The organism is Micromonospora sp. DT231 (genome assembly GCF_049847025.1).
Classification (GTDB): domain Bacteria; phylum Actinomycetota; class Actinomycetes; order Mycobacteriales; family Micromonosporaceae; genus Micromonospora.
Window position 1 is genome coordinate 304772 of the sequence record NZ_JBNCNO010000006.1, and the last position, 57386, is coordinate 362157.

Genomic DNA, 57386 nt, shown 5'->3' on the forward strand with positions numbered 1-57386 from the left:
CCCAGCGACCGGCAGAGCACGGCCAACCCGAGCAGCACCAGTGGCAGCGGAAGCAGCAGCAGGAACCGACGCCGGCCGAACAGCCCGCGCGCGGTGATCCAGGTAATTGTCGACATGTCAGGCCTCCACCAGGTAGGAGAAGACGCTCTCCAGAGACTCGTCGGACGGCACCAGTTGGCGCACCCGGATGCCGTGCTTGAGCGCGATCCGGGGCAGTGCCCGGGTGAAGGCGCCGTAGTCGCCGGCCCGCACGGTCAGGCCGGTGGGGTCCAGCTCGACACCGCTGACGGACGGCTCGGCGATCAGCGCGACGGCAAGCGCCCGGTCGTCCGTCGACCGCACCGCGAACACGTGCGGGCGGTTGGTCATCAACCGGCGGATGGTCCGGAAGTCGCCGGAGGCCGCCAACCGCCCGGCCACCATCACCTGCACCGTCCCGGAGACCTGCTCGACCTCCTCCAGGATGTGCGAGCTGAACAGGATGGTCCGGCCGGCGTCGCCCAGGCTGTGCAGCAGTTGCATCATGTGCAGCCGCTGGCGCGGGTCCATCCCGTTGAACGGCTCGTCGAGGAGCAGCACCTGCGGGTCGTGCACCAACGCGGCGGCCACCCGGGCCCGCTGCCGCATGCCCTTGGAGTACGTGCCGATCCGGCGGCTCTGCGCCGACTCCAGCTCGACCAGGTCGATGGCCCGCCGGGCGGCCTCCGCCGGATCGGCCAGCCGGTGCAGCTTGGCGCTGGCCAGCACGAACTCGTACGCGGTGAGGAAGCCCTGCACCGCCTCCCGTTCACTGACCAGCCCCAACCGTCGGTAGACGTCGGGGTTTCGCCAGGTCGGCTGGTCGTCGAGGGTGACCGTGCCGCGCGACGGGGCGAGGAACCCGGCCATCATGTGCAGCAGGGTGGTCTTGCCGGCGCCGTTCGGGCCGAGCAGCCCGGTCACGCCCGGCCCCAGGGCCATGCTGATGTCGTTGACGGCGACCACGTTGCCGTACCACCGGGACACCCCGGTCAGGCTCAGCGTGCTCATCAGGAGGCGACCTTCCGGTAGCGGACCAGCAGGAGGGCGGTCGCACCGGCGACCAACAGCACCGCGGCCAGGGCGTAGACCGGGCCGAAGCCGCCGATCATCATTTCGCCCGGATCGCCCTCGACCAGCAGGTCACCAAGCGACCAGATGCCCACCCCCTGCACCAGCGTGGAGGGGGAGGCGAGCCCGGCCAGCTCGTTGGCGGCGCGCGACGGCAGGATGCTCAGCACCCCGACGATCGGGGTGGTCATCAGGAAGACCGCGACCACCCCACCGGCGGCGAAGGCGCGCTTGCCGGTCAGCGAGGCGACCAGCAGCCCGACCGAGGCGAAGACCACCGCCCACAGCCCGGCGTACAGCAGCCCGGGCAGCAGGTCGAGCAGCTCGTTCCAGACCCCGCGCATGCCCTGCTTGGTGGTGAAGGCAGCACCCAGGAACATCAGCAACTGCGGTCCGCCGAGCAGCAGCCAGAGGGCGGTGACCAGCGCCAGCAGCTTGGCCAGCGCGTAGTCGCTGCGGGGCAGCGGTCGGGAGAAATACAGTGGCAGGACGCCGCTGCGCAGGTCCCGGGAGACCAGCTCCGGAGCGACCACCGCGACGAAGAAGATGACGAGCCAGCTCATCGCGTCGGCGAACTGGGCGTACGTGGCGACCGGCTCGCCGATCTGGCTGCGGATGGCCGCGAGGGCCACCGCGACCAGGGAGACGATGCCGACCACGAGCCACGGGAAGATCTTGGCCTTGGCGCTGCGCCCGAACCCGAAGGCGGTACGCAGCCCGTGCCCGTAGAGGGCGCCGAAGACCTGGCGGCGGCCCAGCCTCGGGCCCTCGTAGCGCTGGTAGCCGATGTCGTGGATGACGCCTGTCGGCGCCTGGCGCACGGCGGCTGCGGTCGGCTCAGGCATGGGAGAGCTCCCTCGTGGCGAAGAGTTCGGCCACCCGGTGCCGGCGCTGGTCCAGTCGGTGCAGTGGCAGGTCCAGTTCGGCGACCGCGCCGAGGATCAGGTCGTAGGTGCCGTCGTCGGAGAGTGGCACGAGCAGCAGTCGCCCGTCCCGCGCGACCGGCAGCTTCAGCTCGGCGAGCCGGGCGGCGAGCTCCTCGGTGCCCTCGCTGACCTCGACGGCGAGCACGTCGGTGGCCGTGGTCATCGCGGAGATGTGGTCGGCGCGCAGCAGTTTGCCGCCGTCGATGGCGATCAGCGTGTCGCAGATCCGCTCCACCTCGCCGAGCAGGTGCGAGCAGACGAGCACCGAGATGCCGAACTCGGTGCCGATCCGGTGCACGAGCGCCAGCATGGCGTCGCGGCCGGCCGGGTCCAGGCCGTTTGTCGGCTCGTCCAGCAGCAGCAGGTCGGGGTCGTGCACCAGCGCCTGGGCCAGCTTGACGCGCTGCTTCATGCCTGTGGAGTAGCCGCCCACCGGGCGGTAGCGCTCCTCGTAGAGCCCCACGTGCCGCAGGGCCTCCGAGGCTCGCTCGCGGGCGGCGGTGCGGGGCAGGCCGCTGATCCGGCCGAGGTGGGTGACCAGCTCGGCGGCGGACAGGTCGGGTGGGAGGCAGTCGTGCTCGGGCATGTAGCCGACGCGGGCACGGACCGCCGCCGGGTCGGCCGACGGGTCGATGCCGAGCACCGAGACCTGACCGCTGGTAGGTGCGATCAGGCCGAGCAGAATCTTGATCAACGTGGATTTTCCGGCGCCGTTCGCGCCCACCAGGCCGATGATCCCGGGCTCGACGGCGACGGTGAGGTCGGCCAACGCGGTGACCCGACCTCCGTACGTCTTGGTGAGCGACTGGGTCGCGATCAGTGTCACGCTGCCAGCGTAGGGAGTCGACGCCCACCACGGGCACCGGCGCGCCCCCGGCGCTTCCCTGATCCTTGCCCCGAGCGACCCTTAAGGTCCCCTGCCGAGGGTGGTGGAACCGTTGCCGCCGGTAGCGCGTCCGGCGCGACCCCGCCTCGGGAAACACCGATCCGGGGTGACACCATTCATCTCCCGGCCCGTCGGGAGTCGTGCCCGCGTCACCTGGATGTCGAGCGAGCCCGTCCTCCACGCCGACCACAACCGGTCCGGGGTGCAGTCGGCTGCGGTCGGCGACGGCCGGGGAATCCGCCGCCGATCCGCCCGACCGGGTCGTGGAGTGGCGGCCTCGACCGATCGGCGGTCGGCTGCGAAACTGTGTGCCGGTCAGCGAGTGGGGGGTGTGGATGAGCAACGGCTGGGTGCTGCCCGACGAGGTGCTGCAAGACGCACCGGCGTACACGCCGCGTCCCGGTGAGCTCGCTGATCTGGAGCTGCTGCTGATCGGCGCGTACGCCCCCCTGATCGGTTTCATGACCCGTGCCGACCTGGTGTCGGTCAGCCGGCGCGGCCAACTGGCCGACGGCACTCCCTGGCAGGTCGCGGTGACCCTCCAGGTGCCGGCCGCGCTGGCCCAGGGCTTCGATCCGCGTGACCCGGCCCGTCGGGCGCTGGTGCTGACCGACGGCGAGGGCGCGCCGGTGGCCGCCCTGGACGTGGCGGACGTCTGGCCGGTCCGCGAGGGCGTGGCCGGGGTTGGCGGCCAGGTCCGGCGCTTGGGCGACGGCGGCCACGGCCCGTTCCAGCGACTGCGCCGCAGCCCGGAGGAGGTCCGCGCGCTGCTGCCTCCGGGCCGGGTGCTCGGTGTGATCGCCGACCGACCCCTGCACCGTCCCCAGCTCGCTCAGATCGCCCACGCCGCCCGCACCCTGGCCGCGCACCTGCTCGTGATGATCCCGGTCGGTGAGGGTGGCGTCGGTGGGCTTCCGCCGGAGGCGCTGGTGCGCATCATCTTCGCCGCCCGGGACCGGATGCCGCCCGCGACCGTGATCGCGGTGCCGCTGTCGCATCGCCGCGAGGAGATCAGCGACGCGCTGCTGCGTGCCCGGGTCTCCGCCGCGTACGGGGTCACCCACCTGCTCTCCACCGGGGAGATGCTCTCCGGCGCCGGGTTGCGGGTGCTGGTGCCGCGCGAGCTGGCCTACGACAACAGGGACGGGCAGTGGCGCTGGCGGGAGGACATCCCACCCCGTAACCGCCGGCTCGCGCTGACCCAGCAGGAGATCGACGATCTGCTGGATCGCGGCTTCCCCCTGCCGGAGTGGCACACCCCGCCGGCCGTGGCGAGGGAGCTGGCCCGGGCCCGGCCACCGCGTCGGCACCGGGGGCTCGTGGTCTTCCTGACCGGCCTCTCCGGCTCCGGCAAGTCGACGATCGCCCGTGGGCTGGCGGACGCGTTGCGGGAGGGCGGCGACCGCACGGTGACCCTGCTCGACGGGGACGTGGTGCGCCGGGAGCTCTCCGCCGGGTTGGGCTTCAGCAAGGCCGACCGGGACATGAACGTCCGGCGGATCGGGTGGGTGGCCGCCGAGATCGCCCGGCACCGGGGGGTGGGCATCTGTTGCCCGATCGCCCCGTACGCGGCGGCCCGTGCCACCGCCCGCGAGATGGCCATGGCGGCGGGGGCGGGTTTCGTGCTGGTGCACGTCGCCACTCCGCTCGAGGTGTGTGAGCGCCGGGACCGCAAGGGCCTGTACGCGCGAGCGCGAGCCGGCCTGCTCACCGGGATGACAGGCATCGACGACCCGTACGAGGAGCCGAGCGACGCCGACCTGGTGCTGGACACGACCGATCTCAGCGTGGCGGACGCGGTTCAGGCCCTGCTGCACCAGCTCACCGAGACGGGTTGGGTGGAGTTGAAGATCGCTTCTGCCTGAGGCGTTTTCCGCATCCGCCGTCCGGCCACCGTCCGCTCCGCGCTAGTGTTCGTCTTTGTTGGAACACGTTTGACCGCGTGAGAGCACGGGGACCACCGGGAGGCACGGCGAATGCTCGCTCAGCAGCGGCAGGCGGCCATCCTGGAGCGGGTCCGGTCCACCGGCGGTGTCCGGGTGAGTGAGCTGGCGGGCGAGTTCGGCGTCTCCGACATGACGATCCGCCGTGACCTGGAGACGCTGCACGAACGTGGCCTGCTGGCCAAGGTGCACGGCGGCGCCACGGCAGCCGGGCCGAGTTCGACCGACGAGCCGGGCTTCCACGCCAAGTCGGTCCGCCAACTGGCGGAGAAGGCCGCCATCGCGGATCGGGCGGCCCAACTGGTCCGGCCGGGCGCGGCGGTCGCGCTCTCCGCCGGCACCACCACCGCCGAACTGGCCCGCAAGCTCGTGGACGTGCCCGGCCTGACCGTGGTGACCAACTCGCTGCCGGTGGCCGAGATCCTGCACGCCGGTGGCCGGCCGGACCAGACGGTGGTGCTCACCGGGGGCGAACGCACGCCGTCGGACGCGCTTGTCGGTCCGCTCGCGGTCGGGGCCATCCGGACACTGCACCTGGATCTGCTCTTCCTGGGCGTGCACGGCATCACCGAGCGGGCCGGCTTCACCACCCCGAACCTCATGGAGGCGGAGACCGACCGGGCGCTCGTGGCCGCGGCGGACCGCCTGGTGGTGTTGGCCGACCACACCAAGTGGGGCACGGTGGGCATCTCCTCGATCGTCGAGCTGGCGGCAGCACACGTACTGGTCAGCGACGACCGGTTGCCAGCGGCCGCACGACGGGTACTCGACGAACGAGTGGGCGAATTGATCATGGTAGAAGCGACAGGGGCGGGCCGCGCGACGCGCACGCCGACGAGTGAGGGGGCGGCGCAGTGAAACGCACCGCGATCGACCTGGCCGACGGCCGGGAACTGATTTACTTCGACGAGCGCGACGACGCGGTCCGCGACCAGCCGGACCGCCGCGACCTGCCGCCGCCGCCCCCCGCCTCCCAACTGCGCTACGACCCGCTCACCGACGAGTGGGTGGCGGTGGCCGTGCATCGGCAGACCCGCACCTTCCTCCCACCGGCGAACGAGTGCCCGCTCGACCCGTCGGTGGGTGACCGACTGACCGAGGTCCCCGCGCCCGACTACGACGTGGTGGTCTTCGAGAACCGGTTCCCGTCGCTCAGTGGCCGGGTCGCCGAGGAGCCCGGGGAGATCACCCCGTTCACGCCTGTTCGACCGGGAGTCGGCCGATGCGAGGTGGTCTGCTTCACCTCCGACCACAACGCCTCCTTCGCCAGCCTGCCGCCGAGCCGGGTCCGCACCGTCCTGGACGCCCTCGCCGACCGCACCGAGGTGCTCGGCGAACTGCCCGGCGTGGAGCAGATCTTCTGCTTCGAGAACCGGGGCGTCGAGATCGGTGTCACGCTGCACCACCCGCACGGGCAGATCTACGCGTACCCCTTCGTGACGCCGCGCACCCGCGCGCTGCTGGCCGCGGCACGCCGGCACGCGGAGCGGACCGGCGGGGGCAACCTGTACGCGGACGTGCTGGCCGCCGAGCGCGCGACCGGCGACCGGGTGGTCGCGGAGAACGAACACTGGACGGCGTTCGTCCCGGCGGCCGCCCGCTGGCCGTTCGAGGTGCACGTCGCGCCGCACCGGGTGCTACCCGACATTCCGGCGCTCAGCGACAGTGAGCGGGATGCTTTCGGGCCGCTCTACCTGGATCTGCTGCGCCGCTTCGACGGCCTGTTCGACATGCCGATGCCGTACATCTCGGCCTGGCACCAGGCGCCGGTGCGGATCGACCGCGAGTTGGGCCACCTGCACCTACAGCTGTTCAGCATCCGGCGGGCCAAGGACAAGCTGAAGTATCTGGCCGGCTCCGAGTCCGGGATGGGTGTCTTCATCAACGACATCTCGCCCGAGCGGGCCGCCGACCTTTTGCGCGCCGCCTGAGCAGCCCCGCTGTGCGCGTGGCCTGAGCTTGGCGGGAAACAGGGCGCGGGGGGCCCGGGACAGGGCCCCCCGCAGGGAAGGGACGGCTGGCTGTGCACGGCACAGCCGGGAAGGCTGGCTGATCGGCGCACGGGTGCCGCGGGTCGACCGTGGTCAACCTTCCTCGGACGCGACTGGCATCTCGTCCATCCTGGTCAACGAGGCGCGCCGACGGCGGTGACGCCAACCGGCGCGTCCGCGCCGGACACGCCGAAGCCCGCCGGCTGGTGCCGGCGGGCTCCGATGACGCGGTACGCCTGGATCAGGCGGCGATCTTGCGAGCCAGGTTCTCGTCGAGCGCGTTCATGAACTCGTCGGTGGTCAGCCACGGGGCGTCCCGCGAGATGAGCAGCGAGAGGTCCTTGGTCATCTGGCCGCCCTCGACGGTGTCGACGATGACCTGCTCCAGCGTGTTGGCGAACTCGGTGACCGCCGGGGTGCCGTCCAGCTTGCCCCGGTGGGCCAGACCCCGCGTCCAGGCGTAGATGGACGCGATCGGGTTCGTCGACGTCTTCTCACCCTTCTGCCACTGCCGGTAGTGCCGGGTGACGGTGCCGTGCGCGGCCTCGGCCTCGACGGTCCGGCCGTCCGGGGAGAGCAGGACGGAGGTCATCAGACCCAGCGAGCCGAAGCCCTGCGCGACGGTGTCGGACTGCACGTCACCGTCGTAGTTCTTGCAGGCCCAGACGTAGCCGCCCTCCCACTTCAGCGCGGCGGCGACCATGTCGTCGATGAGCCGGTGCTCGTAGGTGATGCCGGCGGCGGCGAACTCGTCCTTGAACTCGGTCTCGAACACCTCGGCGAAGATGTCCTTGAACCGGCCGTCGTACGCCTTGAGGATGGTGTTCTTGGTGGACAGGTAGACCGGGTAGTTGCGGTCCAGCCCGTACCGGAACGAGGCCCGGGCGAAGTCCCGGATCGACTCGTCGTAGTTGTACATGCCCATGGCGATGCCGCCGCCGGGGAAGTTGGCGACCTCCATCTCCATCGGGGCGCCGCCGTCGGCCGGGGTGTAGGTGATGGTCACCGTGCCCGGGCCGGGGACGACGAAGTCGGTGGCCTTGTACTGGTCACCGTGGGCGTGCCGGCCGATGATGATCGGCTTGGTCCAGCCGGGGACCAGCCGCGGCACGTTGGACATGATGATCGGCTCGCGGAAGACGACGCCGCCGAGGATGTTGCGGATCGTGCCGTTGGGCGACCGCCACATCTTCTTCAGGCCGAACTCCTCCACCCGGGCCTCGTCCGGGGTGATGGTCGCGCACTTGACGCCGACGCCGTGCTCCTTGATGGCGTTGGCGGCGTCAACGGTGACCTGGTCGTCGGTCTCGTCGCGGTGCTGGATCGACAGGTCGTAGTAGTGCAGGTCGACGTCGAGGTAGGGCAGGATCAGCTGCTCCCGGATCTGCTTCCAGATGATCCGGGTCATCTCGTCGCCGTCGAGCTCCACGACCGGGTTGTTTACCTTGATCTTCGCCATCGGCCGGCGCTCCTCTCGGGGGACACGTGCTCAAGCAGTACGAGCGTACTGCAATTGGACCGGCAGCCCCCACCCGGCCTCGGTCGGCCGACGGAAGCGGACTGCACGGCACAGAATTCCCTGGCACCATCGCCCGATGCCACTGAGCCGCACCCTCGGGTCTATCACGGTCACCGCGCTCACCGACTCCGAGGGAGCTTTCTTCCAACCTCGCAGCGAGGCGTTTCCGCACGCCACGGCCGCCCACTGGCGGGAGGCCGACCGCCGCGACCCGGGCGCGGTGACCGCTGACGGGCAGTGGTGGCTGCCGTTTCGCAGCTTCGCGATCCGATCCGGGGACGGGCCGGTCACACTTGTCGACGCCGGCATCGGCCCGGCCGACTCACTTGCCGCGAGCTGGGCACCCGTACCGGGACGGCTGCCCGCCGAACTGGCCGCCGCCGGCATCGACCCCGCGGACGTCGACACCGTCGTGCTCACCCACCTGCACACCGACCACATCGGCTGGGCCGTGACCGGCACGCCGGGCCGGCCGTACTTCCCGAACGCGAGCTACCTGCTGCAGCGCGCCGAACTCGACGCGGCGGAGACCCTCAATCCGGCACTGCCGGCCGGCCTGGTCGCGCCGTTGCGCGCCGCCGGCCAGCTCCGGGTGGTCGACGGCGAGACCACCCTCACCCCGGCGGTACGTCTGCTGCCCACCCCCGGCCACACGCCCGGCCACCAGTCGGTGCTGGTGACCTCGACCGAGGAACGCGTGCTGGTCACCGGCGACCTGCTGGTGCACATGGTGCAACTGGTCGACCCCGACCTGGCGTACGCCCACGAGGAGGACCCGGAACAAGCCCGCCACTCCCGACGATCAACCCTGGACACCCACTCCCCCACCCTCCTGGCCACCCCCCACCTGACCACCCCCTTCACCCCCACCCCACCCCCACCCCACCCCCGCCCCCCACCCCGCCCCACCCGGCCCCGCACCCCCACCCGTTCCCGCGTTGATCATGAGGTTATTGCCTCGACTCGCCGACAAAATTGGCAATAACCTCATGATCAACGCTTTGGGCGGGGACGGGCGGGGACGGGGAAGGGCGCGTCGGCTTTGCCGGCGCGCCCTTCGGTGGAGCGGTGTTTCGGGGTACTACATGCTGGAGATGTCGCCCTGCTTGGCGCGGACGGCCTCGGCGGCCTCCAGGAGGCTGGCGCGCTCGTCGGCGTCCAGGTCGGTCTCGACGACCCGCTTGACGCCCTCGGCGCCGATCTCGGCCTCGACACCGAGGTAGACACCGGAGATGCCGTACTCGCCGTCGACCCAGGCGCAGACCGGCATGACCTCGCCGGAGTCCTCCGCGACGGCCTTCGCCATCCGGGCGGCGGCGGCGGACGGGGCGTAGTACGCCGAACCGGTCTTGAGCAGCGCGACCACCTCGGCGCCACCGTTGCGGGTCTTGACGACCAGTTCCTCGATCTGCTCGGCCGGCATCGCGTCACGCAGCGGCTTGCCGTTGACGGTGCTCTTCGACGGGACCGGGACCATCGTGTCGCCGTGCGAGCCCAGGGTCAGGGTGCGTACCGACGCGACCGGCACGTTCAGTGCCTCGGCGACGAAGTTGCTGAACCGGGCGGTGTCGAGCATGCCGGCCTGGCCGAGCACCCGGTTCTTGGGGAACTGGGTGGCGAGCTGCGCCAGCGCGGTCATCTCGTCGAGCGGGTTGGAGACCACGATGACGACGGCGCTCGGCGCGTACTTGGCGACGTTCTCGGCGACCTGGCGGACGATCTTGGCGTTGGTCTCCAGCAGATCCATCCGGCTCATGCCGGGCTTGCGGGGCAGACCAGCGGTGATCACGACGACGTCGGAGCCCTCGATCTGCTCGTAGCCCTCACCGTTGGGGCCGGTGGTCACGCCGACCACCTTGGTCTCGAAGCCCTCGATGGCCCGGGACTGGTTGAGGTCGAGCGCGAGACCCGCGGGCTTGCCCTCCACGATGTCGGTGATCACTACGGTGTCGAAGACGTCGTACTCGGCCAGGCGCTGTGCGGTGGTGGAGCCGTAGAAGCCAGCCCCGACGACAGTGACCTTCTTACCCATGGTCGTCCCACTCCCTGATACCAGTCGGTTTTCCGGACCGTATCAGTCATCCTGGCACCGATCGGGCCAGGGGCGGCGGCCATCGCCGGGATGGGGCGAACGTCACCACCGTCCGGGTTTGGGCCGCCGAGGAGTGAGTCAGCCGCGCTCCGCGCGCTCCACGACGTTCGTGAGCAGCATGGCCCGGGTCATCGGACCCACGCCGCCCGGCATGGGGACCAACGCGCCGGCGGTCTCGGCCACCTCCGGGTCCACGTCACCGGTGTAGCGGCCCTTGCCGTCCGCGCCGATCACTCGCGTGATGCCGACGTCGACCACGACCGCGCCCGGGTTGATCATGTCGGCGGTGAGCAGACCCGGTACGCCGGCAGCGACGATGACGATGTCGGCGGCCCGGGTGTGCGAGGCGAGGTCGAGGGTGCCGGTGTGGCAGAGGGTGACGGTGGCGTTCTCGCTGCGGCGGGTGAGCAGCAGACCGAGCGGCCGACCGACGGTGTTGCCCCGACCGACCACGGCCACGGTGGCGCCGCGCAGGGCCACGTCGTGGCGGCGGAGCAACTCGACGATGCCGCGCGGGGTGCAGGGCAGCGGGCCGTCGTAGCCGAGCACGAGGCGGCCCAGGTTGACCGGGTGCAGGCCGTCGGCGTCCTTGTCCGGTTCGATCAACTCCAGCACGCGCTGGGTGTCGAGGTGGGCCGGCAGCGGCAGTTGGACGATGTAGCCGTGGCACGCCGGGTCGGCGTTCAGCTCGGCCAGCACGTCGTCGACCTGCTGCTGGGTGGCGTCGGCGGGCAGCTCCCGCCGGATCGAGGCGATGCCGACCTCGGCGCAGTCGCGGTGCTTGCCGTTGACGTACGCCTGGCTGCCCGGATCCGCCCCGACCAGGACCGTGCCCAGCCCGGGGATGATGCCGCGTTCCGCGAGTGCCTTCACCCGTATCCGCAGCTCGTCCTTGATCTCCGCCGCGGTTGCCTTGCCGTCCAGAAGCGTCGCCGTCACCACCAGATCGTCTCACGGCCGCCACCTGAGCGTTCGGACGACCTCAGGTGGCGCGGGCCCCCGCCACCGGTTGGCCACCCTCGACAGCAGGTGACGGTGAGTTACGTGGTGCTAGTCACTCTCAGTCACAGATCGTGGATTAGGTCACCGTAGAACCGGACGGACCGGCGGAGTGCGACAGGGACCGGACGGGCGGCCGAGACTGCGCCAGACCGGCCGAGGCCGACCCATCAGGCGCTTCAGTTGGCCGAATTTTTGCAGGTGAACGACGTTTGAGCCGAATTCGGCTAGCAGATCTGGCGACCCTCGACAAGCCCACACGTGCCGGACCGTTACCCACCCGCAACCGCCTCGTTGCCGACGGCCGGTCGCCGACCTACCGTTGCCGCTTGTTGCGCAGCGTAACCCAGCGTCGGGCCTGACTGCGCAGCGTGAGGAGATGAGGAGGCTCAATGCGAGTTCGTAGACTCGCCGCCTGGACCGCCCTCCCGCTCGCGGTGACGCTGGGCCTCGCGGCCTGCGGCAGCGGCGGAGACGGTGGATCCGGCGGCAGCGGCACGTCGGCGGTCAGCATTCAGATCGCCGAGCCGAAGCACCTGGTTCCCACGAACACCACCGAGACGTCCGGGTCGCAGGTGCTCGCCGGCCTGTTCAGCCCGCTCGTCGACTACGACGCCCAGAACAAGCCGTACGAGGTCGCCGCGCAGTCGATCACCTCGTCCGACAACAAGGTCTGGACGATCAAGCTCAAGGACGGCTTCACCTTCCACAACGGTGAGAAGGTCACGTCCGAGGACTACATCAACGCCTGGAACTACGGCGCGTACGCCCCCAACGGCCAGGACGCCAACGCCTTCTTCGACAAGATCGCTGGCTACGCGGACCTGCAGGGCAAGGCGCCGAAGGCCAAGGAGATGTCCGGCCTGAAGAAGGTCGACGACGCCACGTTCACCGTGACGCTGTCCGACCCGTACATCGACTTCAAGACCACGCTCGGCTACAACGCGTTCTTCCCACTGCCGAAGGCCGCGTTCTCGGCCCCGGGCGTGCTCAAGGACGGCTTCGAGCAGGCGCCGATCGGGCAGGGCCCCTTCAAGATGAAGGGCACCTGGCAGCACGACAGCAAGATCGACGTCGAGCGCTTCGACGCGTACCCGGGCGAGAAGCCCAAGGTCAAGGACATTGAGTTCCGGATCTACCAGCAGCTCACCGCGGCCTACGCGGACGTCCAGGCGGACAACCTGGACGTGCTGCCGACGATCCCGACCGAGAGCCTGAGCACCGCGCCGAGCGACCTGGGCGACAGGTACCAGACCAGCCCGATGTCGTCGTTCCAGTTCCTCGCGTTCCCGACGTTCGACAAGGACTACAGCAACCCGGACGTGCGCAAGGCCATCTCGATGGCGATCGACCGTGACGAGATCACCAAGTCGGTCTTCAAGGGCTCGCAGACGTCGGCACGCTCCTTCGTCTCGCCGGTCCTGCCGGGCTACCGGGACAACACCACGGGCAAGGCGGGCGAGTTCAACCCGACCGAGGCCAAGAAGCTCTACCAGGCCGCCGGCGGCCCGTCGAAGATCGTCATCTCGTACAACGGCGATGGCGGGCACAAGGACTGGGTCGACGCCACGGTCAACCAGCTCAAGGCCAACCTGGGTGTGGACGCCGTCGGTTCGGCCGAGCCGAAGTTCGCCGACCTGCTCACCAAGGTCGAGAAGAAGCAGCCGGTGGGTGCGTTCCGGATGGGTTGGGTCATGGACTACCCGACCATGGAGGACTACCTCGGCCCGCTGTACAGCACCAACGGCTCGTCGAACTACTACGGCTACAGCAACAAGGAGTTCGACAAGCTGGTCAAGGAGGGTTCCGCCGCCAAGACGCAGGACGAGGCGATCGCCAAGTACCAGCAGGCGGAGGACCTTCTGGCCAAGGACATGCCGGTGATCCCGCTCCGCTTCGGCGAGAACGTGTTCGGCCACTCGTCCAAGGTCAAGAACGTGCAGATGGACCTGTTCCAGCGGGTCAACCTCGTCAAGATCGAAGCGGCCAGCTGAGCTGACCATGGTGCGGGCCACCCGGGCGACGACGCCCGGGTGGCCCGACCGCACCACCGGGCCGGGTCGCAGCAGCGGACCCGGCGTCGGTGGTGCCGGCTTCCCCGGGCCGGACGGCACGTCTCGGATATTTCGGGTACGACCAGAGATGCCGTCCTGCGACCCTTTCGCACATTTCCGGAGAGACTGCTAAGCATGTTCCGCTACATCTTGCGGCGCCTACTGCAGATGGTCCTGGCGTTCTTCGGGACCACCCTGATCGTCTACGCGCTGACATTCGCCGGGCAGGGCGACCCCATCCAGGCGCTCGCCGGTGAGCGGCCGGTGACGCCTGCCCAACGGGCCTACCTGACCGAGAGGTACCACCTGGACGCGACGGGCGTCGGTGGCTTCTTCTACCGCTACTTCGACTACGTGAAGAACCTGCTCCAGGGCAACCTGGGCGAGTCGCTCACCGGTCGGAACATCGGCGACATCCTCCAGCAGGCCTGGCCGGTCACCGTCCAGCTCGCGCTCATCGCGCTCGCCGTGGCGATCATCTTCGGTGTCACCGCCGGTGTGCTCGCCGGCATCCGCCGGGCCAGCATCTTCGACAACTCGACGCTGGTGCTGACCCTGCTGGTGCTGGGCATCCCGACAATCGTGCTGGCGCCGCTGGCGCAGTACTTCCTGGGCGTCAGGTGGCAGCTCTTCCCACCCACCGCCGGCTCCGACCCGACGTTCTACGCACTCCTCCTGCCCGGCATCGTGCTCGGCTCGCTGTCGCTGGCCACCGCGCTGCGGCTCACCCGAGCCTCGGTGGCGGAGAACCTGCGCGCGGACTACGTCCGGACCGCCCGGTCCAAGGGCCTGGTCAAGCGCCGCATCGTCGTCGTCCACGTGCTGCGCAACTCGCTCATCCCGGTGGTCACCTTCCTCGGCGTGGAACTGGGCAACCTGATGAGCGGCGCGATCATCACCGAGGGCGTCTTCAACATCCCCGGCGTGGGCTTCAACCTCTTCCGCGGCATCCGCACCGAGGACGGCCCCCTGGTGGTCGGCATCGTCAGCGTGCTCGTCGTGGTCTACCTGGTCTCGAACCTGGTGGTGGATGTCCTGTACGCCGTACTCGACCCGAGGATCCGCTATGAGTGAGCGCAGCGAAGGTGCAGGCATGAGTGAGCGCAGCGAACGAATCATCAGCGCAGCGTGCCTGGGCTCTCATGCCGGCACCGAGCGCAGCGAGGGGCGGGCATGAGTGAGCGCAGCGAACGAATCATCAGCGCAGCGTGCCCGGGCTCTCATGCCGGCACCGAGCGCAGCGAGGGGCGGGCATGAGTGACTTCGAGACGGTGGCGGCCAGCGAGAACCAGGCCGCCCGCCGTGGCCCCTCGGGCGAGCCGGGCACACCCAACCAGGTCGGTGCCGCGAACAAGCCCCGCAGCCTGGCCGGCGACGCCTGGCGCGACCTGCGCCGCAACCCGATCTTCTGGATCTCGCTGGCGCTTGTCGTCATCTTCACCCTGATGGCGCTGCTCCCCGGGGTGTTCACCGCCAACAACCCGAACGACTGCCTGCTCTCCCGGCAGCACGCCGGGCCGTCCGGCGGGGCCATCTTCGGGTACGACTTCCAGGGCTGCGACACGTACTCCCGGGCGGTCTACGGCACCCGCGCCTCGCTGCTTGTCGGCGCGCTCGCCGCGCTCGGCACCGGGATCATCGCGCTGGTGATCGGCATGCTGGCCGGCTACTTCGGCCGCTGGATCGACGCGGTGCTCTCCCGGGTGATCGACGTGGTGCTCGGCATCCCGCTGCTGCTGGCCGCGATCGTGCTGCTCAAGCGGGTGTCCAGCGACAGCCAGTGGGCTCGGATCGGCGCGGTCGTCTTCGTGCTGGCCCTGCTCGGCTGGACCACCGCCGCCCGCGTGGTCCGCTCCTCGGTGATCACCGCGAAGGAGCAGGACTACGTCGCGGCGGCCCGGATGCTCGGCGCCGGCAACAGCCGGATCATGTGGCGGCACATCCTGCCGAACTCGCTGGCCCCGGTCATCGTCGTGCTGACCATCGCGCTCGGCTCGTTCATCGCGGCCGAGGCGACGCTCTCCTTCCTGGGCATCGGTCTGAAGGCGCCGACCATCTCGTGGGGTCAGGACATCGACACCGGCCGCATCCACATGCGGGAAGCCGCCACGCCGCTGATCGTCCCGTCGGCGTTCCTCGCGCTGACCGTGTTGGCGTTCATCATGCTCGGCGACGCGATCCGTGACGCCTTCGACCCGAAGCTGCGGTGACTCTGATGACCCACTCCACAGTCGAACCCACACCCGCCTCCGCGACGCCCGAGGGCGGCCACCTGCTGGAGTTGCGGGACCTGCACGTCGAGTTCCGCACCAACGAGGGCGTAGCCCGGGTGATCAACGGCGTGTCCTACCACCTGGACGCCGGCGAGACGCTCGCCGTGCTCGGCGAGTCCGGCTCGGGCAAGTCGGTCACCGCCCAGGCGATCATGGGCATCCTGGACACCCCACCGGCGTTCGTCCGCTCCGGCCAGATCCTCTACCAGGGTCAGGACCTGCTCACCCGCTCCGAGGAGCAGCGCCGGCAGGTACGCGGCACGGAGATCGCGATGATCTTCCAGGACGCGCTCTCCGCCCTGAACCCGGTCTTTCCGGTCGGCTGGCAGATCGGCGAGACGCTGCGCCAGCGCGCCGGCATGTCCCGGGCCGACGCCCGACGTCGCGCCATCGAGCTGATGGACCTGGTCAAGATCCCGGGAGCCGCCAAGCGGGTCGGCGACTACCCGCACCAGTTCTCCGGCGGCATGCGGCAGCGCGTCATGATCGCCATGGCGTTGGCGCTGGACCCGAAGGTGCTGATCGCCGACGAGCCCACCACCGCGCTCGACGTGACGGTCCAGGCCCAGATCATGGACCTGCTGGCCGACCTGCGTCGGGAACGCAACATGGCGATGATCCTGATCACCCACGACCTGGGTGTGGTCGCCGGTGTCGCCGACCGGATCGCGGTCATGTACGCCGGCCGGATCGTCGAGCACGCCGACGTCCGCTCGCTCTACAAGGCGCCCGCCCACCCGTACACGAAGGGTTTGTTGGAGTCGATCCCGCGCCTGGACGTCCGCGGTGCGGAACTGTCGACGATCAAGGGGTTGCCGCCGAACCTGATGCGCATCCCGTCCGGCTGCCCCTTCCACCCCCGGTGCCCGTACGTCCAGCAGGTCTGCGTGGACGTCGTACCGCACGACCTGGTCCTCGGCGACGGCCGGACCAGCGCTTGCCACTTCGCGCAGGAGGTCCGTGATGACAGCGTCGCCCGCTAACCCCACGAAGGTCCGCGGCGAGACGATCCTCTCCGTCGACAACCTGGTGAAGCACTTCCCGATCACGCAGGGCGTGCTGTTCCAGCGGCAGATCGGCGCGGTCAAGGCCGTCGACGGGGTGAGCTTCGAGCTGCGTCGGGGCGAGACGCTGGGCGTGGTCGGCGAGTCCGGGTGCGGCAAGTCCACCCTCGCCCGGCTGCTGATGCGGTTGGAGACGCCCACCTCCGGCCGGGCCACCCTGGAAGGTCGGGACCTGTTCAAGGCCTCCGGGGGCGAGCTGCGTCGGGTACGCCGCAACATGCAGATGGTGATGCAGGACCCGTACACCTCGCTGAACCCGCGGATGACCGTCGGCGACATCATCGGCGAGCCGTTCGAGATCCACTCGGATGCCGCCCCGAAGGGCAGCAAGCAGAAGCGGGTCCAGGAACTGCTCGACCTGGTCGGGCTCAACCCGGAGCACATCAACAGGTACCCGCACCAGTTCTCCGGCGGTCAGCGCCAGCGCATCGGCATCGCCCGTGCGCTCGCGCTGCGGCCCGAGGTGATCGTCTGCGACGAGCCGGTGTCGGCCCTCGACGTCTCCATCCAGGCCCAGGTGATCAACCTGCTGAAGCAGCTCCAGGACGAGCTGGGGCTCTCGTACATCTTCATCGCCCACGACCTGTCCGTGGTGCGACACATCGCCGACCGGGTGGCGGTGATGTACCTCGGGCGGATCGTGGAGATCGGCACCGAGGACGAGATCTACGAGCGAGCCACCCACCCGTACACCCAGGCTCTGCTCTCCGCGGTGCCGGTGCCGGACCCGGAGGCCCGCGATCAGCGCAACATGATCCGGCTGGTCGGCGACGTGCCGAGCCCGGCCGACCCGCCGAGCGGGTGCCACTTCCGCACCCGCTGCTGGAAGGCCCAGGACATCTGCGCGGTAGAGGACCCGAAAACGGTCCCGAGAGCAGCGGACCCCCACCCGTCCGCCTGCCACTTCGCCGAACTCCGCCCAACCCTCCCCGCCTAACCCCGGCCCCGGCCCCGGCCCCGGCCCCGGCCCCGGGTGATCATGAGGTTGACGGGCCGTTTCGTCCGGCTTGTCGCCCGTCAACCTCATGATCAACCCTGTCCCGGCCGGGGGTGGGTGGGGGTTCGGGTCAGTGGTAGAAGTGGCGCGTTCCTGTTAGGTACATTGTTACGTTTGCCTTTTTGGCTGCTTCGATTACCTCTTCGTCGCGGATCGAGCCGCCCGGTTGCACGATGGCGCGGACGCCCGCGTCGATGAGGATCTGCGGGCCGTCGGCGAACGGGAAGAACGCGTCCGAGGCGGCGACCGAGCCGCGGGCCCGGTCGGCGCCGGCGCGGCTGACCGCGAGCTGCGCGGAGTCGACCCGGTTGACCTGACCCATGCCGACGCCGACCGTCGCGCCGTCCTTGGCGAGCAGGATCGCGTTGCTCTTCACCGCGCGGACCGCCCGCCAGGCGAACGCGAGGTCCCGCAGCAGCTCCTCGTCGGCGGCCTCGCCGGTCGCCAACCGCCAACTCGCCGGGTCGTCGCCGGGGGCGTTCACCCGGTCGGCGATCTGGGCCAGCACGCCACCGGTCACCGACCGCAACTCCACGAGCGCGGGCGTCCAGGCCGGCGCCCGCAGCAGCCGGATGTTCTTCTTGCCCTGCAACACCTCGACCGCGCCCTCGTCGAAGCCGGGGGCGACCACGACCTCGGTGAAGATCTCGGCGACCTGCTGGGCCAGCTCGACCGAGACCGGCCGGTTGACCGCGATGACACCGCCGTACGCCGACACCGGGTCACAGGCGTGCGCCAGGCGGTGCGCCTCGGCCACGTCCGCGCCGACCGCGATGCCGCACGGGTTGGCGTGCTTGATGATCGCTACCGCCGGCTGGTCGGCGAAGTCGTTCGCGGCCCGCCAGGCGGCGTCGGCGTCGACGTAGTTGTTGTACGACATCTCCTTGCCGTGCAGCTGCTCGGCCTGGGCCAGCCCGGCGGGAGCGTCCGGGTCGGTGTAGAGCGCGGCGGGCTGGTGCGGGTTCTCGCCGTAGCGCAGCGCTGTCGACTTGCGCAGCGTCAGCCCCGCGAACTGCGGCCACGAGTCGTCGGCGGGCGCCAGCTCCTGGGCGCACCACTGGGCCACCGCGACGTCGTACTCGGCGATGTCGGCGAACGCCCGGGCGGCCAGCGCGCGACGCTGGGCCAGGGTGAAGCCGCCCTCGTCGAGCGCGCCGAGCAGGGCCGGGTAACCGGCCGGGTCGGTGAGCACGGCGACAGAGGCGTGGTTCTTTGCGGCGGCCCGCACCATGGCCGGGCCGCCGATGTCGATCTGCTCCACGCACTCCTCGACGCCGGCGCCGGACGCGACGGTCGCCTGGAACGGGTAGAGGTTGGAGACCAGCAGGTCGAACGCCGCCACCCCCAGCTCGTCGAGCTGCGCCACGTGCGTGTCCTTGCGCAGGTCGGCGAGGAGACCCGCGTGCACCTTCGGGTGCAGGGTCTTCACCCGGCCGTCGAGCACCTCGGGGAAACCGGTCACCGTCTCCACCGGCGTCACCGGCACGCCGGCGGCGGCGATGGTGCCCGCGGTGCTGCCGGTGGACACGATCTCCACACCGGCCGCGTGCAGGGCCTGGGCCAGCTCGACCAGCCCGGTCTTGTCGTAGACGCTGACCAGCGCCCGCCTGATCGGGCGGCGCCCGTCCTGAGTGGGACTCACGGAACCGTGACCTTCCTTCCGGTGATGGTCCAGCCTTCGCGGACCAGGCGACCGACCTGCTCGACGAGCTGGCGCCGCTCGGCTTCCTTGATGCGCTCGGTGAGCGTGTCGACGTCGTCGTCGTCGAGCACCGGCACCGCGACCTGCGCGACGATCGGCCCGGTGTCCATGCCCGCGTCGACGAAGAAGAGGGTGGCCCCGGTGAGCTTCACGCCGTAGGCGAGGGCGTCCCGTGGACCGTGGATGCCGGGGAACGCCGGCAGCAGGGTGTTGTGGGTGTTCAGGTAGCGGTCGCCGAAGGCGGCGAGGAAGTGCGGGCCGACCAGCTTGAGGAAGCCGGCGGAGATGACCAGGTCGGGTTGGTGCTTCGCGACGTGCGCGGTGAGCGCGACGTCCCAGTCCTCCCGGGTGTCGTGGTCGCGGACCCGCTCGACGAAGGTCGGCACCCCGGCCGCCTCGGCCCGGTCCAGGCCCGCGATCCCGTCGCGGTCCGCGCCGACCGCGACGACCTGTGCGCCGTACGCGGGGTCGGTGGCGGCATCCAGCAACGACTGGAGGTTGCTTCCGGAGCCGGAGATGAGGACGACGATGCGGGCGACAGGCGCGGGCTCGGTCACCGGGCCACCCTATCGGGCAGGTCAGGACGTCCTTTCGCTGGGCGGTGCGCCGATCTTTGCCGGCGTCGACGTGCATCGACCCGGTACGCTGCCGCTCGCTTGGGCCGAACGTCCCACCGACCCGCGCCCCGGCACTGGCCCGACCCGCGGAACTGGTCGAGAAGGGCCTTTTCCTGCGCTTCGCGGAAAATGTCCCCGGGATGCTGCACTGGGCATCGGGAGGACTGACCGCGATCATGGATGGAAACACACAGCAGTAACTGACGGAACCAGTCCAAGGAGCTTTCGAATGCAGCCCGGTACCCCCGGTCAGGACCCGTACGGCCAGCAGCCCAACCAGGACCCGACCGCCCCGCCGCCGCCAGCCGCCCCGTACGGCCAGCAGCCCACCTCCGGTCAGCCGTACGGCCAGCAGGATCCGTACGCGGCGCCGCAGGCCCCGTACGGCCAGCAGCCCACCTCGGGGCAGCCGTACGGCCAGCAGCCCACCTCGGGGCAGCCGTACGGCCAGCCCACCTCGGGCCAGCCGTATGGTCAGCCGCCGGCGTACCAGGACCCGTACGGCCAGCAGCAGCCCCAGTACGGCGCCGCCCCGGGATACCCGAACGCCGGGTACCCGCAGGCGCAGGGGCAGAACAACACCCTCGGCCTGGTGTCGATGATCCTCGGTATCGCGTCGATCCCGCTGCTCTGCTGCTTCTCGCTGGGCATCCCGGTCGGCATCGCGGCAGTGATCACCGGTTACCTCGCCCGGCAGAAGGTCGCCCGCGGGGAGGCCAACAACGCCGGGCAGGCCAAGGCCGGCCTGATCTGCGGCGCGGTCGGCGTCGGGCTCGGCATTATCTTGATCATCCTGTCCGTCGTGGCACAGGTCACGCTGCCCGGCCAGCCCTGACCGGCTCGCTGTCGACGGGGCGCTCCGGATTCGTCCGGGGCGCCCCGCGCTCGTTCACCCCGCGAAGACGCGGCCCGTTCCTACTGGGCCGGGGTGCGGGTGAGCGCTCGGGTGGCCGCGGCGCCGAGCAGCGCGCCGACCGCGATCACACCTGTCGCCACCGCCCCGACCTGCCAGCCCACCGGCCCGACCTGCGCCAGCCGACCGGCGCCGAGCGACCCGCCGGACACCGCGGCGGCCACGCCGAGCAGCACTCCGGCCACCGGCCCGGCCAGTGCCGCCGGCACCAGCACCTCGGCCCAGCGCTGCGGGGCCCGCTCCGACCCGGCGAGTCGAGCCACCCGGCGGGCGAGCAACAAGCCGGCGACCATCCCGGCCAGCACCGGCACCGCGAGCAGGAGAGCGCCGAGACCGTCCACCGGACCTCGCGGCAGGCCGGCGAGCAGTGGCACGGCCGGCAACGCGCCGACCGACACCTCGCTGGTGCGGACCGCGGTGTCGGTGCCGACCGCGAAGCCCGGCCCGAGCAGGTAGCTGGCTGACCAGACCGCCGCGTTCGGCGCGTACGCGGCGCTGACCAACGTGATCCCGGCCTGCCCGGCGACCCCGGTCCGGTACGCGCCGATCATGTCGGCCGCGTCGCCCCCGCCGGTGGCCACCGCCAGGCCAGCCGCGCCGGCACCCGCGCCGAGCAGCAGGAGTCCGGCCACCAGGCCACTGCGCACGCCGTCGCGCACCGGACCCGGCAGCCGGGTGACGAGCAACCGGGTCACGGCGGTGACGCGGGTCGCGCCGACGAGCGCGGCGAGCGTGCCGACCACCGCGAACGTCGCTCCGGCCCGGATCACCGACACGTCCGTCGCGCCGGCGCCGACCAGCACCGCCGCGAGAGCGCCGAGCAGCGCGTACGCGATGCCGACCGCGCCCGCGGCGAGCAGCGCCCGACGCGGCGAGCGGGTGTCGCGGGCACCGATCGCGCGGCTGACGTGCACGCCGGCCCGGGTCAGTCGCCACAGTGCGAGCACCGTCAGCGCCAGAGGAGCGAGCCCGAGCGGACCGGACGCGGTGTGCAGCGGCACGCCGTGCCCGAGCAACCAGCCGGCCAGCGCGGTGCGCAGGGTGTTGGTCAGGCTGCCGGAATCCGCGCCGAGCTGCACCAGGCCGAGCACGATGGCGACCGGCAGGTAGGAGGTGAGCGCGGCCCAGCAGGCGGCCACCCCGGCGGCGACGGGCAACGGCGCGCGCCCGCGTGGCGACCCGCCCGCGCGGGGCGCGGGCACCCGTCGGGCCGGCGCGGCACGACCGACCGGCCGGTCGTCGGCGCGCACACCGCCGGGACGGCTGGGACGGTCAGGGGTGACGGGGGACATCCGCTCTACTCTGGCACGTCGCGAAGGCGGTGGCAGTCCGTTAACCCGTCCGAAGGGCGACGAGTTGACCGAACCGGGGATCCGGCGACCCGGTCCGGTCTAGCCTCGGCCAGAGGGGGCGCGACCCGCCGCCGCCCGGGTCGGGTCCGCCGGTCGCGGTCCGGCCGGCTCGCCGCCCACGACCGCCCGGAGGACGCCGTGACGACGCCATACCCGCCACCACCGCCACCACCGGCCCGGGGACGGGACCGGACCACGCTCTGGGGTGTGCTGGGCATCGTGCTGGGGCTGATCTGCTGCGGCATCCTGGGCATCATCTTCGGCTACCTGTCCATCCGGGACGCCCGCCGGTACGGGCAGTCACCGTTGCTGGGCTACCTCGCCATCGTGTTCGGCGTGATCAACATCATCGGCGGGGCGATCCTGCGCGCGACCGGCAACTACCCGTTCTGGAACAACGACTGAGCGGGCCGGTCGACAAGCGAGCTGACGCTTGTAGAGCAGAGCGGGGCGGCCGCCGATGCTGGTCTCACCGGTCACGGTGAACCCAGTGCGTGCCAGCACCGCCTGGGACGCCGGGTTGTCGAGTGTGGCCAGCGCGGTGAGACCGGCGAGCCGGTAGTCGTCGGCGGCCAGGTGGCACACCTGCTCGACAGCCGCGGTGGCGACGCCCTTGCCGGCGGCCCGCTCACCGACCCGGTAGCCGAGTTCGGCGAACCCGGCCGCGACATCCACGAGGTTGACCCGGCCGACCAGGTCACCCTGCTCGGTCAGGACGACGTGGAAGTGACACAGGCCCGCCTCCTGCTCGGCCAACAACGCGCGGTGCCGATCGGCGAACCCGGAAAAGTACGCGTCGCCACGATCCGGCACCGAGCGCGCGAAGTACGCCCGGTTCTCCCGTTCGAACGCCAGCAGAGCGTCCGCGTGGTCGGCCCTCAGCCGCTGCACTGTCAGCACACCGGCAGCCTACGGTCCGTTCGGCGGCGCTGTGGTATGCCGGAGGGGGCCGACCAAGCTGCGGTCGACCCCCTCCGGTGTTGCCTGGCCGGCTCAGTTGCCGGACATGAGCTCCCGCATCAGGTTCGCGGTCTCGGTCGGCGTCTTGCCGACCTTGACCCCGACCGCCTCCAGCGCCGCCTGCTTCGCCTCGGCGGTGCCGGCCGAGCCGGAGATGATCGCCCCGGCGTGACCCATGGTCTTGCCGGGCGGAGCGGTGAAGCCGGCGATGTAGCCGACCACCGGCTTGGTGACGTTCGCCTTGATGAACTCGGCGGCCCGCTCCTCGGCGTCGCCACCGATCTCACCGATCATCACGATGGCGTCGGTCTCCGGGTCGGCCTCGAACGCCGCCAGGGCGTCGATGTGGGTGGTCCCGATGATCGGGTCGCCACCGATGCCGACGCAGGTGGAGAAGCCGATGTCGCGCAGCTCGTACATCATCTGGTAGGTCAGCGTGCCGCTCTTGCTGACCAGGCCGATCCGGCCGGAGCCGGTGATGTCGGCCGGGATGATGCCGGCGTTGGACGCGCCGGGCGAGGCGATGCCGGGGCAGTTCGGCCCGATGATCCGGGTCTGCTCACCCTTCGCCACGTTGTACGCCCAGAACGACGCGGTGTCGTGCACCGGGACGCCCTCGGTGATCACCACGGCCAGGCCGATCGCGGCGTCGATCGCCTCGACCACGGCGGCCTTGGTGAACTGCGGCGGCACGAAGATGACTGTGACGTCGGCCCCGGTCTCGGCCATCGCGTCCGCGACGGACGCGAAGACCGGCAGCTCGGTGCCGTCGAAGTCGACCTTCTGGCCCGCCTTGCGCGGGTTGACGCCGCCCACCACGTTGGTGCCGGCGGCGAGCATCCGCCGGGTGTGCTTGGAACCCTCGGAACCGGTCATCCCCTGCACGATGACCTTCGAGTCCTTGGTCAGCCAGATAGCCATGATCAGACCCCCGCAGCTGCCAGCTCGGCGGCCCGCTCGGCCGCACCGTCCATGGTGTCCACCCGCTGCACGAGCGGGTTGTTCGCGCCGTCCAGGATCGCCCGGCCGGCCTCGGCGTTGTTGCCGTCGAGACGGACGACGAGCGGCTTGGTGACCTGCTCGCCGCGCTGCTCCAGCAGGGCCAGCGCCTGGATGATGCCGTTGGCGACCTCGTCGCAGGCGGTGATGCCGCCGAAGACGTTGACGAAGACGCTCTTCACGGCCGGGTCGGAGAGCACGATCTCCAGCCCGTTCGCCATCACCGCGGCGCTCGCGCCGCCGCCGATGTCGAGGAAGTTCGCCGGCTTGACGTTGCCGTGCCGCTCACCGGCGTACGCGACGACGTCGAGGGTCGACATGACCAGACCCGCGCCGTTGCCGATGATGCCGACCTCGCCGTCGAGCTTGACGTAGTTGAGGTCCTTGGCCTTGGCGGCCTGCTCCAGCGGGTCCACGGCGGCCTGGTCGACAAGCGCCTCGTGGTCCGGGTGCCGGAACGCGGCGTTCTCGTCCAGGCTGATCTTGGCGTCGAGCAGCAGCATCCGGCCGTCGCCGTTCTTGGCCAGCGGGTTGACCTCGACAAGTGTGGCGTCCTCGGCGACGAACGCCTGCCACAGGCCGACGGCGATCTCGACCACCTGGTCGGCGACCTCGGCCGGGAAGCCGGCTGCGGTCACGATCTCGCGGGCCTTGGCCTCGTCCACGCCCTTGACGGCGTCGATCGGGGCCTTCACCACCTTGTCGGGGGTGTCGGCGGCGACCTGCTCGATGTCCATGCCGCCGGCCACGCTGGCGATGCAGAGGAAGGTGCGGTTCGCCCGGTCGAGCAGGTACGAGAAGTAGTACTCCTCGGCCACGTCCGCGGTCACCGTGATCATGACCTTGTGGACGGTGTGGCCCTTGATGTCCATGCCGAGGATGTCGGTGGCGCGGGCCACCGTCTCCTCGGCGCCCTCGGCCAGCTTGACGCCGCCGGCCTTACCTCGGCCGCCGACCTTCACCTGCGCCTTGACGACCACGCGACCGCCGAGGCGGTCGGCGATCGCACGGGCCTCTTCGGGGGTAGTGGCGACGCCGCCGGCCAACACGGGCAAGCCGTGCCGCTCGAACAGGTCCCGCCCCTGGTACTCGTACAGGTCCACGATTGCGCGTCCCGTCCCGTCTCCGCGGCGCGCCGTCGCGCCGCCACCAGCGTTCGAAAAACAGTTTGACGCCTGTCATCAGTTGAAACAGGCCATTGGCCGCAGCCTAGCGAGGTCGGCACCGCCGGCAACCGAGCGGGTGCGTGGTGTGCGGTAATGCACAACCGGACATCGGGAGCAGCCCGTTTCCGGCCACGACTCCGGCCGCATCCACCGTCCGGGCGATGTTGCCCTGGTGGCGTAACCCGGCCGTGGGGGCGTCGTTGAGTCAGATGTCGGAGCGCTTCACAGCGCGATGACGGGAGACGGCCGATGCCCTGTCGGTCGAGGGGTGGCGGCGGGGCATCGTGCATAGAGGGGCCGGACGTGTGAGGGGTGCGTCCGGCCCCTCCCCCGTGCCCAAATCCGGTCGCCGAGCAAATCCGGTCGCCGAGCAACCGTCGCGACGAGCCTCAGGAAACCGGCTGCGCGACGTTCTGTCGGACCCACTCGACGATTGCCTGAGTGGTGGCGCCCGGCGTGAAGATCTTTGCGACGCCCAGCTTCTCCAACTCGGGAATGTCGCCGTTCGGAATGATGCCGCCACCGAACACGACGATGTCGCGGGCATCCCGCTCACCGAGCAGTTCCAGCACCCGCCGGAAGAGCGTCATGTGCGCGCCGGAGAGAACGGACAGGCCGACCGCGTCGGCGTCCTCCTGGATGGCGGTCTCCACGATCTGCTCGGGGGTCTGGTGCAGGCCGGTGTAGACGACCTCCATCCCGGCGTCCCGCAGGGCGCGCGCGACGACCTTCGCTCCCCGGTCGTGGCCGTCCAGACCGGGCTTGGCGACGACGACCCGAATACGAGAGCTCATCAGCGCACACCTTTCACCGGCTTCACGGCCTTCACCTTAACGAACGGTAACCCGGCGGACCCGGCCCGGGAAATCCGGGCTCCGCGCCCCGGCCACCGCCCGCTCCGACCACGGCCTGCCGGGAGCAGCGCACCGAGGCGATCCACACCCGTCCCGGCGCGGGCCGCCCGGCCCGCAGTCAAGCCGGACGACTCCGCCGGACCGGTCACGCTCGGCGACGAACGGGCAGCAACGGGGGCACCGTTCGGCGTCGCGATGCATGACAATCATGGACGCAAACGGACAGATCGACACGCCAATTTTCCGCTCTAGCTTGTGACTCGCCTGGTGGTTGGCTAACGTGTCCACGGTTGTCATCAGGTCCATGGACGGGTGACGACGCGGTCAGCGGACGTTCACCGGAGCTTCACGAACGCCCACCGGCCGCTTCGGAACCCCGACAACGGAGGGTGTGCGTGCGCCAGCGCCTGTCGTCTGAGCCCGATCGATATCGCGGTCGTCGCCGCGTACCCACCCCACCGCGTAGCCGTTACGCCGCTGTCGTCACCACCGCCTTCGTCGGGGCCGGCATCGTCGCGCTCGGCGCGAGCGCGCTGCCGGACGCCAAGGACGTCAGCCCGAAGGTGCTCGACGAGCTCAAGCAGGCGTCGGTCACCAGCCAGGACGTTGCGGCCCGTGCGGACAACGCCGACCGCGCCTCGCGGGACAGCCGCAGCAAGGACAGCGCCGAGCCCGAGGTGTGGCTGCTGCCGCTCCAGGGCTACGACTTCAACTCCCCCTACGGGATGCGCTGGGGCAAGATGCACACCGGCGTGGACCTGGTCGCCGGCGAGGGCACGCCCTATGTGGCGATCCACGACGGCCTGGTCACCAAGGCCGGCTGGTTCGGCGGGTACGGCAACGCCGTGATCGTTCAGCACGCCGACGGCAGCGAGGCCATCTACGGCCACTCCTCCGCGGTGAGCGTCAAGGAAGGCCAGCAGATCAAGGCGGGCGACCAGCTCGGCCTGGTCGGCCAGACCGGTCACGCCTACGGCACCCACCTGCACCTCGAGATCCATGTCAAGGGCAAGCCGATCGACCCGGTGCCGTTCCTGCAGGACCGCGGAGTGGACATCAAGCTGCAAGTCGAGGCAATTTACAGCGAGGTAGCCGGCTCCTGACGCTGCGTACCGACCGTTGACCGCCCGGATCTGTCGATCCGGGCGGTTTTTCGTGGGCACCTGTCTGCCAGGTCACAGTCGAGATTGTGAGCGGCGACACCGTACCGCATGATCACTTTTCCGGTCGTAGCGCCGCAGAGTGGGTCATATCCGGGCAGGTGAGCCGCTCTCCCTGGCCCTGCCACCCGGTCCCCATCCCGCCCCCCGCTCGGCGCGATACCAGTATTTCGAGGTCAAGTGCCCCTCGACCGTGAAGGTTCGCCGTGCAGGAAGACAGCCCCGTCCAGAACGAGAACACCCCCGACACCGCCCCGACCGAGCAGCCACGGCACTCCCGTCGACGCAACCGGCTCATCGTGCTCGGCGCCGCCGCGCTGCTCGCCCTCGGCCTCGGCGGCGTCATCGTCGCCACCACCGGTAACGACCACCCGGCACCCGCCGCCGTCTCCCTCGACGCGCAGTCCCGCAACGAGGCCGCCAGCCGGGCCGACCGCTCCGTTCGCGAGTCGAGCACGCCGGCCACCCCCTCGGTCAGCCCCACGCCGAGCCCGTCGGCGACAAGCGCCAGCCCGACGCCCACGAAGACGGCCGCCGCGAAGGCCAAGCCCACGCCGAAGAAGACCTCGAAGCCCACACCCGCCTGGGTCGACCCGATGCCGGGCGCCGCGGTCACCTCCTGCTACGGGCAGCGCTGGGGAACCCTGCACGCCGGCATCGACCTGGCGCTGCCCTCCGGTACGCCGATCCGCGCCGCCGCCGCCGGCACCGTGACCCAGGCCGGTGACGCCGCCGACGGGTACGGCAACTCGGTCTTCATCGACCACGGCAAGGGGTACCTGACCCACTACGCCCACCAGAGCCGCATCGCGGTCACCGTGGGGCAGGCGGTCAAGGCCGGCCAGGTCATCGGCTACGAGGGCGCCACCGGCGACGCCACCGGCCCGCACCTGCACTTCGAGGTGCACCAGGGCATGTGGAACCAGATCGACCCGGCCCCGTTCATGCGGGCGCGCGGCGTGGATCTGGGCTGCTGAGGCAGAGATCCATCGGTCAGCTCGTGCCGCTGTTGGCGGCCGCGCGCTCGGCTGCCTCGTAACGCCGCGCCACCTGGTGGAAGGCTTCCTTCGGCTCCCACCGTGTCGGGTCCTCGGCGGGTACGCGCACCACGCCGAAGCCCGCCATGTCCAGGTCGTGACGCGGGTCGGCGTGGTGCGGGAAGTCCGGCATGGCAAAGGTGTAGACGAAGCAACCGTGCACGCCGTGTGCGGCGTAGAGGTCGATGAGTTCGGCCAGATACGCGGCCTGGGTCGGCTCGTCGCGGACGTGTCCGTCCCTGACCCGGGGTGGTTGGGTGAACCAGTTCACGATCCGGAACGAGCCGGGCCCGCGGCGCTCGGCCCCGAGGTGGGCGCCGCACCCGAACTCGGTGATGACCACCGGCTTGTCCGCCTCCCGCAGCAGGGCGCGCAGCCGTTGCTGGTAGGCGGCCGGGTCGGGGCCGAGACGGTAGAGGTTGACGCCGACGAGGTCGAAGCCGGACCAGTCGACCTTCTCCCAGAAGCCCGCGGCGTAGCTGACCGGCCCGTGGAACGCGGCGCGGGCGACGGGCAGGGCGGCGCCGAGCAGGGCGTTGAGCTTGCGGGTGATCCGGCGGTCGAAGAAGCGGCGCCACCGCACCAGCACCTGTAGCCGGATGAAGACACGCGGTCCCGGGAGCATCCCCGGGGAGGTGAGGGAGAACTCGCTGCCGAGCAACAGCGTGACCCGGCCCGGGTACTGGACGCGCAGTTGCTCGGCCGCCGCGGCCGTCGCCGCGAGGTGGGCCAGGATCTCGCGGTGCGGGCGGTCGGCGACATACGGCCGGACGTAGACATCGAGCCCGACTTCCAGGGCGCACCGCGCGGCTTCCATCTGCGTCCGGGTATCGGTGTCGATCACCATCACGGTCGTGCAGTGCAGGTCGTCGCGGATGGCGCGCATGTCCCGACGCACCGCCTCGCCGGAGGTATGGCCGGCGACGTAGGAGATACCTCTGATGTCCAGGCTCATGCTCCTCACTATCCGGGGCCGGGTGCGGTGCCGGCCACGGCCGAGGACCGGAAATAGACCTTGGTTAACGTCTCTATACCTTCGGCGCTGCCGCCCGCGGCAGGGTGCGGCAACGCCGTACGCGTTCCACCTTCCCGGCGTGCTCCGGGCGATGGTCTGGTCGCCGAGGCCGCGACCGGCGACCGGCCCGTCGTTCAGGTGTGCGCCTGGGCGCGCGCCGCGCGGCGTTGCGTCGGCGCGGCCAGGCACCAGGTCAGCACCATGGCCGGCGCGATGTGCAGAACGGCGCCGAGCCAGTCCGCGGCACCGAAGGTACCGCCGAGGATCAGGGTGACGATGATTGCCGCCGGCACCACGTGCATCACGATGTTCGGCAGCAGGAACTGTCGCATTGTCGCGTCCTGACCCCTACTGATGATCCAGTTCATCATCCCGACGACCACCAGATCGGTGCCGAGCGCCCGTGCCACGAGCAGCGATCGAGCATCCGGGTGGTCAGCAAGGCCGGTCCCGGGCGCGATGAGCCACACCGCACCCAGGACCACGATGTCGAGCACCGCGACAGCCTTCAGAACGAGCGACAGCTTCACGGGACTTCTCCTCACCCTCTAAACGGGATGCACATCCCGTTTTGGTGAAAGATACGGGACGCGCATCCCGTTTGTCCAACCACACTGGACACCGCCATGAGCGCGACCCCCAGGGCGGCCACAAGGATGGCGACAGTGATGCGGCCGGCGTGGCCGAGCGGCTCGGTGAGGTACGCGCCGAGCAGCACCCCCGCCGCGACCAGGACGGTCACACCGGCGCGCCGAACCGGCGCGTTGGAGTCCGGCAACCGGGCGGATCGCAGCAGTCGCGCCAACTGCCAGGCCACCGGCCCGGCCAGGCCCAGCGTCGCCGCTCCGAACCCCTCGAACACCACGTCGTCGGGCACCGCGAAATTCAACCCACCGAACACGTTCCGCAACCTGTCGTCAGACATCCCCCCGGCGTGGAACGCCAGCTTGAGAGCATGGTTGAACCCGCCCTCAACGAGGCCAGCCAGGCCGACGAACGCCACGGCGACCACGATCGCACCGGCGGAGAGCGCCAGACGGCTGCCGGTGCGGGCATGTCGGGCGAGCAGCGCCAGCGCCAGCACCAGCAGCAGCCCCAGCGGCAGGAGGCCGACGAGCCTGACCGGGGTGCCGTACCGGGCCGCGCCGTAGGCGTGCTCGACGACGAACGCCACGTACAGCGCGATCAACCACCGACCCAGGTCACGTCGCGCACGCGGATGTTCGGACAATGCGCCCACCACCTATAATCGGAACCGCCATCCCGCTTGACCATACGGGATGGCCATCCCGTTTAGGAGTCCGAGATCGCCGAGCAACGCAAGCCGCGCGCCGATGGCGTACGCAACCGGGCGAAGGTCTTGCGCGCTGCGATCGACGCGTTCGCCACGGATGGGCCGACGGTGCCGATCCACGAGATCGCCCGCCGCGCCGGTGTCGGCACCGGCACCGTCAGTCGACACTTCCCGACCAAGGAATCGCTCTACGAGGCGATCGTGCAGAGCGTGGCCAAACGCCTGGTCAGCCGGGCGACCGAGCTGCGGGCCACTCGCGAGGCGGGCCCGGCTCTGTTCGAATTCCTCGCTAGCATGGCAGCCGAGGGCGCGACGAACCGCGCACTGGCCGATGCGCTCTCGGGCACCGGGTTCGACATCGCCGCCGCGGCGGCGAAGGGCGAACACGACCTCAATCATGTCCTGACCGAACTGCTCAGCGCCGCTCAGCGCGCAGGCGCGGTGCGTCCCGACGTCGACGCCGCCGACCTGAAGGCATTCCTGGTCGGTTGCGCGGTCCGGGAACGCGACGCCGCCGCCCCGGCGGCCCGAGACCGCATGCTCACGATCGTCCGGGACGGCCTGAGCACCGTGCGGCGGCCATGATCTCCAGGCGTGCCGGGGTCAGAGTTTGTCGACCGGGGCGTGCCGGAGCACCAGCCACATCGTCTGGTCGCCGAAGTCGATCTGCGCCCGGGCACCCGGGCCGTGCCCCTCGACGGCGAGCACCCGCCCCAGCCCGTACCGCTGGTGGTTGACCCGGTCGCCGGCCGACACCTTCGGCCCCTGCGGCAGCTCGCTGGCCGTGGTCAGCCGGCTGGCGTCCACGCCGAGCCGCTGCGCCAACTGCGCGGCCTTCGGCGTGCCCCCGGTGAAGGTGCCACGCACGCCGGGCGCGCGGTCCGCACGACCGCCGACGCCGCCGCCCCCGCCGGCCCACGAGGTGTACGACCCCTCGGTGCGCTCCCAGTGCACCAGCTCGGTCGGCAACTCCTCCAGGAACCGCGACGGCGGGTTGTAGGACGGCTGCCCCCAGGCCGAGCGGGTCACCGCGCGGGAGAGGTAGAGCCGCTGTCGGGCGCGGGTGATCCCGACGTACGCCAGCCGGCGCTCCTCCTCCAACTCGCGGGTGTCGCCGAGCGAGCGCAGGTGCGGGAAGACGCCGTCCTCCAGCCCGGTCAGGAAGACCACAGGGAATTCCAGTCCCTTGGCGGTGTGCAACGTCATCAGGGTGACCACGCCCTGGTGGTCGGGATCGTCGGAGGGGATCTGGTCGGCGTCGGCGACGAGCGCCACCTGCTCCAGGAAGCCGGCCAGGGTGGCCCGCTCCCCCTCCTCGCCCAGCGCCTCGATCCGCTCGGTGTACTCCCGGGCGACGCTCACCAGCTCCTGGAGGTTGTCCACCCGGCCGGCGTCCTGCGGGTCCAGGCTCTCCTCCAGCTCGGTGAGGTAGCCCGAGCGGGTCAGCAGCGCCTCCAGCACCTCCTCCGGGGTGCCGGTCTCGGACAGCTCCCGGGCGCCGTCGAGCAGCGCCACGAAGTCGGCGATGCCATTGGCCGCCCGGCTGGAGATGCCCGGCGCCTCCCGGGCCCTGCGCAACGCCGCGCCGAACGAGATCCGGTCCCGGCTGGAGAGCGCCTCGACACACGCCTCGGCGCGGTCGCCGATGCCCCGGCGGGGGGTGTTGAGGACCCGCCGCAGGCTCACCGTGTCGTCGTCGTTGACCACCGAACGCAGGTACGCCAGAGCGTCACGGACCTCCTTGCGCTCGTAGAAGCGCACCCCGCCGACCACCTTGTAGGGCAGGCCGACGCGGATGAACACCTCTTCGAACACGCGGGACTGGGCGTTTGTGCGGTAGAAGACAGCGACGTCGCCGGGTCGGGTCTCGTCGGCGTCGACCAGCCGGTCGATCTCCCGGGCCACCCAGTCGGCCTCGGCGTGCTCGGTGTCGGCCACGTAGCCGACGATCCGCTCGCCGGCGCCGGCCTCGCTCCACAGCCGCTTGGGCTTGCGGGAGGTGTTGCGGTCGATCACCGCGTTGGCCGCGTTGAGGATGGTCTGGGTGGAGCGGTAGTTCTGCTCCAGCAGGATCGTCCGGGCGTTTGTGAAGTCCCGTTCGAACTCCAGGATGTTGCGGATCGTCGCGCCCCGGAACGCGTAGATCGACTGGTCGGCGTCACCCACCACGCACAGCTCCGCGGGCTCCAGCCCGTCGGTGCCGGACACCAGCTCCTTGATCAGCACGTACTGGGCGTGGTTGGTGTCCTGGTATTCGTCCACCAGCACGTGCCGGAACCGCCGACGGTAGCTCTCCGCGACGTGGGGGTGGGACTGGAGCAGGTGCACCGTGGTCATGATCAGGTCGTCGAAGTCCAGCGCGTGCGCCTCACGCAGCCGCCGCTGGTAGAGCGTGTACGCCTCGGCCAACGCCCGCTCGTTGGGCCCGGTGGCCCGCGCCGCGAACTGCTCCGGGTCGACAAGCTCGTTCTTGAGGTTGGAGACCTGGGCGGCCAGCCCGCGCGCCGGGTAGCGCTTCGGGTCGAGATCGAGCTCGCGGGTGACGAGCTGCATCAGCCGGCGGGAGTCGTCCGCGTCGTAGATCGAGAACGTCGACTTGAGGCCGGCGTGCTCGTGCTCGGCGCGCAGGATCCGGACGCACGCGGAGTGGAACGTCGACACCCACATCAGGCGGGCCCGGGGGCCCACCAGCGCGGCGACGCGCTCCTTCATCTCACCGGCCGCCTTGTTGGTGAAGGTGATCGCGATGATCTCCCCGGGATGGACGTCCCGTGCGGCGAGCAGGTAGGCGATCCGGTGCGTGAGCACCCGGGTCTTGCCGGATCCGGCGCCGGCGACGATCAGCAGCGGCGAGCCGGCGTGGCTGACGGCGTCGCCCTGTGGCCCGTTGAGCCCGGCGAGGAGCTGCTGCGGATCGAGGCGCACGGGGGCCGGCCCGGGTCGGTGCGGGCGGGCCGGCGCGGACTCCGGCGCAGGCGGGGACGCGGGAATGTCGAAGAGAGGATGCATCGCCCGACAAGTCTATGCCGCCGGTCGGACACTCTCCCGCCCGCTGCGCCGAGGCGCGAGGATGGGCCGCTTGATGCTTGCGCAGCCGGTGCCGACGTGGGCATACTCGTCAACGTGATCGCTGCGCGCTACCACTTTTACTATGGCACCGGGAGTCCGGCTGCCGTAGGTCGCGCCTGATCGATTCAGACCTGCAAAAAGCCCCGGGCTCCTGGAGTCCGGGGCTTTTTCCGTCCCGGGTTCCGGGCACCGGGCACCACAGTGCGAGAGGTACCCGATGATGACAGACGTGATGGAGCAGAGCGGCGGCCCGACCCGGCCCGAGGCGGAGCGGCCGGTGCCGAACGAGACCGAGGCGACGCCGGCAGCGGTCGACAACGCCGGGCCGGTCGAGGCACGGACCGGCACCGAGGAACCCACCGCCTCGGCACGGATCGTGCAGATCAGGGAACGGATCGACGAGATCGACAACGCGATGATCGCGCTCTGGCAGGAGCGCGCCGCGTTGTCCCAGGAGGTCGGCGCGACCCGGATGGCGTCCGGCGGAACGCGCCTGGTGCTCGCTCGGGAGCGCAAGATCCTGGAGCGGTTCCGGGTCGCGCTCGGCACCGACGGCACCCAGTTGGCCCTGCTGCTGCTCCGCGCGGGCCGCGGTCCGCTCTGAGCCGGGTGGCGGGCGGTCAGCCCGAGCCGGCCCGGAAGCGGCCCGGCCGGGTCACCGACAGACGAAACCGCCTGCCGTCGTCGTGGTGACGTCGGCAGGCGGTTTCGGGTGGCTCAGGCCTCGTGGGTGGCGACGATCTCGCGCCGCTCCGCGAAGTGGCAGGCGCTCGGGTGGTCCGAGTCCCGCCGGATCTCCAGCAGTGGGACCTGCTCGGCGCAGATGTCCTGCGCCTTCCAGCAGCGGGTCCGGAACCGGCAGCCCGAGGGCGGGCTGATCGGCGACGGCACGTCACCCGTGAGCCGGATGATCGTCTTGTTGTTGCGCTGCGTCGGGTCCGGCACCGGCACCGCCGACAGCAGAGCCTGGGTGTACGGGTGGGTCGGCCGCTCGTAGATCTCGTCCTCGGTGCCGATCTCGACGACCTTGCCGAGGTACATCACCGCGACCCGGTCCGAGAGGTGGCGGACCACCGACAGGTCGTGCGCGATGAAGACGTACGAGAGCCCGAACTCGCCCTGGAGCTTTTCCAGCAGGTTCATGACCTGGGCCTGGATGGAGACGTCAAGGGCCGACACCGGCTCGTCGCAGACGATGATCTCGGGCCGCAGGGCGAGCGCGCGGGCGATGCCGATGCGCTGACGCTGACCGCCGGAGAACTGGTGCGGGTACCTGTTGATGTGCTCCGGGTTGAGCCCGACCAGGTCCAGCAACTCCCGGACCTTGGCCCGACGGCTGCCCTTCGGCGCCACCTCCGGGTGGATCTCGAACGGCTCACCGAGCAGGTCGCCGACGGTCATCCGGGGGTTGAGCGAGGTGTACGGGTCCTGCATGACCAGCTGGATCTGCCGACGGAGGCGTCGCAGCGCCCCACCGGACAGCTTGGAGGTGTCCTGGCCCTTGTAGATCACGCTGCCGGCGGTCGGCTTCTCCAGGTTCATCAGCACCCGGGCGAGGGTCGACTTGCCGCAGCCGGACTCGCCGACCACGCCGAGCGTCTCACCGGCGCGCAGACCGAACGAGACGCCGTCCACCGCCTTGACCTGACCGACCGTCTTCTTGAACACCACACCCTGCGTGACGGGGTAGTGCTTGACCAGTTCACGGACCTCGAGGATGTTCTCAGACACGGTTCACCAGCTCCTCGGCGAAGTGGCAGGCGCTGGCCCGGGCGGGACCCACCTGCAGCAGCGGCGGGATCTTCTCCCGGCACACCGGCTGAACCATGGGGCAGCGGGGGTTGAACGGGCAGCCCGGCGGGATGTTCATCAGGTTCGGCGGGAGGCCCTTGATCGTCCGGAGCTGCTGCCCCTTCTCGTCCAGGCGCGGGATCGAGTCGATCAGGCCCAAGGTGTACGGGTGCGCCGGCTTGGCGTACAGGTCGTACACGTCGGCCTGCTCGACGATCCGGCCCGCGTACATGACCGCGATCCGGTCCGCGACGTCGGCGACCACGCCGAGGTCGTGGGTGATCAGGATCATGCCCATCTGCCGCTCACGCTGGAGCTCGGCGAGCAGGTCCATGATCTGGGCCTGCACGGTCACGTCGAGCGCGGTGGTCGGCTCGTCCGCGATCAGCACCTCCGGGTCGAGCGCCAGCGACATCGCGATCATCGCGCGCTGCCGCATACCGCCGGAGAACTGGTGTGGGTAGTTGTTGAACCGGCCCTTGGCGTTCGGGATCTTGACCTGGTCGAGCATGTCGATCGCGCGCTTCTTGGCCTCGGCGCGACCCATGCCCCGCCGGACCCGGAACTGCTCGGCGATCTGGAACCCGACCGTGAACACCGGGTTCAGCGCGGAGAGCGCGTCCTGGAAGATCATCGCGATGCCCTCGCCGCGGATGCGACGGCGCTCCTCGTCGGACATGCGGAGCATGTCCTTGCCGTGGAAGCGGACCTGCCCGCCGGTGACGAAGCCGGGAGGCGTGTCGAGGATGCCCATGATGGTCTGCGCGGTGACGCTCTTGCCGGAGCCGGACTCGCCGAGCACGGCGAGGGTCTCCCCCGCGTCGACGTGGTAGGTGACCCCGTTGATGACCTTTGCGACGCCGTCCCGGGTGCGGAACTCCACCCGCAGGTCGTCGACCTCGAGCAGCCGGCCGGAGGGACGTCCGGACCCGCCGGATCCCGGCGCGGACTGCTCGGACACGAGAATGTCGGACACTGGATCTCCCCTAGCGGAGTTTCGGATCGAGGGCCTCGCGGACCGCCTCGCCGAGCATCACGAAGCTCAGCACTGCGGTGACGAGGAACGCGGCGGGGAAGAAGACAAGCCCCGGTGCGACCCGGATGAAATCCTTACCCTCGCTGATCATGATGCCCCAGGACACCACCGGCGACTTCAGGCCGACACCCAGGAACGACAGGGTGGCCTCGGCGCCGATGAACGAGCCGACCATGATCGTGCCGTAGACCAGCAGCGGAGCCAGGCAGTTCGGCAGCAGGTGCTTGAGGATGATCCGACCGGTGCCGGCACCCAGCGCGCGGGCCGCCACGATGTAGTCGGCCTCCCTGGTGGCGAGCACCGAGGATCGCATCAGGCGCATCACGACCGGCCAGCTCAGCACGATCAGTGAAGCGATCACCAAGCCCATGATCTCGGCCTTGCTGTTGTTGGTGCCCGAGCCGTTGAACGTGGTCAGGATGACGATCGCACCCAGCACGAACGGCACGCCGAAGAACACGTCGCCGATCCGGCTGAGCAACCCGTCCACCCAGCCGCCGCGGTAGCCCGCGATGACGCCCATGAAGCCACCGACCAGCAGGGTGCCGACCACGGAGAGGACGGCGACGATGATGGAGGCCCGCGCACCGTAGATGACCCGGGCGTAGACGTCGCGGCCCTGCAGGTCGTACCCGAACCAGGCATCTCCGCTGGACTTGCCGAGGCTGCGGGACAGCGCGCCGGTCTCCGGGTCGCCGCCCGGAGCGAACAGCCCCGGGACGATCGCCATCAACAGGAAGATCACGATGAACGTCGCCGAGATCCAGAACAGCGGCTTGCGACGCAGGTCCCGCCAGGCGTCACCGAGCAGACCACGTGGCTTCTCGTTGCCCTGCCCCGTGGCGGGGGCTACCGGGTCGGTCGGCTGTGCGGACGGGGTGCTGACAATCGATGCGGTACTCGGGTCACTCATAACGGATCCTCGGGTCCAGTGCGGCGTAGAGCAGGTCAACCAGCAGGTTCATCACGAGATAGACGACCACCAGGACGACCACGATCCCGACCACGGTGGCGCTCTCCTTGGTGATGATCGCGCGGTAGACCTCGCGGCCGATGCCGTTGATCTGGAAGATGCCCTCGGTGATGATCGCGCCGCCCATCAGGGCGCCGAGGTCGGTGCCGAGCAGGGTGACCACCGGGATGAGCGAGTTGCGCAGCAGGTGCACGCCCACGACCCGCCGCATGGGCAGGCCCTTGGCGATGGCGGTGCGCACGTAGTCGGCCCGGCGGTTCTCCGCGATGCTCGTCCGTGCCACCCGGGCGATGTACGCCACCGACGCGCTACCGAGCACGAAGCCCGGCACGATCAGCTCGGACCACCGCATCTCGGAGGAGACGGTCGGCTTGGTGATGCCCCACTGCACGCCCAGCAGCCACTGCAGCACGAAGCCGACCACGAACACCGGCAGCGCGAGCAGGAAGAGGGTGGAGACCAGGACAAGGTTGTCCAGGAAGCCGTTGCGGCGCAGACCGGTCAGCACGCCGGCGCCGAGACCGATGACGGCCTCGATGGCGAGCGCGACCAGGGCCAGCTTCAGCGTGTTGGGGTACGCCGTGGCGATGATGCCGCCGATGTCGCGCTGCGAGAACGTCTGACCGAAGTCGCCCTGGAGCAGGTTCTTCATGTAGTTGGCGTACTGCACGAAGACGTTCTGATCGAGGTGGTACTTCTCGGTCATGAAGGCGATGTACTGGTCCGGGCAGCGGCGCTCGCCGCACTTGCCGGCGAAGGGGTCGCCCGGCACGGCCCAGACGAGCCAGTAGATCAGGAACGTCGAACCGATGAAGACCGGCACGAGTTGGAGCAGCCGTCTCAACAGATAACGGCCCATGGGGTGGTCCTCCAGACAGGGGGCGCGTCGGACGGCCGACACGGTGGTGACAACGTGCGAGTGAAGTGTTGTAACACCCAATCGCGGAACGGCCCCGGGTCGGGCTCACCGGATGTGGCGAGCCCGACCCGGGGTCAGACCGTACGGATCAGAGCTCGACCGAGGTGATGTCGAGTTCGCCGACGTTGTTCAGCTCGAGCTTCTTGATCTTCTCCGAGTGGCCGGACTGCTGGCCGTAGAAGTAGATCGGGATGCTCGGGACGTCCTGGTCGATCTTCTCGACGGCCTTGGTGAACGCCTCGTGCGAGGCCTCCAGGCTCGGCGCGGAGCTGGCCTGCTTGGCCAGGGCGTCGACCTCGGAGCTGGTGTACAGGCCGTCGTTCGAGGAGCCGCCCGTGACGTACAGCGGGTTGATCCAGTTCTCGACGTCCGGGTAGTCCTGCTGCCAGGCAGCGCGGTACGGGCCCTTCATGGCGTGGGCGTTGACGTTCTGGCGGAAGACCGCGAAGGTCGGCACGCCCTCGGCCCGAGCGTTGATGCCCAGGTTGGTCTTGACCTGCTGCGCAACGGCGTCCATCCAGTCCTTGTGGCTGGAGTCCGAGTTGTAGTAGAAGACCATCTCACCGGAGAAGCCACCGGCCTCGGTCAGCAGCGTCTTGGCCGTGGCCGGGTCGAACTTGCAGGCGGTGCAGTTGCCCGGCTTGGCGCCCGGGGTCAGCGGGTTCGCCCAGCTGTCGGCCGGCTTACGGGTGCCGAAGAAGATCTTGTCCGAGATTTCCTGCCGGTTGATCGCGAGCGACACGGCACGACGCAGCTTCGGGTTCTGGAAGCGCTTGTCGTAGATCGGGAACGCGATGAGCGCGGTCGTCGGCGTGACGGTGTTCCGGCCCCGCTCACCGAGGTCGGCCTTCCACTTGTCACCGGCGAGCGCCGAGGTGGGCAGCGACTCCAGGAAGTCGAGGTTGTTGGCCAGCACGTCGGCGTAGGCGGCCGTCTCGTCCTGGTACAGCTTGACGTCGACGTCCTTGAGCTTCATCTTGTCGCGCAGGTTGTAGTCGTCGAAGCGCGTCAGCTTGATGAGGACGTTGTCGGTCCACGACACGAACTTGACCGGGCCGTTGCCGATCGGGTTCTTGCCGAACTCCTCGGGCTTCTTGGTGAAGAAGACGTCCGGCAGCGGCATGAAGGCGCTGTAGCCGAGCTTGGTCGGGAAGACCGCGGTCGGCGCCGACAGGGTGACCTCGAAGGTCTGCTCGTCGATGACCTTCAGGCCGGACAGCGTCTTGGCGGTCGGCGCCGGGGCCTTCTTCGGGCCGTCCGCGCCATCCGGGTCGCTGGTGTAGGTCTGGTCGAAACCCTGGATGTCAGAGAAGAAGCTGCCGTTCTGGGCGCCGTTCGGCGAGTAGGCGGCCCAGTTCCAGGCGTCAACGAAGTTCTTCGACTTCACCTCGGTGCTGTCGTGGAACTTGGTGCCCTTCTTGATCTTGATCGTGAAGACCTTGGAGTCCGTGGTGGTGATGGACTCCGCAAGCGCGTTACGCGGGGCCCCACCGTCGTTCGGGTACTCGACCAGGCCGGTCCACAGCCAGTCGATGACCTTGCCGCCACCGGTCTCTGTGGTGTTCGACGGGACCAGCGGGTTCTCCGGCTGGACACCGTGGATGACAATCGCGCCGTCGCCGCTGGCGGCGGTCTCGCCGCCACCACCGCTCGAGCAACCGCTCGCGACTAGCGCGGCAGCCGCGCTGAGCGCGATCGCGCTCGTCGCCCGCTTCGAGACTCTCATTCCGAGGGGCCTCCTCTTTCTAACCAGGTTCCGTCGTGGGTTTCACGCACGTTTGGGGGTGACACCGCCCGACCACCCCGGGGCGCGGGTCGCCGGGACCACAGGGAAGTTGGGGACACCCCTGATGTTCCGATCCGCCGGGCTCCCCGCCAACGAGGCGCGACACGACGCAGGAGGCACGGCCACGAACCGCCGCGAGGGGCGGGGACATGGTCATGGGCCGTACGGAGTGCCACACACCGATGGTGAGGTGCTGCCACTGTGACACCAACTGGCCTCTTCCGTGAAGGTGCCGTTATCAAGCCGTTAGTTGCCCGCCACGTTGCCGATACTTGAAAAATGATCATAAAACGGTCGGCACAGGCAGCACTGAGCAGGAAATACGTTGCGCCGCCCGCGAACGTGGTCCTGGCCCGCACTCAGGCCTGGGGCGCACCTCTGCCCGTTAGGACGTCTGTCACCGCATGCATTTCGACCCGTCCGGACAGGTCGGTTACGGCTGCACGGGCACGATCACCAACTGGGTGGACGAGGGCGCGGAGATCGTTCGTCTGATCCACCGCCACGGCCGGCGCGGCTGTCACACCAGCCGGCGATCCGCCGCCCAGCGGGAGAGTTCGTAGCGGTTGGACATCTGCAGCTTGCGGAGCACGTTCGACACGTGCGTCTCCACCGTCTTGATGGAGATGAACAGCTCCTTGGCGATCTCCTTGTACGCGTACCCCCGGGCCAACAGCCGCAGCACCTCCCGCTCACGGTTGGTGAGCTGGTCCAGCTCGGGATCGGCCACCGGGGCATCCGGTCGGGCCGCGAAGGCATCCAGCACGAACCCGGCCAGCCGTGGGCTGAACACCGCGTCCCCGTCCGCCACCCGGCGGATCGCCGCGGCCAGCTCGTCCGGGGAGATGGTCTTGGTCACGTACCCCCGCGCACCGGCACGGATCAACCCGATCACGTCCTCCGCCGCGTCGGAGACGCTCAGCGCCAGGAACTTGACCTGCGGGTGGGTGCGTCGCATCGCCTCCAGCACCGCGCGCCCGCCGCCGTCGGGCATGTGGACGTCGAGCAGCACCACGTCCGGCGCGACAGCCGCGATCCGGGTGACCGCCTCGGTCACGGTGCTCGCCTCGCCCACCACCTCGACGTGGGCGCCCAGCTCCGCGCGTACCCCGGCCCGGAACATGGCGTGGTCGTCCACCAGGAACACCCGGAGCCGCTCGGGGCGGGCATCCGCCGGGTCGAGGTGCTCGGTCGACTGCTCGGCCATGGTCATCTGTTCCTCTCCGCTGCGGACGAGTCCCGGGAGATCGGCAGTATCAACCGGACCTCGGTCCCCTCCCCCGGGCCGGACCGGATCTCGGCCCGTCCGCCGTGCCGCTTCATCCGCCCGATGATCGAGCCGCTCACGCCGTGCCGGTGGTCCTCCACCGTATCCGGATCGAAGCCCTTGCCCCGGTCCCGGATGAAGACGCTGACCTGATCGGGCTCCACCTCGGCGTAGAGCGACACGGTCTGCACGCCGGCGTGCCGGGCCGCGTTCACAAGCGCCTCCCGCGCGGCCGCGACAAGCGCCCCGACCTTCTCGTCGGTCTCCCGGTCCCCCACCACGACCGCCTCCACCGTGATCGCATAGGTGTCCTCGACCTCGGCGGCGGCCTGCTCCAGCGCGGCGGCGAAACGCTCGCTCGGCGACGCGGTCGGCTTGTACAGCCAGTTGCGCAGGGAACGCTCCTGCCCTCTGGCCAGCCGCTGGACCATCTTGACGTCGCTGGCGTTGCGCTGGATCAGGGCCAACGTGTGCAGCACCTGATCGTGCACCATGGCGGCCAACTCGGCCCGCTCCTGTTCGCGGATGCGCCCCTCGCGCTCCGAGCGGAGCTGGCTGTACGTCCGCCAGAGCACGGGCGCGGCGACCACGCCGACCCCCGCCAGCCCGACCAGCGCGAAGATCACACCGTTGATCACGGCGTCGAAGTTCTGCGCCGGCGAGTAGACCGCCGCGACGCCGATGATGCCGACCGCGACGAGCACTCCCCCGCCGATGAACCGGAGCACGAACGCCCGCCGGTCACTCTCCTCGACGACCGCGCCGAGCCAGGGCACCGGCATCGCGTTGCCCCACTGCCGGCGCCGTTCGGGCGCCGACTGGTGCCAGATGACCCCGGCGCCGACCGCGATGATGGCCACCAGCCAACCGGCGGTGCCGGCCGCCCCGACCGAGTCGAAGACCATCACCTGGATCAACAGGACACCGAGCCCGATCCCCACGAACGGCAGGAGCTGGGCGACGTCGCGCCGGGGCGGCACGGCGGTGTCGCCGGGCCGCAGCGGCACCACCGCCCAGAAGGCCGCGTAGAGCAGCAGGCCGAGCCCACTCAGGCCGAGCAGCACCATGAACGCGACACGCACCCGCAGCACCGAGATGCCGAGATGGTCGGCGATACCGGCGGCGACGCCGGCGGCCATCCGGTGCTCGGGGGCGCGGTAGAGGCGCGGGGGCGGAATCACGGTGCTGATCGCGGGCTCCCTGGTCACGGTGACGGATCTGGTGGAGGTCGGTGATCTGATCGTCACACGCTGCGGCGTCGACGACCACGGGGACGCCCCCGACATTCCGGCCGCCGGATCTCAGGGTGGGGTCAGGGTCGGGTCCTGAGGTCGCTCGGGCTCACCTGGCAGCAGGATCGAGGCATGACCGAGGAAGCTGCCCCGCCACCCCGACCCGGGTCGGCGGAGCCGGGTGGTTCAGCACCGCCCCCACCAGCCACGACGCCCACCGAATGGACCGCGCCCCGCACGTTCGGTCCGCCCACCGGTTACGGCCCGGAGACCGGCGGCACCCCCGCCGATCCGGGCGGCGGCTACCCGCCGCCCACCGCCGGCCACGGGCCGGAGTTCGCGGCCGGCACCGGCTACGGGGCCGCGGGCATGCCACCCGGACCGGGCGGGCCGGGTCCGTCCGCGCCGCCACCGCCGTTCGCCGGCACCGGGTTCACCTCGCGGTACGGGTTGGTCCGACCACGCGAGGGGCGGTACCTGGCCGGGGTCTGCGCGGCGATCGGGCGAGCCACGAACACCGACCCGGTGCTCTGGCGGGTGCTGCTCGCGGTGCTCGGGTTCTTCGGTGGCATCGGCATCCTGGTGTACGTCGCCGCCTGGTTGATCATTCCGAACGAGGGCGACACCGCATCCCCGGTCGAGTCCATGCTCGGCCGCGGCCGCTCCAGCATGTCGCCGGTCACCGTCATCATCCTGGGCATCCTCGTCGCGGCCAGCTTCGGCTACATCGTCACCGACGCCTTCCGCGCGGTGCTGCTCGGCGCGGCCATCCTGGTGGCCGGCGCGCTGCTGCTCAACCGGGACAGCCGCACCCCACAGCCGGGCACCCCGGCCGGGCCGGCACCGTCCGGCAATCCGCCCGGCCCGGTCCCACCGGTGACCTGGCCCGCGCCGTCGTACGGCGGGGCGCCGCCAACCGGCCCACCGGCGACGGCACCCATGGCCGGCGGCGCTCCGGCGTACGCCACCGCCACCGCGGGGGGACCGCCCGCCGCCACCACGGGGTACGACCTGCCGCCGGTCGGCGTTGCGCAGTCGACCGCCACGGCGCAGCCGGTCTCCGGGACGGGCCCGGTGTCCGGGACGGGCCCGGTGTCCGGGCAACCGGCCGACCCGACGACCGTCGGAGCGGGCTGGCCGGCGCCCGCCACGGGCTGGCCGGGCACCAACCCGCCCACGGTCGAGTGGCCGTCGGCGCCGGTGACCGCCGCACCCGCCGGTCCGTCCGGCTATCCGACCGCCGCCCCGGTGTCCGGATACCGCCCCCCGTTCGCGCCGCACGGCCCGTACGCCTCGCCGGCCCCGACCACGTCCCGCCCCGCGAAGCCACCGAAGCCGCCGAAGCGCCCCAAGGAGCGTTCGCCGCTCGGCGCGGTGACCTTCTCCCTGATCTTCCTGGTCCTCGGTGTGGTCGCCCTGCTCGACCTGCTCGACGTCTTCGCCATCAGCGCCTCGGCGTACTTCGCGGCCGCGCTGGCCACGATCGGGCTGGGGCTGCTGGTCGGCACCTGGTTCGGGCGGGCCCGCTGGCTCATCGCGCTCGGTCTGGTGACCGCGGCGGCGCTGGGTACGGGGACGGTCGCCGAGTCCTACGACCGGATCCGCGGGGTCGACGGCGCGGTGACCTGGGCACCGACGGACTACCGCGATCTGGCCGACCGGTACGAGAACAGCTTCGGTGACGCCGTGCTCGACCTGCGGGGGATCGACTTCGCGAAACGGGACAGCCAGGTGACGGTTGCGATCAACTTCGGCAAGGCGACAGTGGTCGTCCCGCCGAACGTGGACGTCACCACTGTGGCCGACGTCAACGCCGGCGACGCCACCATCTTCGGCAACCGTTCCGGCGGGCTGGACGGTCGCCTACAGGAGACCACCGACCTCGGTGTCGACGGTGCCGGCGGCGGCAAGCTGCGCCTGTACATCCATGTCAACGCTGGCAACCTGGAGGTGACCCGGTGAAGGCTCACCGCACGGATCTGGTGTCGTTCGCCTTCGGGCTCGTGTTCCTGGCGCTGTCGGCCTGGTGGTTGCTCGCCCAACTGCTCGGGTTCGCGCTGCCGGCGGTCGGATGGTTCCTGGCCAGTGCCCTCATCCTGATCGGCGTCTTCGGGCTGGTCGGCGCACTGCGCTCCGGCCGCTCGGCGCAGCCCGAGCAGACCGCCGAGGTCGCTGCCACAGTCGCCGCCGCGCCCGTCTCCGGCGCGTCCGCTCCGGTTTCCGGCGTGCCGACCTCCGGTGTGGCACTGCCGGTCTGGGAGGCCGACCGCTCCACCTGGGACGCTCCCCCACCGGAGGCGACCACCACCGAGGTACGAGCACCGGAGGCGCCGCCCACCGACGTGATCCACCCGGCCTGGCTGGCTCACCCGCCGGCGGAGCCGCAGACCGCCCCGATCCCCGGCCAGCCCGACGAGCCGACCCTCCCGATCGTCGGCCGAGTGCCGGACGGGGATGAGCCGACCCGGCACGACCAGCCGGCCGAGGCGGTCGGCGACCAGCCAGGTGAGGCGGTCGGCGACCAGCCGGGGGACGAGCGGAAGGACCGACGGGGAGAGGCCTGACCTCGGGCGTGAGCCGGTCTCGGCCTGCCCGACCACCACGGCGGTGCCGCTGGCCCGGACGGACGCATATGCTGGCCGGTGGAGATCTCGCCTCCGCCGGCCGGCCCGTCCCGCCATGGCGGTCCCGCCGCGATTCCCGTCTCTACCCCCGTCAGGAGCCCGCCCGACATGACCCAGTCCCCCGCCGTGCGTACGACCGGCCGGTCCGGTCCGGTCCGCATCGGCGAGCGAGCCGCCCGCACGCTCGTCTCCGAGCTGGCCCGGATCAACGACCCCAAGGCCGCCCTGCTGGTCGGGGTGGGCCCGGAGTCCGCGGTGCTGGCCGCGGCGATCGAGGCGCTGCTCCCCGGTGACCGGCTCACCGTGGTGCCCGCCGAGCCGTTCGGCGCTGCCGCCCTCCGCGAGCACGTCAACGCCCAGGGCCGCTGGGTCGCCGACCGGGTCGGGGTCGTCGACTCCCTGGCCGAGGCCGAAGCCGCCGGGGTCGTCATCGCCGGCGAGGTGTTCAGCGGCACCGCCGAGGAGACCCGCGGTGGCATCGAGGGCCTGACCAAATACCTGTCCGACGGCGCGGTGCTGAGTGTGGCGACCACCGCCACGCCCGGCCGGACCACCGGGGCCGCCGCCGAGTTGGCTCGCCAGGACGCCCTCTACGGAGTCGGCGCCGACCTGGTCCTGCGCAACTCGCCGCCGGTACGGGTCTACCGACTGCGCTTCACCCCGGCCAGCCCCGCCACGGCCGAGAGGCTCGCGCCCGCGCACCGGCCGTCGAGCGTGCCGCTGACCCGCGGCATGCACATCGACTCCAACGGTGTGGCCGCCGCCGGCATCACGCTGGGCCTCGCGGCACTGGCCCGGGTGGCGCGTCCATCGTCGAAACTCTGGCTGCTGCCGGCGCTGGCCGCCGGGCCGGTCGCCGCGTTCTTCCGGGACCCCGAGCGCGACGTACCGGAAGACCCGACCGCGGTGGTCGCCAGCGCGGACGGGAAGGTCCTGTCGGTGCAGCGCCTGCACGACGAGCGCTTCGGCGACGGCGAGTGGCTGCGGGTCGCGGTGTTCCTGTCGGTGCTGGACGTGCACGTCAACCGCGCCCCGGTCGCGGGCAAGGTGGTGGACTACTTCGTCGCCGACGGCGGCTTCGTCAACGCGATGAAGCCGGACGCCGAGCACAACGTCGCCGCGTACACCGTCCTGGACACCGCGCGTGGCACGGTGGTGGTCGCGCAGCGTACCGGGCTGATCGCCCGTCGGATCGTGCAGCGCGCGCCGATCGGCGCGCTGCTGGCCAAGGGCGAGCGCTTCGGCCTGATCCGTTTCGGCTCACGGACCGACGTCTACCTCCCGGCCGACGCCGCGGACCCGCTGGTCGGGCCGGGCGACAAGGTGGTCGGCGGGTCCACGGTCATCGCCCGCTGGCGCTGACCCACCAACGTGCGAACGGGGCGCCGCTGACCAGCGGCGCCCCGTTCTCGTTGCGGAAAAATCAGGCGGTACGACGTTGCCGCAGCCAGAGCACCGGCCCGCTGACCAGGTAGCCCACCACGATCAGCGCGAACGTGAGCCGGATGTCGATGAGTGCGCCGATCACCGGGGCCAGCCACAGCCACGGCGGCAGCTTCACGAGGCGGGCGAGCTTGGCGTACGGGAAGCTCGACACCATCGCGAAGGCGAGCAGCGCGACCCCGGCGACAAGCACGGCACCGGGCACGGGCAGGCCGATCGCCACCGTCACCGCGAGCACCGCGGCCGCCATCGTGGTGGGCACGCCGCAGAAGAACCGGCCGTCCTTCGGCGAGACGTTGAAGCGGGCCAGTCGAATCGCGGCGCACGCCGCGACAAGTGCGCACGCCACCGCCGCCGCGGCCGTGGAGACCGAGCCGGCGAGTGAGGCGTAGACCACCACAGGTGCGGCGAGGCCGAACGAGCACATGTCGGCGAGGGAGTCCATCTGCGCGCCGAACGGGCTGGCCACGCCCAGCCGACGAGCCAGGGCGCCGTCCAGACCGTCGAAGCCGACACAGGCGATCAGGCAGAGCGCGGCGATCCGCACCTCACCCTGCATGGCCAGGAAGATGGCCAGCATGCCGAGCATCAGGCTGGCCAGCGTGCAGGCGTTGACCAGGCCGAACTTCATCCGGCGGGCGACGGTGCGCTCGCCGGGGAGCAGCGGGATCGACCGCGCCGAGGCCTCGTCGACGTGCGCCAGGCTCGGCATCGCCGGACTGACCGGCATGATCGCCTCGATCTCGGCTCGCCCGACGCTCGTAGCCGGACGGCTGAGCCGGTCCAGGCCGTAGCGACGGCGCTGCCGGTCGGCGTACCGGTGCTCGGTCGGGGTCAGGTCGGTCGCGTGCAGGTCACCGTCACGGCGACCGACCCGGACCAACAGCACCTGGCGGGCGAATGTGCTGCTGCGGCGCAACGGGCCCGCCCAGCGACGCCCTGCGGGGCGCGGACTGTCAGTAGTACGACGCCGGCGCCATGGGGCTCTCGGCACGTTTCCTCCATCACCGGATCGGCTGGCCGCCGCGGGGCGGGTGTCCGGCTGTCTCGTGCCGGACCGTGCGTGACCCGGCAGCCGTTTTGCGCGGAGTACACCATCGCATAGGGGGACATGGCTTGGCGATAGCTGCCGGCGGTACTTATATCTGGGCTAAACCGCTCGAACCGCTCGCTTATTCCCATCTCGGGCTTCACCGCCCGTTCCTCCATCATTCCCGCCTTTGACTGTACCGGAGGGTCACCAACTCGGCTCATCGAGCGGCGTGTTATCGACCACCCTGTCCGATTGCCCACTCGGCGATATCGCTCAACGGCAGGTCGAGAGCCTGGTCGCGGGTGAACCAACCCGCCCGCGCCGTCGAACCACCGGCGGATTCGGTCACCACCGCATCGGTGGGTACGTCCACCAACACCCGATAGATCACCCGTACGCCGTGCCAGTCCAGAGGCCTGCCCTCCGGGCCGAGCGCGGCGGGATTGTGCAGGTTGTTCACACCGAGGATCTCCCCCACGCGGCCCCGCTGACCACCCTCCTCGACCAACTCCCGCAGCAGACCGGTGGCCGGTTGCTCGCCATGATCGGTCCCACCGCCGGGGAGATGCCACAGCCCAGCCCCGGGATAACCGGCCGCGATCTCGGTCAGCAGGATCCGCCCGGCCGGGTCGGTGACCAGCCCGTACGCCCCGAAACGCAGCCTGCGATCGGGATGCGACGGCGGAAACGGCGCGGCTGACCGACGCGTTCCCGTCGGCAGCGGGGTGGCCGGCAGGCCGAGCACCTCGGCGGAGAACGGCGTCAGCGGCACCCGCGCCGCCTCGGCCAGGGTGAGCCACGCCTGGTCGACGGCGCCACCCCCGACGCCGGGCGGGACGCCCGCACGCAGTACACCGACACGCGATACGCCGTCGCCCTGCACGCCGTCGCGCAGTGCGCCGTCACTCGCGGCAAGCTCGAACAGCAGCCGATCGGTGTGCAGCGCGACGGCGTCCTCCGGATAGGTGACCACGTCGGCGACCACCGCCCGGAGCCGACCGACCGTCACGGTCAACCCGACCTGCTCGGCGACCTCACGGACCACGGCACGCTCCGGGTGCTCGGCGTGCGACACAGCACCACCGGGCAGCCGCCAAATCCCGGGAAACTCACCCCCGACCCCGTCCCGGACCACCAGCACCCGGCCCGAATCCCACAAAACTCCGTATACGCCAACCCGCCGCAGAAAGTCCATCCCCGCCAACTCCGCTCCCCCCAACCGCCCGACAACATCAACCACCCCACCCGACCGCCCAGCCCAACTCCCAGCCCAGCCCAGCCGACCATCCCGTCGATCATGAGGTTATTGCCGTCTATCTCGGCGTGTCCTGACAATAACCTCATGATCGACGGACGGAGTCCGAGGATCCGCGCAGCGTGCTGTCCGTTTTGGGCGTTAGGTTGGGTATGTGGCCAGCCGGCTGTGCCGCGGGGGACTGGATTGGGGATGGCGACTCGGGTTCATGGATGTCGGGGCATCAGGGCGCTTGGGATACCCCGAGATCAGTAAAACGGAGTCGATCATCCGGTCGGTGCCGCTTCGTGGGCCTTCTCGGCGATCCCGCATTCCTCGACGGTCCGGATGGTCGCCGCACCACCCAACGCGCGGCGCCCCGGCCAGATGCGCTGCTGTCAGCGAGCGCTACCGCCGGAGACCTGTCCACTGGCGCTCGCCACCACCGGACACGCGCCACTCATCAGGCACGTCGCCGACTACCGCCCACAACGCACCACCACCGGCCAGCCGGCTCCAGCGAGCACCACCACTGGCCAGCCGCCCGCCAGCACACACCGCCGCCGCCGCACGAAGCTGATCAATTGGGCAGGGTGAGCGCCTGGTTGCCGGGGCCCTCCGGGCACGCGCCGGCCCGGCAGGCGCCCCCGCACGCACCACGCACGCGCCACCACCGGGCACGGCCGTGCGGCACGCTTCAGGTAGAACGAGTTAGGTGAGCTGGGCGGCCTGGACCGCTTCGGCGGTCACCTCGGTGAGGTGGTGAGTGGGGAGGGCGCCGAGCTCCTCGCGGGCGAACCAGCGGGCTTCGCAGGTGGAGCCACCCACGTCGGCCACGGTCAGCGGGTTGGGCTGGTCGACCACGACCCGGTAGAAGGCGCGCACACCGTGCCAGTCGATCGGGTAGCCCTCGGGGCCGAGCGACGCGGCGTCGCGGTGGCTGGCCACCCCGAGAAGCTCGACCAGGCGGCCGGTCTGCCCGGTCTCCTCGACCAGCTCGCGGATGAGCGCCGCGCCGGGTTGCTCGCCGTAGTCGGTGCCGCCGCCGGGCAGGTGCCAGCAGCCGGCGCCCGGGTAGCCGTCGGAGACCCTGGTCAGCAGCACCCGACCGGCCGGGTCGGTGCAGACCGCGTACGCGGCGAAGCGCTGCGCCCGGTGCAGCCCGTCCGGACCGGGCACCGCGTAGAAGGAGGGGAACTCGGGGGCCTCGTCGGGCACCACGTCGGCCGAGGACGCGGGCAACCCGAGGGCACGCGCGGTGAACGAGCGCAGCGGCAGCTCGCTCGCCTCGTCGAGGGTGTACCAGCGGGCGAGGTCGGTGGGCCGCTCGCCGACCCGGTCGGCGAGGGTGCCGCCACGGACCGCCACCCGGTAGATCAGCCGGTCGGTGTGGATGGTGATGCGGCGTTCGGGCAGCGCCCGCATGTCGGCGAGGACGTCGGCCAGGCCGGAGACGGCGACCGAGAGGCCGGTCTCGGCGGCGGTTTCGCGGACCACCGTGTGGTGGGGGTCCTCGCCGTGGTCGACCGCCCCGCCGGGCAGGGACCACGTGCCGGGGGTGCCGGAGCGCTCCGAGGCGCGAACCAGCAGGACTCGGCCTGTCGTATCAGCACAGACTGCGTATGCCGCGATCCTGCGGAGCGGCTCCAGCAAGGTGGTCACGGAAGCAAATTCTCCCCGGGCCGGGTTACCGGAACGGAAAAGAGTCGGATTCCTGACTGTCTGGCCCCGATCAGGGATTGGTCAGGGTAAGGATCCGGGCGGTCACCGAGGGCGGGGAGGGCAGCGACGCGGACCGTTGGGGTATGACATCGACCACCGCTCCCCACGCCCCGTACAAGCAGCTCCGTCGACCCACCACCGACCGTATGGTCGCGGGGGTCGCGAGCGGCGTCGGCCGCTACTTCGCCGTCGATCCCACACTGGTCCGGGTGGCCTTCGCGGTCACCGGCCTGCTCACCGGCGGGCTCGCGCTGCTCGCGTACCCGATCATGTGGTTTCTGATGCCCGAGGAGCCCACCGGCGCGCCGGCCTGGCCGCACTCGGCGGGCGTCGCGCCGCACGCGGGCCCGCCGCCGACCGCCGGGCCCGCGCCGGGCGGGCCGATGCCGGGGTACGCCCCGACGACGCCCTACCCGCCGACGACCCCGTTCGACGCGCCGCCGAGCCCGCCGCACAACCCGCACGACAGCAGCCCGCCGCCGGCCGCGTGAGCGGCGCTCACTCCCACTCGATGGTGCCCGGTGGCTTGCTCGTCACGTCCAGCACCACCCGGTTGACCTCGGCCACCTCGTTGGTGATCCGGGTGGAGATCCGGGCAACGACCTCGTAGGGCAGTCGTGACCAGTCGGCGGTCATCGCGTCCTCGCTGGAGACGGGTCGCAGCACCACGGGATGCCCGTAGCTGCGCCCGTCTCCCTGCACACCGACGCTGCGCACGTCGGCGAGCAGCACCACCGGGAACTGCCAGACGCCCCGGTCCAGGCCGGCGGCGGTCAACTCCTCGCGGGCGATCAGGTCCGCCTCGCGGAGCAGGTCGAGGCGCTCCTGGTTGACCGCGCCGATGATCCGGATGGCCAGGCCGGGGCCCGGGAACGGGTGCCGCCAGACCATGGCCTCGGGCAGGCCCAACTCCAGGCCGAGCGCACGGACCTCGTCCTTGAACAGGGTGCGCAGCGGCTCGACGAGGGCGAACTTCAGGTCCTCCGGCAGACCGCCGACGTTGTGGTGGCTCTTGATGTTGGCGGTGCCGGTGCCGCCGCCGGACTCCACCACGTCGGGGTAGAGGGTGCCCTGGACGAGGAACTCCACGTCGCCGTACGAGGCGATCTCGCGGGCCGCGGCCTCGAAGACCCGGATGAACTCCCGACCAATGATCTTGCGCTTCTGCTCCGGGTCGGTCACGTCGGCCAGCGCGCCGAGGAACCGATCGGTGGCGTCGACCACCTTCAGCTTGATGCCGGTGGCGGCGACGTAGTCCTTCTCCACCTGCTCGGCCTCGCCCGCACGCAGCAGTCCGTGGTCGACGAAGACGCAGGTGAGCTGGTCACCCACCGCCTTGTGCACGAGCGCGGCGGCGACCGCGGAATCCACCCCGCCGGACAGGCCGCAGATGACCTCCTTGTCGCCGACCTGGGCGCGGATCCGGGCAACCTGCTCGTCGATGATGTTCTCGGGCGTCCAGGTCGGCTCGATGCCGGCGATGTCGTACAGGAAGCGGGTCAGCATCTCCTGGCCGTGCGCGGTGTGCCCGACCTCCGGGTGGAACTGCACGCCGGCACGCCGACCGGCCAGATCCTCGAACGCGGCCACCGGGGCGCCAGCCGACTCGGCGGTCACCGTGAAGCCCTCGGGCGCCTCGGTCACGGCGTCGCCGTGGCTCATCCAGACCGGCAGGTCCGCGGGCAGGTCGCGCAGCAGCACACCGGGGTCGAGCAGGCGGGGGCGCAGCGGCGTGCCGCCGTACTCCCGGTTGCCGGTCCGCGCCACCGTGCCGCCGAGCGCCTGGGCCATCGCCTGGAAGCCGTAGCAGATGCCGAAGACCGGCACGTCGGCGCTGAAGACGCCCGCGTCGATCTGCGGCGCGTCCGGCGCGTAGACGCTGGCCGGGCCACCGGAGAGGATGATCGCGGCGGGGTTCTTCGCCAGCATCTCGGCGATCGGCATCGAGTGCGGCACGATTTCGGAGTAGACCTTCGCCTCGCGAACCCGGCGCGCGATGAGCTGGGCGTACTGGGCTCCGAAATCCACCACGAGGACGGGGCGAGGCAGGCTCATGTGCGCAAAGCCTACCGACAGTCACGGCCGTGTCGGGCACGGGCCGGCCCTCCGGTGTGCCGCGGCGACGGCTGCGGGTGCGGCGGCCGGCCGGAAGGCGTCCTAAGATCGACGCGGGGCGATGACGGCCGGAGGAGGGGACGGGTGTGACCGAGGTGACCGTACGGCCCTTCCGAGACACCGACGCCGAGCCGCTGGCCGTACTCGTCGCCAGGTGCCTTCGGGAGGTCAACAGCCGCGACTACCCGGCCGACCTGATCGAACGGATGTGCGCGCACTTCGACGCGGCCCGCTTCCGCGAACTCGCCGCCGTCCGGGAGGTGTTCGTCGCCGAGCAGGGTGGGCGGGTGGTCGGCACCGTCTCCCGGGACGGCAACAAGGTCTACACGATGTTCGTCGATCCGGACCGCTCCGGCCGGGGTGTCGGCCGGCGGCTCATGCGCCACATCGAGCGGTTGGCCGGCGCCGACGGCCACGACCACATGGAGACCGGCGCCAGCATCACGGGGCACGGCTTCTACCACCGACTGGGCTACCAGGACGTCCGGGTCAGTGAGACCGACTTCGGGCTCAACCACATCCTCCGCAGGCCGCTGCCCTAAGGCCGCAGCGCGCCCGGGGCGTCCGCCGGCACCGCCGGGTGGTGCGGGGGTACGGGCGCGAGCCGGCGGTACGGGGAGCCGAGCGTCGGGCGGGGGTCCTCCTCGCCCCTGTTGGGCCAGAAGGACATGGCTCGTTCGGCCTGGGCGGTGATCGTCAACGAGGGGTTCACGCCGAGGTTGGCCGAGACGGCCGCGCCGTCGACGACGTGCAGCCCCGGGTGCCCGTACACCCGGTGCCAGGGGTCGATCACCCCGTCGGCCGGCGTCGCGCCGATCACCGCCCCGCCCAGGATGTGCGCGGTCACCGGGATGTCGAACGGCTCGGTGAGCGCGCCGCCGGCGGTGCCACCGATCTCCTCGGCGAGCAGCCGGACCGCGGTGTTGCCGGCGGGGATCCAGGTCGGGCTGGGCGTGCCGTGCCCCGGACCGGTGACCAGCCTGCGGCCGAACGCCCCGCGCCGCCACCGGGTGGTCAGCGAGTTGTCCACCGACTGCATCACCAGGGCGATCACCGTCCGTTCCGACCAGCCGCGCACCGGCAGCAACTGGGCCACCAGCCGCGGTTGCCGCACGATGCCACCCAGCCAGCGCCGCAACCGGTGCGGACCGCCGTCGACCAGCAGTGTCTGGAGCAGTCCCATCGCGTTGGAGCCGCGCCCGTAGCGGACCGGCTCGACGTGGGTCTGCGGGTCGGGGTGGAACGAGCTGGTGATGGCCACCCCCTCGGTGTAGTCCAGGCGCTCGGAGCGGGCCCGTCGGCGGGACACCGAGGCACCGAGGATCGCCTCGGAGTTGGTCCGGGTCAGCTCGCCGAGGCGGGGCGACAGCCCGGGTAGCACGTCCTCGGCCCTCATCGCGTGCAGCAGTCGTTGGGTGCCGAGCGCCCCGGCGGCGAACACCACCTGGTCGGCGTGGATCACCTGCCGCCGTTTGCGCAGCCAGGCGCCCGTGCGCTCGGTGCGCACCTCGTACCCGCCGCCGGTCGCCGGTCGGACGGCGGTCACCGTGGTCAGCGCAAGCACCGTGGCGCCCTGCCGTTCGGCCAGCCAGAGGTAGTTCTTGACGAGCGTGTTCTTCGCCCCGTGCCGGCAGCCGGTCATGCACGAGCCGCAGTGCAGGCAGCCGGTGCGCTCCGGGCCGGCGCCCCCGAAGTACGGGTCGGCGACCCGCTGGCCGGGACGGCCGATGTGCACGCCCACCGGCGTGGCGTGGAAGGTGTGCCCCACCCCCATCCGCTCGGCCACCGCCCGCATGGCCCGGTCCGCGCCGGTTTCCCGGGGGTACGTGGTGACGCCGAGCATCCGCTTCGCCTGGTCGAAGTGGCCGGCCAGCTCGGCACGCCAGTCGGTGATGTCCCGCCACTGCGGGTCGGCGTAGAAGGCCGGCAGCGGCTCGTAGAGGGTGTTCGCGTAGACGAGTGAGCCGCCACCCACTCCCGCGCCGGAGAGCACCAGCACCCCACCACCGGACCGTCGGTCGGCGGGGCGGAGCAGGGTGAGCCGCTGAATGCCGTAGCAGCCCAGCTTCGGCGCCCACAGGAACCCGCGGAACCGCCAGGACGTCCGCGGGAACTCGTCGTCGGCGAAGCGCCGGCCGGCTTCCAGCACGGCGACGGAGTAGCCCTTCTCGGCCAGCCGGAGCGCGGTGACACTGCCGCCGAAGCCGGACCCGATGACGACCACGTCGTACCGCATGAACGCATCATTACTCGCGAGTAGCGCTCGCGCCAGCGGCGGTTTTCGCGCGATCATGCTCCGGCCGACCGACCCGGCGCGTTCCGGCCGCAACCCGGGGTACCCGTCGGAGCGTTGTTCAGCAGACGGGTGGAAGGAATCCAAGATGATCCTCGGGTCGATGGCGCCGCGCCGACGGTGGTTGCTGCTGGGGTTGGCGGCCCTCGCCGCCGTCGCGCTCATCGCGGCCGGCACGGTGGTGATCACCCGGCTGACCGGCGACAGCAAGCCGGGCGGCGCTCCGGTCGCCGGCTCGCCGACGCCGTCGCCGGTCGCGACGCCCACCCCGAGCCCCAGCGGTCCGCCACCCGGTGCGGACATCACCGGCCCGCTCAACCTGCTGCTCGTCGGTGTGGACACCCGGGTCAGCGTCCCCGGGTGGGAGCCGCACGCCGACGCGGTGCTCGTGCTGCACGTACCCAAGGGGTTGGGCCAGGCGTACCTCTTCTCGCTCCCCCGCGACCTGCTCGTCGACATCCCCGCGTTCCCGAAGTCCGGCTACAAGGGCGGCAAGACCAAGCTCACCCACGCGATGAGCTTCGGCAGCCGGGTGCCGGGCAAACCCAAACAACCAAGCACCGCCCAGGGGTACGAGCTGCTGCGCAGCACGGTCAGCGGATACACCGGGCTGCGCATCGACGACGGCGCGGTGCTCACGTTCAACGGATTCGACCGGCTGGTCAACGCGCTGGGCGGGGTGGACATCTACGTCGACCAGCGGGTCGCCTCACTGCACCGGCGGCCGGACGGCAAGTACCGGGAGAGCGCGCCCGGCGGATACACCGGGCCACAGCAGGTCTACGAGAAGGGCAACCAGCACCTCAACGGCTGGCAGGCGCTCGACTACGCGCGGCAGCGCTACATCACCGGCGGCGACTACGCCCGGCAGCGGCACCAGCAGCAGCTCGTCAAGGCGCTGACCCGCAAGATCCTGGACGAGGGCCTGGCCCGGCAACCGGAGCGGGTCGACCAGGTGGTCGCCGCCCTCGGCGACACCCTCGTGTACGTGGGCGGACGTCGGATCGTGGACATCGCGTACGCCGTGAGTGGGGTGCCGGAGAACCGCTTCACGCTTGTCGGCCTGCCCGGTTCCGGTGTCGGCAAGGGCAGCGCCTACCGCGGCGAACAGCTCACCACCGTCGGCCGGACGTTCATCAGCGAACTCCGTGCCGGCCGCGCCGACGCCTACCTCGCTGCGAACCCCACCCTGGTCGTCCGGAACTGACCCCGGTCAGAGCCGCTTGGGCAGGGCCGGCTTCGTGGTGCCGTAGAGCCAGGCGGCGAAGACCGCGTCGAGCTGCTTGCCGGAGACGCGTTCGGCGAGCGCCACGAACTCGGCAGTGCTGGCGGTGCCGTTGCGCTTCTCCGCCGCCCACGTCTTGACGATCTCGAAGAACGCCTTGTCGCCGACGGACACCCGCAGGGCGTGCAGCGTCATCGCGCCACGCTGGTAGACCGACTCGCTGAACAGCTCCTTCGCCCCCGGCTTGCCCGGCGGCGTCTTCCACACCTTCGCCGACGCCCCGGCGTACCGGCTGTCGAACTCCTCCTTGGCCGTGGACTTCCTGGTGTGCTCGGCCCACAGCCACTCCGCGTACGTCGCGAAGCCCTCGTTGAGCCAGATGTCCTCCCAGGTGCCCAGGGAGACACTGTCCCCGAACCACTGGTGCGCCAGCTCGTGGGCGACCACCTCGGTGTTCACACCGCTCGCGAAGAATCCCGCCGAGTAGACCGGGCGGCTCTGCGTCTCCAGCGCGTAGGAGATCCGGTTGTCCGCGATCACCACACCGCCGTACGCGTCGAACGGGTACGGCCCGAACAGGGTCTCCAGGTAGTCGGCGACCTTCGTGGTCTCGGCGATCGACGAATCCGCGGAACCGTTCGCCGCGATCGCGACCGCGCTGTAGACCGGCTTGCCCCGGTGCGTGGCCGTGGTGACCCGGAACTCGCCGATCACGAGCGTGC

The 57386-nt window shown here is 70.8% G+C and carries 50 protein-coding genes and 2 pseudogenes (2 of these 52 running past the window's edge); 21 read left to right on the forward strand and 31 right to left on the reverse strand.

Annotated features, from left to right (window positions below; genetic code table 11):
- The 4 genes in view from ACPXBU_RS18390 to ACPXBU_RS18405 are tightly spaced (at most 1 nt apart) and all read right to left on the reverse strand, a layout consistent with a single transcriptional unit that may run on beyond the window.
- On the reverse strand, positions 1–116 hold the start of the coding sequence (locus ACPXBU_RS18390; RefSeq protein WP_393372283.1) for an ABC transporter permease subunit. The gene continues 595 nt to the left of window position 1, outside the view; only the first 116 of its 711 coding nucleotides appear in the window; it begins with the start codon at positions 114–116; the stop codon falls past the left edge of the window.
- 1 nt (position 117) lies between these two features.
- Positions 118–1029, reverse strand: a complete 912-nt coding sequence (locus ACPXBU_RS18395; RefSeq protein WP_393372285.1) for an ABC transporter ATP-binding protein — start codon at positions 1027–1029, stop codon at positions 118–120.
- A complete protein-coding gene (locus ACPXBU_RS18400) occupies positions 1029–1934 on the reverse strand; it encodes an ABC transporter permease (protein WP_393372287.1) in 906 nt (301 codons plus the stop codon). Before ACPXBU_RS18400 ends, ACPXBU_RS18395 begins: the two co-directional genes overlap by 1 nt.
- Entirely contained in the window at positions 1927–2841 is a 915-nt protein-coding gene (locus ACPXBU_RS18405) for an ABC transporter ATP-binding protein (RefSeq protein ID WP_425758950.1), read from the reverse strand. Before ACPXBU_RS18405 ends, ACPXBU_RS18400 begins: the two co-directional genes overlap by 8 nt.
- A gap of 395 nt (positions 2842–3236) precedes the next feature.
- Between ACPXBU_RS18405 and cysC the strand changes: the two genes are divergently transcribed.
- The 3 genes from cysC to galT all read left to right on the forward strand — a co-directional run bounded on the left by cysC (position 3237) and on the right by galT (position 6775).
- A complete protein-coding gene (gene cysC / locus ACPXBU_RS18410; RefSeq protein WP_425758951.1) occupies positions 3237–4766 on the forward strand; it encodes an adenylyl-sulfate kinase in 1530 nt (509 codons plus the stop codon).
- A gap of 111 nt (positions 4767–4877) precedes the next feature.
- Entirely contained in the window at positions 4878–5702 is an 825-nt protein-coding gene (locus ACPXBU_RS18415) for a DeoR/GlpR family DNA-binding transcription regulator (protein WP_393372295.1), read from the forward strand.
- Positions 5699–6775, forward strand: a complete 1077-nt coding sequence (gene galT / locus ACPXBU_RS18420; protein WP_393372298.1) for a galactose-1-phosphate uridylyltransferase — start codon at positions 5699–5701, stop codon at positions 6773–6775. The genes ACPXBU_RS18415 and galT overlap by 4 nt, the downstream gene beginning before the upstream one ends.
- Positions 6776–7076: 301 nt before the next feature.
- Here galT and ACPXBU_RS18425 read toward each other — a convergent pair whose 3' ends face one another.
- Complete coding sequence (locus tag ACPXBU_RS18425) at positions 7077–8294, reverse strand: NADP-dependent isocitrate dehydrogenase (protein WP_393372301.1); 1218 nt, start codon at positions 8292–8294, stop codon at positions 7077–7079.
- A 136-nt stretch (positions 8295–8430) separates the two neighbouring features.
- Between ACPXBU_RS18425 and ACPXBU_RS18430 the strand changes: the two genes are divergently transcribed.
- A complete protein-coding gene (locus ACPXBU_RS18430; protein ID WP_425758952.1) occupies positions 8431–9339 on the forward strand; it encodes an MBL fold metallo-hydrolase in 909 nt (302 codons plus the stop codon).
- A 96-nt stretch (positions 9340–9435) separates the two neighbouring features.
- Here the strand turns inward: ACPXBU_RS18430 and ACPXBU_RS18435 are convergent, their stop codons facing one another.
- Complete coding sequence (locus ACPXBU_RS18435) at positions 9436–10386, reverse strand: malate dehydrogenase (protein WP_393372307.1); 951 nt, start codon at positions 10384–10386, stop codon at positions 9436–9438.
- 138 nt (positions 10387–10524) lie between these two features.
- Positions 10525–11385 carry a bifunctional methylenetetrahydrofolate dehydrogenase/methenyltetrahydrofolate cyclohydrolase gene (locus ACPXBU_RS18440; RefSeq protein ID WP_425758953.1) on the reverse strand — a complete coding sequence of 287 codons (861 nt, stop codon included), beginning with the start codon at positions 11383–11385 and terminating at the stop codon, positions 10525–10527.
- 452 nt (positions 11386–11837) lie between these two features.
- Here ACPXBU_RS18440 and ACPXBU_RS18445 point away from each other — a divergent pair, with 452 nt between their 5' ends.
- From ACPXBU_RS18445 to ACPXBU_RS18465, 5 genes are all read left to right on the forward strand, one after another.
- Positions 11838–13439 (forward strand): peptide ABC transporter substrate-binding protein, encoded by a 1602-nt coding sequence (locus ACPXBU_RS18445; RefSeq protein WP_393372310.1) that lies wholly within the window; start codon positions 11838–11840, stop codon positions 13437–13439.
- 195 nt (positions 13440–13634) lie between these two features.
- Positions 13635–14573 carry an ABC transporter permease gene (locus tag ACPXBU_RS18450; RefSeq protein ID WP_393372313.1) on the forward strand — a complete coding sequence of 313 codons (939 nt, stop codon included), beginning with the start codon at positions 13635–13637 and terminating at the stop codon, positions 14571–14573.
- A 179-nt stretch (positions 14574–14752) separates the two neighbouring features.
- Positions 14753–15709: an ABC transporter permease gene (locus ACPXBU_RS18455; protein ID WP_393372316.1), complete on the forward strand. Its 957-nt coding sequence runs from the start codon at positions 14753–14755 to the stop codon at positions 15707–15709.
- Between the two features lie 5 nt (positions 15710–15714).
- On the forward strand, positions 15715–16755 hold the full coding sequence (locus tag ACPXBU_RS18460) for an ABC transporter ATP-binding protein (RefSeq protein WP_393372318.1): 1041 nt from the start codon (positions 15715–15717) through the stop codon (positions 16753–16755).
- Complete coding sequence (locus ACPXBU_RS18465; protein WP_425758954.1) at positions 16736–17773, forward strand: ABC transporter ATP-binding protein; 1038 nt, start codon at positions 16736–16738, stop codon at positions 17771–17773. Before ACPXBU_RS18460 ends, ACPXBU_RS18465 begins: the two co-directional genes overlap by 20 nt.
- Before the next feature lie 130 nt (positions 17774–17903).
- Here ACPXBU_RS18465 and purH read toward each other — a convergent pair whose 3' ends face one another.
- Positions 17904–19475, reverse strand: coding sequence for a bifunctional phosphoribosylaminoimidazolecarboxamide formyltransferase/IMP cyclohydrolase (gene purH / locus ACPXBU_RS18470; RefSeq protein ID WP_425758955.1), 1572 nt, complete (start codon positions 19473–19475; stop codon positions 17904–17906).
- A complete protein-coding gene (gene purN, locus ACPXBU_RS18475; RefSeq protein ID WP_425758956.1) occupies positions 19472–20092 on the reverse strand; it encodes a phosphoribosylglycinamide formyltransferase in 621 nt (206 codons plus the stop codon). Before purN ends, purH begins: the two co-directional genes overlap by 4 nt.
- A 289-nt stretch (positions 20093–20381) precedes the next feature.
- On the opposite strand from purN, the gene ACPXBU_RS18480 reads away from it, so the two are divergent.
- Positions 20382–20987 (forward strand): DUF4190 domain-containing protein, encoded by a 606-nt coding sequence (locus ACPXBU_RS18480; RefSeq protein ID WP_425758957.1) that lies wholly within the window; start codon positions 20382–20384, stop codon positions 20985–20987.
- Positions 20988–21067: 80 nt separating this feature from the next.
- Here the strand turns inward: ACPXBU_RS18480 and ACPXBU_RS18485 are convergent, their stop codons facing one another.
- On the reverse strand, positions 21068–22357 hold the full coding sequence (locus tag ACPXBU_RS18485) for a DUF6350 family protein (protein WP_425758958.1): 1290 nt from the start codon (positions 22355–22357) through the stop codon (positions 21068–21070).
- A gap of 198 nt (positions 22358–22555) precedes the next feature.
- Between ACPXBU_RS18485 and ACPXBU_RS18490 the strand changes: the two genes are divergently transcribed.
- Complete coding sequence (locus ACPXBU_RS18490) at positions 22556–22822, forward strand: DUF4190 domain-containing protein (RefSeq protein ID WP_179780945.1); 267 nt, start codon at positions 22556–22558, stop codon at positions 22820–22822.
- Here the strand turns inward: ACPXBU_RS18490 and ACPXBU_RS18495 are convergent.
- The 4 genes from ACPXBU_RS18495 to ACPXBU_RS18510 form a co-directional block, all read right to left on the reverse strand.
- Complete coding sequence (locus ACPXBU_RS18495; protein ID WP_425758959.1) at positions 22718–23317, reverse strand: GNAT family N-acetyltransferase; 600 nt, start codon at positions 23315–23317, stop codon at positions 22718–22720. The two genes, ACPXBU_RS18490 and ACPXBU_RS18495, sit on opposite strands and share 105 nt — an antisense overlap.
- 93 nt (positions 23318–23410) lie before the next feature.
- Positions 23411–24298: a succinate--CoA ligase subunit alpha gene (gene sucD, locus ACPXBU_RS18500; RefSeq protein WP_393372337.1), complete on the reverse strand. Its 888-nt coding sequence runs from the start codon at positions 24296–24298 to the stop codon at positions 23411–23413.
- A 2-nt stretch (positions 24299–24300) separates the two neighbouring features.
- Positions 24301–25479 carry an ADP-forming succinate--CoA ligase subunit beta gene (gene sucC, locus ACPXBU_RS18505; protein ID WP_393372339.1) on the reverse strand — a complete coding sequence of 393 codons (1179 nt, stop codon included), beginning with the start codon at positions 25477–25479 and terminating at the stop codon, positions 24301–24303.
- 452 nt (positions 25480–25931) lie between these two features.
- On the reverse strand, positions 25932–26336 hold the full coding sequence (locus tag ACPXBU_RS18510) for a cobalamin B12-binding domain-containing protein (protein WP_030491849.1): 405 nt from the start codon (positions 26334–26336) through the stop codon (positions 25932–25934).
- Between the two features lie 455 nt (positions 26337–26791).
- Here ACPXBU_RS18510 and ACPXBU_RS18515 point away from each other — a divergent pair, with 455 nt between their 5' ends.
- Together ACPXBU_RS18515 and ACPXBU_RS18520 are read left to right on the forward strand one after the other, a co-directional pair.
- Complete coding sequence (locus tag ACPXBU_RS18515) at positions 26792–27499, forward strand: M23 family metallopeptidase (RefSeq protein ID WP_425758960.1); 708 nt, start codon at positions 26792–26794, stop codon at positions 27497–27499.
- Positions 27500–27762: 263 nt separating this feature from the next.
- On the forward strand, positions 27763–28533 hold the full coding sequence (locus ACPXBU_RS18520) for a M23 family metallopeptidase (protein WP_425758961.1): 771 nt from the start codon (positions 27763–27765) through the stop codon (positions 28531–28533).
- A gap of 16 nt (positions 28534–28549) precedes the next feature.
- On the opposite strand, the gene ACPXBU_RS18525 is transcribed toward ACPXBU_RS18520, so the two are convergent.
- The 3 genes from ACPXBU_RS18525 to ACPXBU_RS18535 all read right to left on the reverse strand — a co-directional run bounded on the left by ACPXBU_RS18525 (position 28550) and on the right by ACPXBU_RS18535 (position 30839).
- Complete coding sequence (locus tag ACPXBU_RS18525; RefSeq protein ID WP_425758962.1) at positions 28550–29548, reverse strand: hypothetical protein; 999 nt, start codon at positions 29546–29548, stop codon at positions 28550–28552.
- A gap of 194 nt (positions 29549–29742) precedes the next feature.
- On the reverse strand, positions 29743–30138 hold the full coding sequence (locus tag ACPXBU_RS18530) for a hypothetical protein (RefSeq protein WP_425758963.1): 396 nt from the start codon (positions 30136–30138) through the stop codon (positions 29743–29745).
- An 11-nt stretch (positions 30139–30149) separates the two neighbouring features.
- The gene (locus ACPXBU_RS18535) at positions 30150–30839 is read right to left on the reverse strand and encodes a hypothetical protein (protein WP_425758964.1); all 690 of its coding nucleotides are present in this window, start codon (positions 30837–30839) and stop codon (positions 30150–30152) included.
- A gap of 129 nt (positions 30840–30968) precedes the next feature.
- Here ACPXBU_RS18535 and ACPXBU_RS18540 point away from each other — a divergent pair, with 129 nt between their 5' ends.
- Complete coding sequence (locus ACPXBU_RS18540; RefSeq protein ID WP_393372355.1) at positions 30969–31487, forward strand: TetR/AcrR family transcriptional regulator; 519 nt, start codon at positions 30969–30971, stop codon at positions 31485–31487.
- An 18-nt stretch (positions 31488–31505) separates the two neighbouring features.
- Here ACPXBU_RS18540 and pcrA read toward each other — a convergent pair whose 3' ends face one another.
- Positions 31506–33911 (reverse strand): DNA helicase PcrA, encoded by a 2406-nt coding sequence (gene pcrA / locus ACPXBU_RS18545; protein WP_393372357.1) that lies wholly within the window; start codon positions 33909–33911, stop codon positions 31506–31508.
- Between the two features lie 277 nt (positions 33912–34188).
- Between pcrA and ACPXBU_RS18550 the strand changes: the two genes are divergently transcribed.
- Positions 34189–34575 carry a chorismate mutase gene (locus ACPXBU_RS18550; protein ID WP_393372360.1) on the forward strand — a complete coding sequence of 129 codons (387 nt, stop codon included), beginning with the start codon at positions 34189–34191 and terminating at the stop codon, positions 34573–34575.
- Between the two features lie 113 nt (positions 34576–34688).
- On the opposite strand, the gene ACPXBU_RS18555 is transcribed toward ACPXBU_RS18550, so the two are convergent.
- The 7 genes from ACPXBU_RS18555 to ACPXBU_RS18585 form a co-directional block, all read right to left on the reverse strand.
- Complete coding sequence (locus ACPXBU_RS18555; RefSeq protein WP_425758965.1) at positions 34689–35702, reverse strand: ABC transporter ATP-binding protein; 1014 nt, start codon at positions 35700–35702, stop codon at positions 34689–34691.
- Positions 35695–36723, reverse strand: a complete 1029-nt coding sequence (locus tag ACPXBU_RS18560; RefSeq protein ID WP_393372445.1) for an ABC transporter ATP-binding protein — start codon at positions 36721–36723, stop codon at positions 35695–35697. Before ACPXBU_RS18560 ends, ACPXBU_RS18555 begins: the two co-directional genes overlap by 8 nt.
- Before the next feature lie 25 nt (positions 36724–36748).
- A complete protein-coding gene (locus tag ACPXBU_RS18565; RefSeq protein ID WP_393372365.1) occupies positions 36749–37711 on the reverse strand; it encodes an ABC transporter permease in 963 nt (320 codons plus the stop codon).
- Positions 37704–38630 carry an ABC transporter permease gene (locus ACPXBU_RS18570; RefSeq protein WP_393372368.1) on the reverse strand — a complete coding sequence of 309 codons (927 nt, stop codon included), beginning with the start codon at positions 38628–38630 and terminating at the stop codon, positions 37704–37706. The genes ACPXBU_RS18565 and ACPXBU_RS18570 overlap by 8 nt, the downstream gene beginning before the upstream one ends.
- A 148-nt stretch (positions 38631–38778) precedes the next feature.
- Positions 38779–40416, reverse strand: a complete 1638-nt coding sequence (locus ACPXBU_RS18575) for a peptide ABC transporter substrate-binding protein (RefSeq protein WP_393372370.1) — start codon at positions 40414–40416, stop codon at positions 38779–38781.
- A gap of 580 nt (positions 40417–40996) precedes the next feature.
- Positions 40997–41683 (reverse strand): response regulator, encoded by a 687-nt coding sequence (locus ACPXBU_RS18580; protein WP_393372448.1) that lies wholly within the window; start codon positions 41681–41683, stop codon positions 40997–40999.
- A 2-nt stretch (positions 41684–41685) separates the two neighbouring features.
- Positions 41686–42951 carry a PspC domain-containing protein gene (locus tag ACPXBU_RS18585; protein WP_393372373.1) on the reverse strand — a complete coding sequence of 422 codons (1266 nt, stop codon included), beginning with the start codon at positions 42949–42951 and terminating at the stop codon, positions 41686–41688.
- 156 nt (positions 42952–43107) lie between these two features.
- Between ACPXBU_RS18585 and ACPXBU_RS18590 the strand changes: the two genes are divergently transcribed.
- From ACPXBU_RS18590 to ACPXBU_RS18600, 3 genes and pseudogenes are all read left to right on the forward strand, one after another.
- A complete protein-coding gene (locus ACPXBU_RS18590) occupies positions 43108–44937 on the forward strand; it encodes a PspC domain-containing protein (protein WP_425758966.1) in 1830 nt (609 codons plus the stop codon).
- Positions 44934–45179: pseudogene (locus ACPXBU_RS18595) on the forward strand (hypothetical protein); the annotation flags it as partial. The gene ACPXBU_RS18590 and the pseudogene ACPXBU_RS18595, both read left to right, overlap by 4 nt.
- Before the next feature lie 528 nt (positions 45180–45707).
- Positions 45708–46961 (forward strand): phosphatidylserine decarboxylase, encoded by a 1254-nt coding sequence (locus ACPXBU_RS18600; RefSeq protein WP_393372378.1) that lies wholly within the window; start codon positions 45708–45710, stop codon positions 46959–46961.
- 61 nt (positions 46962–47022) lie between these two features.
- Here the strand turns inward: ACPXBU_RS18600 and ACPXBU_RS18605 are convergent, their stop codons facing one another.
- From ACPXBU_RS18605 to ACPXBU_RS18615, 3 genes are all read right to left on the reverse strand, one after another.
- On the reverse strand, positions 47023–47961 hold the full coding sequence (locus tag ACPXBU_RS18605) for a CDP-alcohol phosphatidyltransferase family protein (protein WP_393372380.1): 939 nt from the start codon (positions 47959–47961) through the stop codon (positions 47023–47025).
- A 346-nt stretch (positions 47962–48307) separates the two neighbouring features.
- Positions 48308–49270, reverse strand: coding sequence for an NUDIX hydrolase (locus ACPXBU_RS18610; RefSeq protein ID WP_425758967.1), 963 nt, complete (start codon positions 49268–49270; stop codon positions 48308–48310).
- A gap of 750 nt (positions 49271–50020) precedes the next feature.
- Positions 50021–50971, reverse strand: coding sequence for an NUDIX hydrolase (locus ACPXBU_RS18615; RefSeq protein ID WP_393372386.1), 951 nt, complete (start codon positions 50969–50971; stop codon positions 50021–50023).
- 143 nt (positions 50972–51114) lie between these two features.
- On the opposite strand from ACPXBU_RS18615, the pseudogene ACPXBU_RS18620 reads away from it, so the two are divergent.
- Positions 51115–51420, forward strand: a pseudogene (locus ACPXBU_RS18620) (PspC domain-containing protein); the annotation flags it as partial.
- A gap of 109 nt (positions 51421–51529) precedes the next feature.
- On the opposite strand, the gene guaA reads toward ACPXBU_RS18620, so the two are convergent.
- Positions 51530–53086, reverse strand: a complete 1557-nt coding sequence (gene guaA, locus ACPXBU_RS18625; protein WP_425758969.1) for a glutamine-hydrolyzing GMP synthase — start codon at positions 53084–53086, stop codon at positions 51530–51532.
- Between the two features lie 146 nt (positions 53087–53232).
- Between guaA and ACPXBU_RS18630 the strand changes: the two genes are divergently transcribed.
- Positions 53233–53688: a GNAT family N-acetyltransferase gene (locus ACPXBU_RS18630; protein ID WP_425758970.1), complete on the forward strand. Its 456-nt coding sequence runs from the start codon at positions 53233–53235 to the stop codon at positions 53686–53688.
- On the opposite strand, the gene ACPXBU_RS18635 is transcribed toward ACPXBU_RS18630, so the two are convergent.
- The gene (locus ACPXBU_RS18635) at positions 53685–55382 is read right to left on the reverse strand and encodes an FAD-dependent oxidoreductase (protein ID WP_425758971.1); all 1698 of its coding nucleotides are present in this window, start codon (positions 55380–55382) and stop codon (positions 53685–53687) included. The genes ACPXBU_RS18630 and ACPXBU_RS18635 overlap by 4 nt on opposite strands.
- 145 nt (positions 55383–55527) lie before the next feature.
- On the opposite strand from ACPXBU_RS18635, the gene ACPXBU_RS18640 reads away from it, so the two are divergent.
- Positions 55528–56646 carry an LCP family protein gene (locus ACPXBU_RS18640; protein WP_425758972.1) on the forward strand — a complete coding sequence of 373 codons (1119 nt, stop codon included), beginning with the start codon at positions 55528–55530 and terminating at the stop codon, positions 56644–56646.
- Between the two features lie 6 nt (positions 56647–56652).
- Here ACPXBU_RS18640 and ACPXBU_RS18645 read toward each other — a convergent pair whose 3' ends face one another.
- A protein-coding gene (locus ACPXBU_RS18645; RefSeq protein WP_393372400.1) for a M1 family metallopeptidase crosses the window boundary here: on the reverse strand, positions 56653–57386 show its 3' portion. 721 nt of this gene lie beyond the right edge of the window; only the last 734 of its 1455 coding nucleotides appear in the window; its start codon lies off the right edge, out of view — the gene reads right to left on this strand; the stop codon is at positions 56653–56655.

Bases quoted from the DNA above. Each gene is read 5' to 3' on its own strand.
- ACPXBU_RS18600 (WP_393372378.1), top strand. From the start codon at position 45,708: ATGACCCAGTCCCCCGCCGTGCGTACGACCGGCCGGTCCGGTCCGGTC.
- ACPXBU_RS18460 (WP_393372318.1), top strand. From the start codon at position 15,715: ATGACCCACTCCACAGTCGAACCCACACCCGCCTCCGCGACGCCCGAG.
- ACPXBU_RS18510 (WP_030491849.1), bottom strand. From the start codon at position 26,336: ATGAGCTCTCGTATTCGGGTCGTCGTCGCCAAGCCCGGTCTGGACGGC.
- ACPXBU_RS18485 (WP_425758958.1), bottom strand. From the start codon at position 22,357: ATGTCCCCCGTCACCCCTGACCGTCCCAGCCGTCCCGGCGGTGTGCGC.
- ACPXBU_RS18580 (WP_393372448.1), bottom strand. From the start codon at position 41,683: ATGGCCGAGCAGTCGACCGAGCACCTCGACCCGGCGGATGCCCGCCCC.
- ACPXBU_RS18635 (WP_425758971.1), bottom strand. From the start codon at position 55,382: ATGCGGTACGACGTGGTCGTCATCGGGTCCGGCTTCGGCGGCAGTGTC.
- ACPXBU_RS18400 (WP_393372287.1), bottom strand. From the start codon at position 1,934: ATGCCTGAGCCGACCGCAGCCGCCGTGCGCCAGGCGCCGACAGGCGTC.
- ACPXBU_RS18610 (WP_425758967.1), bottom strand. From the start codon at position 49,270: ATGGACTTTCTGCGGCGGGTTGGCGTATACGGAGTTTTGTGGGATTCG.
- ACPXBU_RS18525 (WP_425758962.1), bottom strand. From the start codon at position 29,548: ATGAGCCTGGACATCAGAGGTATCTCCTACGTCGCCGGCCATACCTCC.
- ACPXBU_RS18430 (WP_425758952.1), top strand. From the start codon at position 8,431: ATGCCACTGAGCCGCACCCTCGGGTCTATCACGGTCACCGCGCTCACC.
- ACPXBU_RS18465 (WP_425758954.1), top strand. From the start codon at position 16,736: ATGACAGCGTCGCCCGCTAACCCCACGAAGGTCCGCGGCGAGACGATC.
- ACPXBU_RS18570 (WP_393372368.1), bottom strand. From the start codon at position 38,630: ATGGGCCGTTATCTGTTGAGACGGCTGCTCCAACTCGTGCCGGTCTTC.
- sucD (WP_393372337.1), bottom strand. From the start codon at position 24,298: ATGGCTATCTGGCTGACCAAGGACTCGAAGGTCATCGTGCAGGGGATG.
- ACPXBU_RS18395 (WP_393372285.1), bottom strand. From the start codon at position 1,029: ATGAGCACGCTGAGCCTGACCGGGGTGTCCCGGTGGTACGGCAACGTG.
- guaA (WP_425758969.1), bottom strand. From the start codon at position 53,086: ATGAGCCTGCCTCGCCCCGTCCTCGTGGTGGATTTCGGAGCCCAGTAC.
- ACPXBU_RS18590 (WP_425758966.1), top strand. From the start codon at position 43,108: ATGACCGAGGAAGCTGCCCCGCCACCCCGACCCGGGTCGGCGGAGCCG.
- ACPXBU_RS18455 (WP_393372316.1), top strand. From the start codon at position 14,753: ATGAGTGACTTCGAGACGGTGGCGGCCAGCGAGAACCAGGCCGCCCGC.
- cysC (WP_425758951.1), top strand. From the start codon at position 3,237: ATGAGCAACGGCTGGGTGCTGCCCGACGAGGTGCTGCAAGACGCACCG.
- ACPXBU_RS18450 (WP_393372313.1), top strand. From the start codon at position 13,635: ATGTTCCGCTACATCTTGCGGCGCCTACTGCAGATGGTCCTGGCGTTC.
- pcrA (WP_393372357.1), bottom strand. From the start codon at position 33,911: ATGCATCCTCTCTTCGACATTCCCGCGTCCCCGCCTGCGCCGGAGTCC.
- ACPXBU_RS18565 (WP_393372365.1), bottom strand. From the start codon at position 37,711: ATGAGTGACCCGAGTACCGCATCGATTGTCAGCACCCCGTCCGCACAG.
- ACPXBU_RS18575 (WP_393372370.1), bottom strand. From the start codon at position 40,416: ATGAGAGTCTCGAAGCGGGCGACGAGCGCGATCGCGCTCAGCGCGGCT.
- ACPXBU_RS18415 (WP_393372295.1), top strand. From the start codon at position 4,878: ATGCTCGCTCAGCAGCGGCAGGCGGCCATCCTGGAGCGGGTCCGGTCC.
- ACPXBU_RS18445 (WP_393372310.1), top strand. From the start codon at position 11,838: ATGCGAGTTCGTAGACTCGCCGCCTGGACCGCCCTCCCGCTCGCGGTG.
- ACPXBU_RS18480 (WP_425758957.1), top strand. From the start codon at position 20,382: ATGCAGCCCGGTACCCCCGGTCAGGACCCGTACGGCCAGCAGCCCAAC.
- ACPXBU_RS18425 (WP_393372301.1), bottom strand. From the start codon at position 8,294: ATGGCGAAGATCAAGGTAAACAACCCGGTCGTGGAGCTCGACGGCGAC.
- ACPXBU_RS18550 (WP_393372360.1), top strand. From the start codon at position 34,189: ATGATGACAGACGTGATGGAGCAGAGCGGCGGCCCGACCCGGCCCGAG.
- ACPXBU_RS18435 (WP_393372307.1), bottom strand. From the start codon at position 10,386: ATGGGTAAGAAGGTCACTGTCGTCGGGGCTGGCTTCTACGGCTCCACC.
- ACPXBU_RS18640 (WP_425758972.1), top strand. From the start codon at position 55,528: ATGATCCTCGGGTCGATGGCGCCGCGCCGACGGTGGTTGCTGCTGGGG.